Annotated in this window: 44 protein-coding genes and 1 pseudogene (2 of these 45 running past the window's edge); 19 read left to right on the plus strand and 26 right to left on the minus strand. The window is 68.9% G+C overall.

All coding sequences use genetic code 11. The features are described from left to right. Positions 1-1,313: the 5' portion of an isoleucine--tRNA ligase gene (gene ileS / locus C5C17_RS09070; RefSeq protein ID WP_104253070.1), read on the minus strand. It extends 1,993 nt beyond the left edge of the window; only the first 1,313 of its 3,306 coding nucleotides appear in the window; it begins with the start codon at positions 1,311-1,313; its stop codon lies off the left edge, out of view. Between the two features lie 375 nt (positions 1,314-1,688). Here ileS and C5C17_RS09075 point away from each other — a divergent pair, with 375 nt between their 5' ends. Next, a complete protein-coding gene (locus C5C17_RS09075) occupies positions 1,689-2,174 on the plus strand; it encodes a hypothetical protein (RefSeq protein ID WP_104253071.1) in 486 nt (161 codons plus the stop codon). 373 nt (positions 2,175-2,547) lie between these two features. On the opposite strand, the gene C5C17_RS09085 is transcribed toward C5C17_RS09075, so the two are convergent. The 3 genes from C5C17_RS09085 to C5C17_RS09095 all read right to left on the minus strand — a co-directional run bounded on the left by C5C17_RS09085 (position 2,548) and on the right by C5C17_RS09095 (position 8,030). Continuing rightward, positions 2,548-5,091 carry an AAA family ATPase gene (locus C5C17_RS09085; protein WP_104253073.1) on the minus strand — a complete coding sequence of 848 codons (2,544 nt, stop codon included), beginning with the start codon at positions 5,089-5,091 and terminating at the stop codon, positions 2,548-2,550. A gap of 504 nt (positions 5,092-5,595) precedes the next feature. Beyond that, positions 5,596-7,224, minus strand: coding sequence for an HNH endonuclease signature motif containing protein (locus C5C17_RS09090; RefSeq protein WP_104253074.1), 1,629 nt, complete (start codon positions 7,222-7,224; stop codon positions 5,596-5,598). Positions 7,225-7,397: 173 nt separating this feature from the next. After that, the gene (locus C5C17_RS09095) at positions 7,398-8,030 is read right to left on the minus strand and encodes a helix-turn-helix domain-containing protein (RefSeq protein ID WP_104253075.1); all 633 of its coding nucleotides are present in this window, start codon (positions 8,028-8,030) and stop codon (positions 7,398-7,400) included. 49 nt (positions 8,031-8,079) lie between these two features. Here C5C17_RS09095 and C5C17_RS09100 point away from each other — a divergent pair, with 49 nt between their 5' ends. The 4 genes from C5C17_RS09100 to nikE are packed head-to-tail and all read left to right on the plus strand — an operon-like array spanning position 8,080 to position 13,298. Then, on the plus strand, positions 8,080-9,729 hold the full coding sequence (locus C5C17_RS09100; protein WP_258066111.1) for an ABC transporter substrate-binding protein: 1,650 nt from the start codon (positions 8,080-8,082) through the stop codon (positions 9,727-9,729). 40 nt (positions 9,730-9,769) lie between these two features. Continuing rightward, positions 9,770-10,771, plus strand: a complete 1,002-nt coding sequence (locus C5C17_RS09105) for an ABC transporter permease (protein WP_258066112.1) — start codon at positions 9,770-9,772, stop codon at positions 10,769-10,771. Further along, positions 10,768-11,652, plus strand: a complete 885-nt coding sequence (locus C5C17_RS09110; protein WP_104253077.1) for an ABC transporter permease — start codon at positions 10,768-10,770, stop codon at positions 11,650-11,652. The genes C5C17_RS09105 and C5C17_RS09110 overlap by 4 nt, the downstream gene beginning before the upstream one ends. Further along, positions 11,649-13,298, plus strand: coding sequence for an ABC transporter ATP-binding protein (gene nikE / locus C5C17_RS09115; RefSeq protein ID WP_258066113.1), 1,650 nt, complete (start codon positions 11,649-11,651; stop codon positions 13,296-13,298). Before C5C17_RS09110 ends, nikE begins: the two co-directional genes overlap by 4 nt. Before the next feature lie 42 nt (positions 13,299-13,340). Here nikE and C5C17_RS09120 read toward each other — a convergent pair whose 3' ends face one another. The 3 genes from C5C17_RS09120 to C5C17_RS09130 are packed head-to-tail and all read right to left on the minus strand — an operon-like array spanning position 13,341 to position 16,116. Beyond that, positions 13,341-14,174 (minus strand): DUF4097 family beta strand repeat-containing protein, encoded by an 834-nt coding sequence (locus C5C17_RS09120; protein WP_104253078.1) that lies wholly within the window; start codon positions 14,172-14,174, stop codon positions 13,341-13,343. Continuing rightward, positions 14,171-14,899, minus strand: coding sequence for a response regulator transcription factor (locus C5C17_RS09125; RefSeq protein WP_104253079.1), 729 nt, complete (start codon positions 14,897-14,899; stop codon positions 14,171-14,173). The genes C5C17_RS09120 and C5C17_RS09125 overlap by 4 nt, the downstream gene beginning before the upstream one ends. After that, a complete protein-coding gene (locus C5C17_RS09130) occupies positions 14,887-16,116 on the minus strand; it encodes a sensor histidine kinase (protein ID WP_104253217.1) in 1,230 nt (409 codons plus the stop codon). Before C5C17_RS09130 ends, C5C17_RS09125 begins: the two co-directional genes overlap by 13 nt. A gap of 112 nt (positions 16,117-16,228) precedes the next feature. Here C5C17_RS09130 and C5C17_RS09135 point away from each other — a divergent pair, with 112 nt between their 5' ends. Then, positions 16,229-16,750: a metallophosphoesterase gene (locus C5C17_RS09135; protein WP_104253080.1), complete on the plus strand. Its 522-nt coding sequence runs from the start codon at positions 16,229-16,231 to the stop codon at positions 16,748-16,750. A 16-nt stretch (positions 16,751-16,766) separates the two neighbouring features. On the opposite strand, the gene C5C17_RS09140 is transcribed toward C5C17_RS09135, so the two are convergent. Next, on the minus strand, positions 16,767-18,218 hold the full coding sequence (locus C5C17_RS09140; protein WP_244296336.1) for a helix-turn-helix transcriptional regulator: 1,452 nt from the start codon (positions 18,216-18,218) through the stop codon (positions 16,767-16,769). A gap of 231 nt (positions 18,219-18,449) precedes the next feature. Here C5C17_RS09140 and C5C17_RS09145 point away from each other — a divergent pair, with 231 nt between their 5' ends. From C5C17_RS09145 to C5C17_RS09165, 5 genes are all read left to right on the plus strand, one after another. Next, complete coding sequence (locus C5C17_RS09145; protein WP_258066114.1) at positions 18,450-20,330, plus strand: phosphoenolpyruvate carboxykinase (GTP); 1,881 nt, start codon at positions 18,450-18,452, stop codon at positions 20,328-20,330. Between the two features lie 264 nt (positions 20,331-20,594). After that, on the plus strand, positions 20,595-23,222 hold the full coding sequence (gene valS / locus C5C17_RS09150) for a valine--tRNA ligase (RefSeq protein ID WP_104253082.1): 2,628 nt from the start codon (positions 20,595-20,597) through the stop codon (positions 23,220-23,222). 63 nt (positions 23,223-23,285) lie between these two features. Beyond that, positions 23,286-23,813 carry a hypothetical protein gene (locus C5C17_RS09155; protein ID WP_104253083.1) on the plus strand — a complete coding sequence of 176 codons (528 nt, stop codon included), beginning with the start codon at positions 23,286-23,288 and terminating at the stop codon, positions 23,811-23,813. Positions 23,814-23,815: 2 nt separating this feature from the next. Further along, complete coding sequence (locus tag C5C17_RS18595; RefSeq protein ID WP_181028534.1) at positions 23,816-24,166, plus strand: hypothetical protein; 351 nt, start codon at positions 23,816-23,818, stop codon at positions 24,164-24,166. Between the two features lie 174 nt (positions 24,167-24,340). Beyond that, the gene (locus C5C17_RS09165; RefSeq protein ID WP_104253084.1) at positions 24,341-26,431 is read left to right on the plus strand and encodes a M3 family metallopeptidase; all 2,091 of its coding nucleotides are present in this window, start codon (positions 24,341-24,343) and stop codon (positions 26,429-26,431) included. A gap of 33 nt (positions 26,432-26,464) precedes the next feature. Here the strand turns inward: C5C17_RS09165 and C5C17_RS09170 are convergent, their stop codons facing one another. Then, positions 26,465-27,160 carry a class I SAM-dependent methyltransferase gene (locus C5C17_RS09170; protein ID WP_104253085.1) on the minus strand — a complete coding sequence of 232 codons (696 nt, stop codon included), beginning with the start codon at positions 27,158-27,160 and terminating at the stop codon, positions 26,465-26,467. 80 nt (positions 27,161-27,240) lie between these two features. Here C5C17_RS09170 and C5C17_RS09175 point away from each other — a divergent pair, with 80 nt between their 5' ends. Together C5C17_RS09175 and C5C17_RS09180 are read left to right on the plus strand one after the other, a co-directional pair. Next, a complete protein-coding gene (locus C5C17_RS09175; protein WP_146079118.1) occupies positions 27,241-27,648 on the plus strand; it encodes a hypothetical protein in 408 nt (135 codons plus the stop codon). Next, positions 27,645-28,076: a hypothetical protein gene (locus tag C5C17_RS09180; RefSeq protein WP_146079119.1), complete on the plus strand. Its 432-nt coding sequence runs from the start codon at positions 27,645-27,647 to the stop codon at positions 28,074-28,076. The genes C5C17_RS09175 and C5C17_RS09180 overlap by 4 nt, the downstream gene beginning before the upstream one ends. A 2-nt stretch (positions 28,077-28,078) precedes the next feature. Here C5C17_RS09180 and C5C17_RS18920 read toward each other — a convergent pair. Both C5C17_RS18920 and C5C17_RS09190 read right to left on the minus strand, forming a co-directional pair. Beyond that, positions 28,079-28,494, minus strand: a pseudogene (locus C5C17_RS18920) (VOC family protein). Next, positions 28,495-29,010: a hypothetical protein gene (locus C5C17_RS09190; RefSeq protein ID WP_104253088.1), complete on the minus strand. Its 516-nt coding sequence runs from the start codon at positions 29,008-29,010 to the stop codon at positions 28,495-28,497. Between the two features lie 106 nt (positions 29,011-29,116). On the opposite strand from C5C17_RS09190, the gene C5C17_RS19080 reads away from it, so the two are divergent. Together C5C17_RS19080 and C5C17_RS09200 are read left to right on the plus strand one after the other, a co-directional pair. After that, a complete protein-coding gene (locus tag C5C17_RS19080) occupies positions 29,117-29,428 on the plus strand; it encodes a hypothetical protein (protein ID WP_146079121.1) in 312 nt (103 codons plus the stop codon). 115 nt (positions 29,429-29,543) lie between these two features. Then, positions 29,544-30,191, plus strand: a complete 648-nt coding sequence (locus C5C17_RS09200) for a heme oxygenase (biliverdin-producing) (RefSeq protein ID WP_104253090.1) — start codon at positions 29,544-29,546, stop codon at positions 30,189-30,191. A gap of 320 nt (positions 30,192-30,511) precedes the next feature. Here the strand turns inward: C5C17_RS09200 and C5C17_RS09205 are convergent, their stop codons facing one another. From C5C17_RS09205 to C5C17_RS09235, 7 genes are all read right to left on the minus strand, one after another. Continuing rightward, the gene (locus C5C17_RS09205) at positions 30,512-33,268 is read right to left on the minus strand and encodes a fibronectin type III domain-containing protein (RefSeq protein ID WP_104253091.1); all 2,757 of its coding nucleotides are present in this window, start codon (positions 33,266-33,268) and stop codon (positions 30,512-30,514) included. Further along, a complete protein-coding gene (locus tag C5C17_RS09210) occupies positions 33,265-34,497 on the minus strand; it encodes a hypothetical protein (RefSeq protein WP_104253092.1) in 1,233 nt (410 codons plus the stop codon). The genes C5C17_RS09205 and C5C17_RS09210 overlap by 4 nt, the downstream gene beginning before the upstream one ends. Next, entirely contained in the window at positions 34,494-35,363 is an 870-nt protein-coding gene (locus tag C5C17_RS09215; protein ID WP_104253219.1) for a heme ABC transporter ATP-binding protein, read from the minus strand. The genes C5C17_RS09210 and C5C17_RS09215 overlap by 4 nt, the downstream gene beginning before the upstream one ends. After that, on the minus strand, positions 35,360-36,550 hold the full coding sequence (locus C5C17_RS09220; RefSeq protein ID WP_104253093.1) for an iron ABC transporter permease: 1,191 nt from the start codon (positions 36,548-36,550) through the stop codon (positions 35,360-35,362). Before C5C17_RS09220 ends, C5C17_RS09215 begins: the two co-directional genes overlap by 4 nt. Continuing rightward, a complete protein-coding gene (locus C5C17_RS09225; protein ID WP_104253094.1) occupies positions 36,547-37,803 on the minus strand; it encodes a hemin ABC transporter substrate-binding protein in 1,257 nt (418 codons plus the stop codon). The genes C5C17_RS09220 and C5C17_RS09225 overlap by 4 nt, the downstream gene beginning before the upstream one ends. Before the next feature lie 57 nt (positions 37,804-37,860). Beyond that, entirely contained in the window at positions 37,861-39,297 is a 1,437-nt protein-coding gene (locus C5C17_RS09230; protein WP_104253095.1) for a WxL protein peptidoglycan domain-containing protein, read from the minus strand. A gap of 111 nt (positions 39,298-39,408) precedes the next feature. Next, positions 39,409-40,803, minus strand: coding sequence for an HtaA domain-containing protein (locus tag C5C17_RS09235; RefSeq protein WP_104253096.1), 1,395 nt, complete (start codon positions 40,801-40,803; stop codon positions 39,409-39,411). Positions 40,804-41,044: 241 nt separating this feature from the next. Here C5C17_RS09235 and C5C17_RS09240 point away from each other — a divergent pair, with 241 nt between their 5' ends. Together C5C17_RS09240 and C5C17_RS09245 are read left to right on the plus strand one after the other, a co-directional pair. After that, positions 41,045-44,983: a Pls/PosA family non-ribosomal peptide synthetase gene (locus C5C17_RS09240; protein WP_104253097.1), complete on the plus strand. Its 3,939-nt coding sequence runs from the start codon at positions 41,045-41,047 to the stop codon at positions 44,981-44,983. After that, complete coding sequence (locus C5C17_RS09245; protein ID WP_104253098.1) at positions 44,980-46,338, plus strand: M1 family metallopeptidase; 1,359 nt, start codon at positions 44,980-44,982, stop codon at positions 46,336-46,338. The genes C5C17_RS09240 and C5C17_RS09245 overlap by 4 nt, the downstream gene beginning before the upstream one ends. On the opposite strand, the gene C5C17_RS09250 is transcribed toward C5C17_RS09245, so the two are convergent. The 8 genes from C5C17_RS09250 to C5C17_RS09285 all read right to left on the minus strand — a co-directional run bounded on the left by C5C17_RS09250 (position 46,307) and on the right by C5C17_RS09285 (position 55,469). Then, positions 46,307-47,284, minus strand: coding sequence for a 4'-phosphopantetheinyl transferase superfamily protein (locus C5C17_RS09250; protein WP_146079122.1), 978 nt, complete (start codon positions 47,282-47,284; stop codon positions 46,307-46,309). The two genes, C5C17_RS09245 and C5C17_RS09250, sit on opposite strands and share 32 nt — an antisense overlap. A 223-nt stretch (positions 47,285-47,507) precedes the next feature. Beyond that, on the minus strand, positions 47,508-48,785 hold the full coding sequence (clpX, locus tag C5C17_RS09255; RefSeq protein ID WP_104253100.1) for an ATP-dependent Clp protease ATP-binding subunit ClpX: 1,278 nt from the start codon (positions 48,783-48,785) through the stop codon (positions 47,508-47,510). Positions 48,786-48,909: 124 nt separating this feature from the next. After that, positions 48,910-49,581 (minus strand): ATP-dependent Clp protease proteolytic subunit, encoded by a 672-nt coding sequence (locus C5C17_RS09260; protein ID WP_104253101.1) that lies wholly within the window; start codon positions 49,579-49,581, stop codon positions 48,910-48,912. Positions 49,582-49,595: 14 nt separating this feature from the next. Beyond that, positions 49,596-50,210 (minus strand): ATP-dependent Clp protease proteolytic subunit, encoded by a 615-nt coding sequence (locus tag C5C17_RS09265; protein WP_104240770.1) that lies wholly within the window; start codon positions 50,208-50,210, stop codon positions 49,596-49,598. A gap of 381 nt (positions 50,211-50,591) precedes the next feature. After that, positions 50,592-51,983 (minus strand): trigger factor, encoded by a 1,392-nt coding sequence (gene tig, locus C5C17_RS09270; protein ID WP_258066115.1) that lies wholly within the window; start codon positions 51,981-51,983, stop codon positions 50,592-50,594. 257 nt (positions 51,984-52,240) lie between these two features. Next, the gene (locus tag C5C17_RS09275; RefSeq protein ID WP_104253103.1) at positions 52,241-53,809 is read right to left on the minus strand and encodes a tripartite tricarboxylate transporter permease; all 1,569 of its coding nucleotides are present in this window, start codon (positions 53,807-53,809) and stop codon (positions 52,241-52,243) included. Then, positions 53,797-54,477 (minus strand): tripartite tricarboxylate transporter TctB family protein, encoded by a 681-nt coding sequence (locus C5C17_RS09280; RefSeq protein WP_104253104.1) that lies wholly within the window; start codon positions 54,475-54,477, stop codon positions 53,797-53,799. The genes C5C17_RS09275 and C5C17_RS09280 overlap by 13 nt, the downstream gene beginning before the upstream one ends. Next, positions 54,474-55,469, minus strand: a complete 996-nt coding sequence (locus tag C5C17_RS09285; protein WP_181028535.1) for a tripartite tricarboxylate transporter substrate binding protein — start codon at positions 55,467-55,469, stop codon at positions 54,474-54,476. The genes C5C17_RS09280 and C5C17_RS09285 overlap by 4 nt, the downstream gene beginning before the upstream one ends. Positions 55,470-55,646: 177 nt before the next feature. Here C5C17_RS09285 and C5C17_RS09290 point away from each other — a divergent pair, with 177 nt between their 5' ends. Both C5C17_RS09290 and C5C17_RS09295 read left to right on the plus strand, forming a co-directional pair. After that, on the plus strand, positions 55,647-57,002 hold the full coding sequence (locus C5C17_RS09290; RefSeq protein WP_104253105.1) for an ATP-binding protein: 1,356 nt from the start codon (positions 55,647-55,649) through the stop codon (positions 57,000-57,002). Beyond that, positions 56,999-57,671, plus strand: the 5' portion of a protein-coding gene (locus C5C17_RS09295) for a response regulator (RefSeq protein WP_104253106.1). 74 nt of this gene lie beyond the right edge of the window; 673 of the gene's 747 nt are visible here — the first part of the coding sequence; it begins with the start codon at positions 56,999-57,001; the stop codon falls past the right edge of the window. The genes C5C17_RS09290 and C5C17_RS09295 overlap by 4 nt, the downstream gene beginning before the upstream one ends.

Genomic DNA, 57,671 nt, shown 5'->3' on the forward strand with positions numbered 1-57,671 from the left:
CTGGCCTGCTTGAAGAGCCGGCCGTCTGCCTTGAGGAGCTGCGTGAGCGGCTTGTTGGCGTCGAAGACCTGCAGGCCGGCGACGGGCTCGACGGCGGCGAGGAACTTGCCGCCCTCGTCGACGGAGAGGATCGTCGGGATGCCGGCGGCGTCGCTGAGCACCTTGTCGTCTTCACCGTAGGCGGGCGCCTGGTGGACGATGCCCGTGCCGTCGCTGGTCGTGACGTAGTCGCCGAGCAGGAACTGCCACGCGTTCTGGGTGCCGTACGTCTCGGTGTCGGCGTAGAAGTTCCAGAGCCGCTGGTAGCGGAGGCCGGCGAGCTCGGCGCCCTTGAGGGTGCGAGCCGTCGCGGCCGTCGCGTCTTCTGCGGCTTCGTAGCCGAGCTCCTTGGCGTGCGCTGCGACGCGTGCCGTGGCGAGCAGGAAGGATCCTTCGCCCGCGGCGGTGCCGTCGGCCGCGCCGAGCGGTCCCGCGGGCACGACGGCATAGTCGATCTCGGGTCCGACGGCCAGGGCCAGGTTGGTGGGGAGCGTCCACGGGGTCGTCGTCCACGCGAGCGCCTTCACGCCGGCGAGGCCGAGCGCATCCGCCTGCTCACCTTCGAGGGGGAAGGTGACCGTGACCGTCTGGTCCTGACGCATCTGGTAGACGTCGTCGTCCATGCGCAGCTCGTGGTTGGAGAGCGGCGTCTCGTCGTTCCAGCAGTACGGGAGCACGCGGAAGCCCTCGTAGGCGAGGCCGTCGTCGTAGAGCTTCTTGAACGCCCACAGCACCGACTCCATGTAGGAGATGTCGAGCGTCTTGTAGTCGTTCTCGAAGTCGACCCAGCGGGCCTGGCGGGTCACGTACTCCTGCCACTCGCGCGTGTACTTGAGCACCGATTCGCGGGCGGCGTCATTGAAGGTGTCGATGCCCATGGCCTCGATCTCGGCCTTCGACTGGATGCCGAGTTGGCGCATGGCCTCGAGCTCGGCGGGCAGTCCGTGCGTGTCCCAGCCGAAGCGGCGGTGCACCTGGCGGCCGCGCATCGTGAAGTAGCGGGGGAAGACGTCCTTGGCGTAGCCGGTGAGGAGGTGCCCGTAGTGCGGGAGGCCGTTGGCGAAGGGTGGGCCGTCGTAGAAGACCCATTCTTCAGCGCCCTCGCGCTGGTCGATGGACGCCTGGAAGGTGCCGTCTTCGCGCCAGAAGTCGAGGACGCGCTCTTCGAGGCGCGGGAACGACGGGGAGGCGGCGACGTTGTCCCTCGTCGAGCTGGCGGGGGTCGAGCCGGCGGGCTCGGCGGCTGGTCCGAACGAGGCCTTCGGGTAGCTCATGCGGTGGAACTCCTGGCAGTAAGTGGATGTGCTTGGTCTGCTTCAGGGACGCCGTGCGGCGCGGTACCACCCCGATTGCGCGCTCCCCCGGACACTCTTCCGCTGGAGGAAAGGCTTCCGTTGGCACACGCCACTCGTTCCGAGCTGTGACGGGCTCGCCCGCCCGGTTCTACTTGGCGTGTGCTCCTCGAGAGGTTCGCTCGCCGTTCTTCCGGGGACTCCCCGCTGATGGGCGGATCAAAGTCGTGCTGCCAACATGGTACGCGCCCAGTCGACACCTGTGAAACGGGCGGGGCGCGCTCATTGGAAGGCTGTGTACTCTCGCTTGGCCGATGCTCGCCTCGCAGCGAGCACCTCAGAACGAACGGACCACCCATGCTTTCCTCCCGCCTGCCCAAGCTCGCAGCGATCTGCGCCTTCGCCGCGATCGCCCTCACCGGATGCTCGGCGGCCGGCAGCGGAGGGGCCGCGACTCCGTCCCCAACGGCGGCCGCGTCCGCCGAGAGCACAACCGCGGAGGGCGGTGGCACGTGCGCCGACGTGCAGGCGGAGATCGACTCGATCCGGACGAGCGTCGAGAGCATCTCAACGCAGGTGCCGGGCGACATCCCGGGTGCCGTCGCGACGCTCTCGACGATCGGCACGAGCCTCACGACGCTGCAGGAGAGCGTCACCGACCCTGACCTCAAGACGCATGTGGACACGCTGGTCACCGAGGTGACGGAGCTGCAGGCGACGGCCGGGGAGCTGGCGAACGGCGAGGGCGGTTTCGCGGCCGCCGCGAGCATCCTGACCCAGCTCGGCGAGGTCGAGTCGGCGCTGTCGTCGCTGACCGCGTACTGCGAGCTGCAGACGAGCTAGGCGCCGGACCCTCGCTCCTTTTGTTGAGCGATTCCCTCCAAATCCCTCACTGCGGCCTCCCACTCGGCCAATAGGAATGGCGGTAGGTTCACGATGCTCGACCTTCCGTGCAAAACGTCAGAACTAATTCCATAAATATGTCGCGCCAGATGAACGACACGCAGCTGCGCTAAGAAGACGCTCTCATCTCCGGAGGGATCGAGGACAAAGAATAGACGCGCTTTCACGTCTCCCACGCGCTGCGGAGCAAGCCCTTCCATTGATATCTCTCTGCTGGCTTCGCTCGCGACCGCCTCGAGCCGCAAGCGAAGCGCCAGGACGGCGAGGCGCCTCGAGGAATCGGACAGCGCAACGTAGCGTTCCGCAGCCAGATTCACGACGTTTGCCCGGAGTGCGCGTGCAACTTTGTGATCTCTTTACATGCCGTTCGGGCAGCTTTGATCTCCTCGGCCACAGCAAAGTCACCCAGGGCAGTCTTCCCGTGGGCCGCGTTGTTCCAGCCATCGAAATAAGGCTTGCACTCGCTTTCCACACGATCGAAGGGGTTCCTGGCTCCCCCGGAACCACTCCACATGCTACGCGCGACCGCCAACCGCGCAGCAGTAGTCGGGGCTTTGTCGAGTCGAATTTGCTCTGTTCGATAATCTTGCCCAGTGACGAGGGAGTTTCTCACGACAAACTCTCGGAGCGCGGCGTCCAGACTCATTCGACAACTTGCTCGTACCAAGTTCGTAACACCGCCCAGGAGATCGGCTTCCTCGAGGCCCAAAACGAGCGCATGGTGTGCATCATCAAGTAGCTGATTCCAGGAACTTTGGCTGGACGCCACGCGGACGTGACCGTTCACAGGGTTACGTTCAACCAAGCGACTCTCGTAATTCGCGCTGCGCGCGGCAAGATGCTCTCTAAGGCGCGCATCATGCGTGAGCACTACAACTCGGCGTTCGGACGCGAGGCTGGCCACGGCGTGCGAAAGGCGATCGATACGTAGATCATCGAAAGCATGGACGGGATCGTCGAGGATCAAAAATCCGAAGGGTCCCGAGTTCATGGAAGCCAACATCGGGGCGAGCAAGACGGCATTGCGCTGCCCTGCGCTGAGCATTCCAAGTTCCACGGATTCCCCACTGGCATCACGGAGCACCAGAGTCGCCTTCGTGGTCTTTACTGTCAGCGAATCGACACTGAAGTGCGAGTCGCCGAGCATCTGGTTGACCCGCTGATCGGTGCTCTCTCGCAGGGCGTCACTCCGCCGGGCGCGCAGGACATCGCGTAGGTCCGAGAGACGGCCGGCGACCACCTTCCAAGTTCCAACCTCGCAGGCTTCAGCGCCCTGCAGACGCCAGAGCTTCTCGAAATCAGCCGCAGCCAATGCGCGCTCAATCTTCCACTGCAGAGCGGCCTCGGTTTGCACGATGACCGCGGTGAAGAAGCTCTCACTTTCCGTTTCCCGAAGGCGCTGACAAAGTTCTTCCGCGGCTTCGAATGCGCGCAGACGAGCGCCCGGCTCAGCACTATGGGACCACGACTGGAACACGTCAGCAGACTTAGTCAGTCGCCTCAGATATTCCTTCTGTTCGAACGAGAGCTGGATGGCCCGCGCAGCGAGGAGGGCCGGCGCAAGCTCATCGCGGACTGCGGATACGAGAGCCTCGACACAAGTTTGACGTTCTCGCGCGACACTCGCAAGCGCTTCGTTGAGCTGCACATTTTGCGCGAGCTGGTGAAACCAATCAGCATTCGAGCTACAAGCTGGGCATTGTGGAGAGATCTCTTCTAGTTCGCCAGCCTGCACGAGAAGCTCTGCCAACGCCTGATTCATCTGCTGCGAAGCAATGTCGCCTGAGTCGCGCGCACGAACGATGGAATTTTCGGCCTTGTCTGCAATTCCACGGATATCGGAAAGTATCGACTCTGGAATCGAACGATCAAAGACGGTCCCAATTTGGTTTAATCCCGAAGCACTCAACCACGAATCAGGCTCCGCCACGAGATCCGGCACCAGAACCGCGTGAACCGTGAGACCAGGGTTGGCGCGCTGACGGGCTTGATCGACACGCTCAATGGCGGCAAGCGCCTGGTCGCGGGCCTCCGTCCACGCTTGTTTAGCCAGTTCCGCACCAGCTCTAGCCTTGACAATTTCGGCATCCAGCGCCGCGAAGCTGGGCCCAAGCGCCAGCAGTGTCTCAAAGTAATTGGCCAAGTCTTTGCTTGTCTGGACGCGACGCTCGAGTTCCGCGTACGCGAAGACAGGCGAATGGCCCAGTACATACTCCCGCCAGGCACCGTCGAGGTCCACCTCCCGTGCCGACCCACCAGACTCCGTCAGGATCCCGACTCGCCGCTCGATCGTCCCGTGCGCACCGAGAGTGCACGAGATGGCCAACCGATTCCCTGTGCCTGCGTCTACGAGGGTAAGGGCGAGTGCGGCACGCTGAACACCCTTCGCGAGCCTCACTGGTGACCACAGCGGAGCAGCCCCACCACCCTTCGGCTTTTCGAGAAGACCCTCGCCAGCTAGGGCCAGCATGACGGCGTCACTGAAGCTTGATTTACCGGCGCCATTCAGGCCGTGTAGGACGGTGACGCCGGGTTCTTGACTGAACTGAACGTCGAGAGGCTTGGAATTTTGTATGCCGCGGAATCCCAGGACAGAGACACCGACAAGCGACCAGGCCGAGTCCGACGAAATCCACCCTTCACCAGCCGAGAAAGCACTCTTCAGCTGCTCGATCACATGAATGAGCTTGTCCCATGACTCTCGGCCCGCGGTGGCCCGTTCGGCTTTCTCGCGCGCAACCTCCGCGAGTTCATCGAATGTTAGAAGCGTGGCAACCTTTGCCTCGACCGCGTCAACTCTTGACTCTCCCACGCTGCCCCCAATGTGCCGCGAAATCTTTCCGACATCTTGGCACATCGTGGCACATCGTGGACACTTTCGGGTAGATTCCCTATATGCCGTATTACCGGGTCATATAAGCCTTGTCCACGCAGGCATTAAAGGAAATGTCTTGCGAAGGATCGGCGCCTTGCCCTCGTCTACGCCTCCGGCGCACCCACCTCGGGTTGTGCCTCGCCTCGATCTAGGCGAGGTCCGCCGCAACGAGAGCTCCCGCGTAGACGGCGCGCCACAGCGCACCCAGACGGGATTCGGTTTACGCGAGGTGGCGGTAGAGACCTGCTTGCCACACCAGCATCCACGACCTCGTCCCCGTGGCACCCTGGTCGTCTTCGGCGCCCGTCACCTCTAGAAGTGTGAGACCACCCACGAGATATGCCCGGGCCGCACGGTTTCGCGAATCGCGACGAGAACCCGGCTCGGCGAGGCCGAGTCGGCCCTGTCGTCGCTGACCGCGTACTGCGAGCTGCGAGCTGCGAACTGCAGACGAGCTAGGCGCTCCGAGCGGCCGTTCGGCCAGATTCAACACCTCGACTTGACTTCTCGGTATCGCTTGCGGGTGAGGAGTCGGTACTGCCAACCGGGGCGGAGGACTCGCCACCGCTTGCCGTGGTCCCTCACGAGTTCGAGTTCTCCGCTGTGGGCCATGTGGTGGTGCAGGCTGCACAGGAGGACGCCGTCATCGGTGTCGGTGAGGCCGCCGTCGACCCACCTGCTGGTGTGGTGCGCTTCGCACATGCCGACGGGTTTCCAGCAGCCAGGGGTGATGCACCCCTGGTCTCGGACGGCGAGAGCGCGGCGTTGCCCGCGGCTGTACAGCCGCTGTCGGCGTCCTAGTTTCAGGATCTCCCCGTTGCTGCCGACGATCGCCGTCTGCACGAACCCATCGCAGAGGGTCTTCGCGACGAGGCTTGGAGGCACTGCAGTGCCGCTGCGCTCAAGGTGCGGCACATCGGCAGGCCGGGTCGCTTCCGCGCTCGCGCCGGCCCGGGTGGTGACGATCACAACGGTGGGCGCTTCCCCGCCCGCGCGGGGTGCGTGAGCGGACTCGGCGTAGCGTGCGAAGACCTCGCCGAGAGCGTCGACGCGCTGCTGCGGCAGCGTGCGCCGGTCCGTTATTCGCTCGTCCGGATGTGCGAGGTCGACCTCGGCCGCGTCCATGCCGCCGCCTTGCCCGTCGTCGGCGTCCAGACCACCCGCGCCCACCTCTTCAGGCTCGCCGGGATCATCGGTGGCGGTCGTCTCTCCGAGCCCTGGGCTGCGGGTCGGCTCGCATTCAACCGTGCGGCGAGGCGAGGTGAGGGTCTCGAGCGTCTTCACGAGCAGCTCGCCCTGCTCGGGAGTGGCGACAAAGCGACCCCGCACCGTTCCGTCCGCGGCCTGCCGAACCCACAGACCGCGCTTGCGCGCGATCGCCTCCGCGCGCGGTTCCGCCCCGTCCGGATCGAGGAACGCAACCCACGCGGACGCCTGCACGCGCAGTTCCTCCGGCGTCGCCGGCACCGCGGCTTGCAGGTCGGCGCCCTCACAACCGATGCCATCAGGGTCAGCGCTGGCTGGAGTCACACCTTGCGCTGACGCAACGAGCTCCGTCTCCGCAGCGTCGACGTGCGCTGGTTCAGCCCGAACTGCGGCGGCCTTCAACCCCTTCACGATCATGAACGCCTGTGCAACCGAAACGCGCGCCGTGGCTAGCGCTCCGGCAACCGCTGGACGTGCGGGCAGCAGCGGTTCTCCAGTGAGCGACCGGCCCGAGCGGGTCGCTTCGGCGAGCTCGACGAGCATTCGCGCGTCTCGCATCTCCACGCCAAGCAGATGCTGCAGCAGCTCTGCGAGCGACGAGAACCCGGCCGCTCGCGCGAGCGAGTCCGGCACCGACGACTCCTCGTCACGTCGCAGCGCTTCCCCGGCGACCTCCACGAGCGCCGCATCCAAAGCGCGCCGACGCCCTGCGAGCTCGCTGATCACAACCGGGATCTCCGCCGCAAGCAAGCCCCCGACTTGACCGGGTGACGCGACCAGCGCATCCACCACCGCCGACTCGGCCATGACCCGCGCTCGCGACTCGGCCGTCGCCGTCAACGGCTCCGCACGCGCACGGCGCGACGCAGAAGCGCACTCTGCACTGAGACTCTGGACTTCGAAGACCATGATGACCTCCCCCCGGGATCACCACCAGCATACCTCTTCGCACGAGTCAGATCAATGCTGAGACCAGGCATTTTCTACATTCTTAGAACATATAGACTACGAGCGAACCACACCCATCCGCGCCTCGAGTGAGCAGCACAGGCGCGTACGACATGCGAAGCCGACCCACATCCTTAGCCTGCGTAGCTACGCAGGATCGGTGCCGTCGCCTCGTCGACGAGCTCGGCCAGGCTGCCTCGGGCTGGGCCAGCCTCGACCCAGCGGTCGCCCGCGGCGACCACTGCTGCGACGATCGCGCCCGCGCAGACGGCCCGCTGCAGCTCGTCGAGGGCAGGTTCGGTGCGCGACAGGTATCGCCTGAGTGCCGCCTGCTGGACGAGCGCGCGCTTGGAGCCGGTGGCTGCGAGGTCCTCACCCGTTCCGGTCATCTCACGAAGCGACGCGGCCCACGGGATGTGCTCAGGGCTGACCGTCTCGGCGATGGCGAGGAGGACCCGGCGCAACTCGGCCAGCCCGCCACCTGAACCGCTGACGCCAGCGTCGGCAAGGTCGGCGGCAGCCGCATCCAGGAGCGAGGGGATGCCGGCCAGCAGCGGGTCGAGGCCGACCCACAGCACGTCGGCCTTGGCGGTGAAGTAGTTGAAGAAGGAGCTTCGCGCGACCCCCGCTCGGCGGGCGATGTCGCTCGCGCTCGTCTGCTCGTACCCCTGCTCGAGGAACAGCTCGAGGGCGGCCTCTTCCAAGGTCTCGCGACTCGACGCGGAGGGTCGACCTCGACGCGCGGCCCGCTCCTCGTGATCCGTCATGTCCGACTCATTTCTGCATGGTGTCCATAAACACGGTTACACTCTGCGAGTGTCAGAATCCGTCACCCGCCGTTCCGCGAAGCCCGCCGCGCTCCTCGCCTTGTCCGCAGCCCTCATCGTGCCACTTGCCGCCTGTTCGAGCGACACCGGCACCGCTGGCGAGGGTGAAATCCTTCGATATGCCTCGGGCGACGCCGAACCGACCTGCCTCGACCCGCACGTCGGCGGGAACTGGCCCCAGGCGATCCTCGCGAACCAGTTCCTCGAGTCGCTCTTCTCGAAAGACGAGGCCGGTGAGATCGTGCCGTGGCTCGCGACCGGTGCCGAGCCCTCCGACGACCAGCTGAGCTGGACCGTCTCCCTCAAGGAAGGCGTGACCTTCACCGACGGCACGCCGTTCGATGCGGACGCGGTCGTCGCCAACGTCGAGCACATCAAGAACCCGGACACCGCATCGTCGACGGCGATCCTCGCCCTCGGCAAGGTCTCCGAGGCGGTCGCCGTCGACGAGCACACGGTGCGCTTCGACCTCAGCGAACCGGACAGCGCCCTCGTCGAATCGCTCGCGCAGACCTGGCTCGCCATCGAGTCCCCGGCCGGCCTCGAGCGAGGTACCGACGCGAACTGCCTCGCCCCCATCGGCACGGGAGCGTTCAAGGTCGAGTCGTGGGAGAAGCAGTCGCAGGTCGTGCTGAGCCGCAATCAGAACCACACGACACCGCCGGAAGACGGCGTGACGACCGAGGGGCAGGCAGGAGCGTCCGTCGACACGATCGAGTGGAAGTTCATCCCAGATGCGGCCACCCGCCTCGCAGCCCTGCAGTCCGGCCAGGCAGACATCATCGACTCCGTGCAGCCGGATGCGCTCTCGCAGTTCCAGGCGAACGGCACCGAAGAGACGCTCATCGGAGCGCGCCCGGGCGTGACCGCTCGCATCGAGCTGAACACGACCCGCGCGCCGTTCGACGACCCCAAGGTGCGTGAGGCGTTCGCAGCCTCAGCCGACATCGACGCCGCCGTGGAGTCGCTCTACTTCGGCACCCTCGAGCGCTCGACGTCAGTGCTCTCGAGCGCCACGCCGTTCGCCACCTCCCACCCCGACGCGTTCGGGTTCGACGCCGGTCGCGCATCCACCCTCCTCGATGAGGCAGGCTGGACGGCACGCGACGCCGACGGCGTGCGCACCAAGGACGGCAAGCGCCTCGAGGTGGCGTTCCCCGTCTCCACGAACCAGTCGATCCCCGCCGAGATCTCGGTGCTCGAGCAGATCAAGGCGACAAGCGCCGAGGTGGGCTTCGACGTCCAGCTCGAGCTGCTCGACCTGTCGACCTGGTACGAGCGCAGCGGCACGTGGGAGTTCGACGCCATCGTCGCGCCGTACTCGAAGAACTCGGCCGACGTGCTCCGCATCGTCTACTCGACCGACAGCATCACCCCCGCCCCGAGCGGGTATCACGCCAACAACACTGGGCTCTCGCTGCCCGAACTCGACGAGGCCCTCGAGGCCGCCGTCAAAACGACCGACGATGCCGAGCGCGAGCGCCTGTACGGCGAGGCCCAGCAGCTCATCATCGACAGCGGCACCGTCATCCCGCTCTACGACCAGACCGTGCAGTTCGCGTACGGCGACAACGTGCACGGCTTCCGGCTCCAGCCGAACGTCAACGTGCCGTCGCTCGTGAACGTCACCATCGAGTAGCGGGACGACAGGCGAGCGGGGCACACGAGACAATCGACGAGTGACGACGGATGCGCGGTCTCGCGCGGCACGACTGGTGCCGCTGGTTCCGCGCATCCTCCTCCGTCTCGGCGGCGTCGTCTTCGTGCTGTGGGCGGTCATCACCGTCACGTTCTTCGCGGTCCGCGCCGTGCCCGGTGACCCGGTGCTCGCGATCCTCGGCGGGCCGGGTTCGAACGCCAGCGCGGAGGCGGTCGCGCAGGCGCGGACAGACAATGGGCTCGACCAGCCGCTCTTCCTCCAGTACCTCTCGCAGCTCTGGCGCACTGCCACGGGCGACCTCGGTTTCAGCTACGCGCAGCGCGAGAGCGTCGCGGACCTCATCGGCGAGCAGCTGCCAGGTACCCTCGCCCTGGCCGGCTTCTCGCTGCTGCTCGCCTGGCTCATCGCGCTCACGGTCGCCTGGTGGTCGACCGGCGGCGGTCGCCTCGCGTGGGGCATCGCCTCGACGCTCGAGGTCGTCGCCGCCGCCGTTCCCCACTTCTGGCTGGCCGCCGTGCTGGTGCTGATCTTCGCCGGAATGCTCGGGCTTCCGGTCGCCGTGTCCGGCCCCGGGTTCTCGGGCCTCATCCTTCCGAGCGTCACCCTGGCCCTCCCCCTCGCCGGCTACCTCGGGCAGGTCATGCGCGAGCAGATGCTCGACGCCCTCGAGTCGCCGTTCGTGCTCGCGGCGCGTGCGCGGGGGGAAGGCCGAAGCGGGATCTTCTGGCGGCACGTCCTGCGCCACGCTGCGATCCCCGCGGTCGGTCTCAGCGGCTGGGCGCTCGGCTCGCTGGTCTCCGGCGCGGTGGTCGTCGAGACGATCTTCGCGCGGCCAGGGCTCGGCCGCTCGCTGCTGGATGCCGTCGGCGCGCGCGACGTGCCGTACGTCATCGGCGTGCTCATCGTCGTCGCGGCCGCCTACATGCTCGTCACGGTGCTGACCGACTTGGTCGAGCCCCTCATCGATCCGCGGGCGCGTGACCGGGCCGGGTCGCGCGAGCGGATCGGGGTGCGCGCATGAGTCTCGAGGCCGCGGCGGTCCGGGATGCACGTGCGGGTTCAGGTAGGCGTCGCTCCGGGCGCGCCGGCGCGGGCTCTCGGCGCGGCGTGTGGCTCGCGGTCTGGCTCGGGGTCGCCGCCGTCTACGTGCTCGCCGCCGTCTTCCCCCAGCTCCTCGCGCCGGGCAACCCGCTTGCCGTGAACCCGGCCGACGCGTTCTCGCCGCCGAGCCCCGAGCATCCGTTCGGCACCGACGAGTCGGGTCGCGGCGTCTACACGCGAGTGGTGCACGGTGCGGCATCCTCGCTGACGATCGGCGCGCTCGCGACCGCCATCGGCCTCGCGCTCGGCGCCGTGTTCGGGCTCGCGGCCGGCCTCGGGCCAACATGGCTCGACTTCGGCACGACCCGCATCGTGGAGGTGTTCTTCGCGTTCCCCGGCATCCTCCTCGCCCTCCTGCTCATCGTGCTGGCAGGCCCCGGGGTGGTGACGACGACGATCGCCGTCGGCCTCTCGACGGCACCCGGATACGCGAGGCTCATCCGCTCGCAGGTGCTCCGGGTGCGCGCGAGCACGTACGTCGAGGCCGACCTCGTGCTCGGCCGCTCGCGCTGGCACACGTTCACGCGCACGCTTCTGCCGAACGTCGCGTGGCCGCTCTTCTCACTCGCAACCCTCGGGCTCGGGCAGGCGATCGTCTGGGCGGCGGCCCTCAGCTACCTGGGCCTCGGCGAACCCCCGCCCAGCCCGGAATGGGGTTCGATGCTCTCAGCTGGGCGCCTCTACCTGCCCACGGGCAGCTGGTGGCTCACGATCTTCCCCGGCACCGCGATCGTCGGCGCCGCGGTCACGGCGACGATGCTCGGCCGCATCATGCAGCAGCGCATAAGGCAGGCGTCGTGAGCGAGCGCGACCCCGGTGAGGGCGACGTGAACGCGGCGGGTGCGGGGGATGCGGGGCTCGTCGTCGAGGCGAGTGAGCTGCAGGTCTCGTTCGGCGACTTCGAGGCCGTCCGCGGGGTCTCGTTCGAGGTGCGGCGTGGCGAGTGCCTGGCGCTGGTCGGCGAGTCAGGCTCCGGGAAGTCCGTGACGGCGCGTTCCCTGCTGGGGTTGAGCGGGGACGGCGCTCGCGTGCAGGCCGGAGCCCTGCGACTCGACGGCGAAGAGCTGCCGGCGAGGACTTCCGACGGGGCGTGGCAATCCATCCGCGGGGGCCGCATCGGACTTGTCCACCAGGATGCGCTGGTCGCGCTCGACCCGCTCCGCCCGGTCTGGCGGGAGGTCGACGACGCGCTGCGGCTGCACACCGACCTCGGGCGAGCGGCACGGCGGCAGCGCGTGCTCGAACTCCTCGACCGCGTCGGCATCGAGGAGCCCGCGTCGATCGCCCGACGCCGGAGCGGGCAGCTCTCCGGCGGCCAGCGACAGCGCGTGCTGATCGCGGCCGCCCTCGCCGGAGACCCGGCGCTGCTCATCGCCGACGAGCCCACGAGCTCGGTCGATCAGGCGGTGCAGGCGCAGCTCATCGGGCTGTTCAACGCGCTCAAGGCAGACGGCATGACGATGCTCTTCATCACGCACGACCTCGGCGTCGTGCAGCGCCTCGCCGACCGGGTCGCCGTCATGAGCGAGGGCCTCGTCGTCGAGACGGCGCCGACCGAGCCGCTCTTCCGCGCGCCCCAGCACCGCATCACCCGCACGCTCCTGGCAGCGCAGCCGAAGCCAACGGTCGACTCCTCCGACCATGCGTCGGCCGCCTCTGCAGCCGGGGCCGCTGCGCCGCTCGTCGACGTGCGGGCCGTGTCCAGAACCTTCCGCACCCTCGGGGCCTCGCCGGTGCACGCCGTGCGCGGGGCCTCGTTCATCCTCGGCCGTGGGGAGACGCTCGGCATCGTCGGCAGCTCTGGCTCAGGCAAGTCGACGCTCGCCCGCATCGCGCTCGGCCTTGAACAGCCGGACGCGGGGTCGGTCACCTTCCTCGGCGAGCCCTGGAACCCGGCACCGGAGCGCCGTCGCAGGCCGCGTCGGCCGCGACTGGGCTACGTGCCGCAGGATGCGCTGTCGAGCTTCGACCCGCGGCGCACGGTGGGCGAGATCCTCGCGGATGCGATCACCGCGGGCAGGTCGAGATCGGTGCGCACGAACCGGGCGGCCATCGAGGCCGCACTCGAGCAGGTCGGGCTCGACGCCTCGATCGCGGGACTTCGCCCGCTCCATCTGAGCGGCGGGCAGCGGCAGCGAGTGGCCATCGCGCGCGCCCTCGCCCCCGAGCCAGACGTGCTGCTGTGCGACGAACCGGTGTCGTCGCTCGATGTGACGGTGCAGGCGCAGGTGCTCGCGCTCATCCAGCGGCTCGTCGACGACCTCGGCCTCGCGTGCCTCTTCATCTCGCACGACCTCGCGGTCGTGGCGCAGCTCTCCGATCGCGTCGCCGTGATGAGCGAGGGCGAGCTGGTCGAGACCGCACCCGTCGCCGAGCTCTTCGCCGCGCCGAAGCACCCGGCCAGCCGCGCCCTCCTCGAGGCCCAGAGGAGCCTCGAGGTGCGCTGAGCTGAACCGGGTGCCCGGGGAGTGGTGAGGTGCGGCCTTGCCCTACTCGACCGTCAGGAAGCCGGAACCGACCGAGACGGAGAGCGTACCCTCCGCGTCGTCTGACTGCCGGACGTTGACGTTCGCCGCCCCAGACTCGCTGAGGTTCGACTCGACCTTGTAGGCGCCGTCCGGCAGCGCGACGCTGCCGAAGCCCGATTCGAGCGAGATGTCAGTGCCCTTCGGCGCGGGTCCGGTGAAGACGGCGTTGAGAGCACCCGAGTTGGCGGAAAGCACCACGTCCCCGGAGACCTCCGCCTCGATGTTCGAGGCGCCGGACCCCGTGCTCACCGTGAGGTTCGCGGCGGAGCCCTCGAAGTTGCTCGCGCCCGAGTTCGTCTCGATGACGAGATCGCCGAAGTCCCCCTCGATGCTCGCGGCACCGGAGCTGACGGTGATCTGAGCATCCAGGTCCTCCCCCGCCAACGTCCTCGGCAGCGTCAACGAGAGCTCTTCGTCGCCGAAGGGGCCGCCGCTGCGGCCACCCGCCCGCTCGACGGCCAGCTCGCCGCCCTCGGTCGTGAGCTGCCAGTCGCCGGGCTGCTTGAAGCCCTTCGTCTCCACCGCGAGCTGCGCCTCGGAGACGTCGCCGAACTCGATCTCGATGCCAACGGAGTCGACGTCGACGCGCAGCGAGGACACGCCCGCGACCGACTCCGTGATGGTCGTCTCGTCGCGCATGACGTCGCGGAGGTTGCCGAAGACGGCACTGGTCAGCGTGCCGGCGACCACCATCCCGCCCACGATGGCGACGGTGATCGTGATCCAGCCGAAGCGCTTCGTGCTGTCACCCTGGGCCTCTGGGCGCGTGTCCGGTTCGAGCGTTGGCGTGGTCATCGGAGTTCTCCGTTCGGGAATCGGGCCGCGTGGCCCTGTCCATCGAGGGGTGTCTGTGGGGTCGGACGGGGCGTGTGCCCCTGCCCGTCGAGGTGCGCGAGCACGGCCAGCACGCGCCGGTTGCCGCCGTCGCCCTGGTCGAGCTCGAGCTTCTGGAAGACCGCCGAGATGTGCTTCTCGACGCTCCCGGCGCTCACGTGGAGCGCCTCGGCGATCGCGTGATTGGAACGGCCCTCGGCCATGAGCCCGAGCACTTCCGACTCGCGCGGCGTGAGCCGCTCGAAGCGCGCATCCCTCGTCTTCCTGGCGAGCAGCTGCGCGACGACCTCCGAGTCGAGCACCGTGCCGCCAGCCGCGACGTTGTCGACGCCGGCGAGGAACTGCTCGACGTCGGCGACCCGGTCCTTCAGGAGGTAGCCGAGCCCGCCGCGCGAGCTCGAGATGAGCTCAGAGGCGTAGCGCTCCTCGACGTACTGCGAGAGCACCAGGACGGCCAGGCCTGGGTCGGTGCCGCGAAGCCGAAGCGCCGCGCGGATGCCCTCGTCGGTGAACCCGGGCGGGAGGCGGACATCGAGGATCACGAGATCGGGGTTCGTGTCGGCGACGAGCCGATCGAGGCGCCCGTCGTCGGCCAAGATGCCGACCATCGTGTGACCGGCGTCCTCGAGCAGGCGGGCGATGCCCTCCCGCAGGAGCGCGGAGTCTTCGCAGATCAGGATCCGCATGGCACGCTCACCTCGATCGTCGTCGGTCCTTCCGGTGGGCTGGAGATCGTGATCCCGCCGCCTGCCGCCTCGATGCGGTCGGTCACGCCGTCGAGCCCGCCACCGGGGATGAGCCGCGCGCCGCCCCGGCCGTCGTCCTGGATGCGAGCCCACAGCATCGAGCCGCGCATGCGGACCTGCACCGAGATCTCCGAAGCACCCGAGTGCTTCGCCGCGTTGCCGAGCGATTCGGCGACGGCGAAGTACACGGCGGCCTCCGCATCCTTCGAGCAACGCCCAGGCAGCTGCGCGTCGAGCACGACCGGGATGTGGGAGCGCGCTGCGAGGCCAGAGAGCGCCGCGTCGAGCCCACGGTCGGTGAGCACAGCCGGCTGGAAGCCGCGGGCCAGCTGGCGCAGCTCCGTCACGGCCTCCTTCGTGGAGGCGTGCGCCTCGTCGATGAGCTCCGCCGCACGGGACGGGTCGGAGTCGAGCTTCGTCTTGGCCATGCCGAGCGTCATGCCGATCGAGACGAGGCGAGGCTGCACGCTGTCGTGCAGGTCGCGCTCGATGCGGTCGCGCTCCGTGGCGGCGCCACGAACAGCAACCGTGCGGCGGCGACCGGCGTCTCGCACCTCCTCCTCCAGCTGCTGCTCCCGGTCGCGGGAGAGGAGGCTGATGGATGCGGCGCGCTGCACGTAGGCGAACGCGACGATGAGGGCGACGGCGACGAGCAGCATCCCGATGCCGATGAGGACCCCCACGAACGGCGTGACGGCGAAGTCCATGCCCCACACGCTCAGCGTCTCCCGGTTCTGCAGCGGGGAGAAGAGCGCGAAGACGCCCGAGACGCCGAGCTGCAGCGACCCGAGGGTCAGCGTGCCGAGGACGGCGACGATCACGAGGTGCAGCATGGCCTTCCAGTTGGCCCCGTCCGCGAACTGGACCAGCGGGGTGAGCACGAACCGCCACCCGTCGCGGCGACGCGAGCGGCGCATCCCGGAGTCGTCGAGCGGACGGTCGTACAGGGCGGCGACGCGGCGACGCTCGAAGGCCGAGATGCCACGGAACGCGAAGGCGAGGCCCGCGAGGACGATGACGCCGACGCCCAGCACGAAGAGGAGTCCGACGCCGAGGCCGAGGAGGCCGAACAGGAGTGAGAGCAGGAGCGGCGCGATGACGCCACCGGCGGCGAGGTGCAGCGAGGTGAGACTCAGCTGCCTGACGTTGTTCTTCATGTCCACAACGCTATGGTCGCGCGTCGCGCGGCAACACGGAGCATCCCTCACATCTCAGCGGGGGTTTTCCCCCAGGAGGCGCGCGTCCTGCTTCGCCTGGGAGCATGAGTGCATGCCCCTCGACCTCGTGCTCATCGCCGACACTCATCTGCCGAAGCGCGCCAAGGTCCTCCCCGACGCGCTGTGGAGGGCGATCGAGCGAGCGGATGTCGTGTTCCACGCGGGCGACTGGGTCGACCTCGCGACGCTCGACGAGCTCGAAGCCCGGGCACGCCGGGTCGTCGGCGTCTGGGGCAACAACGATGGGCCGGAGCTCAGGGAGCGCCTCCCCGAAGTCGCGCAGGTCGAGCTCGACGGCGTCCGGTTCGCGATGACGCACGAGACCGGGCAGAAGGCGGGCCGCGAGCGCCGCATGGACACGGTCTTCCCCGACGCCGACGTCCTGGTCTTCGGCCACAGCCACATCCCGTGGGACACGGTCACCCCGAACGGTCTTCGCCTGCTCAACCCTGGCTCCCCCACCGACCGGCGCCGCCAGCCGCGGGTGACCTACCTGACCGCGAGGGTGGATGCGGGCAGGCTCATGCAGGTGGAGCTACGGGATGCGCGCACGGGCGAGGTCGTGCCGGCCTAGGTCACCTGGGTCGCCTCTAGGCGTCTGCGGTCGCCCGGTCGGCGTCGATGTCATGGCGCTCGAGGAACTCGAACACCTCGCGCTGGTCGACGCCCGGGAAGTCGCCGGTCGGGAGCGGCGAGAAGACGTGCGCGTGCACGCGGGCGCTCGGCCAGGCCTTCGCCGCCCACCGCTCGCTCAGGTCGCTGCTCGGCGTCCGGCAGCACGCGCCGTCCGGGCAGGTCGAGGATGCGCGCTGCTTGGTGTCGCGTCCGCGGAACCAGCGGGCTTCGTCGAACGGCACCCCGATCGTGATGGAGAACTCGCCAGCGTCGGCGTGCCCGGTCTGCGTCGAGCACCAGAAGGTGCCGGCCGGGGTGTCCGTGTACTGGTAGGTCTCCGTTGTGCGGTTCGTGCGGGCGAGGGAGCTGACCGCCGAGAACTTGCGGCACACGAACTGGCCCTCGACCGAACCGGTCACGTCCTGCGGCAGCGGCAGCCCGTCGTTCTCGTAGGCCTTCGAGATGGAGCCCTTGTCGTCGACGCGCAGGAAGTGCAGCTTGATGTCGAGGTGCGAGGTGAGCAGGTTCGTCATGCGCAGCGCTGCGGCCTCGTGGGTCACGCCGAACGCATCCCGGAAGTCCTCGACGGCCATGTCGCGGCGCTCCTTCGCGTCGCGGAGGAACGCGACGGAGCGCGCCTCCGGCATGAGGCAGGCCGCCGCGAAGTAGTTGATCTCGAGGCGTTGGCGAAGGAAGTCGGCGTAGTCCTCGGGACGTCGGTGCCCGAGCACGCGGTGCGCCATGGCCTGCAGCGCCATGGCGCGCAGCCCGTGGCCACCTGGGATGGAGGCGGGCGGCAGGTAGATGCGCCCGTTCTCGAGGTCGGTGATGGAGCGCGTCGACCGTGGGAGGTCGTTGACGTAGATGAGCTGGAAGCCCAGGTGGTCGGCCATCTTGCCCACGGAGTGGTGCATGAGGGCGCCGCGGGTGTGGTCGACGCGGCTCAGCAGCTCGTCGGCGAGCTTGTCGAGGTCCGGCATGTAGTTGTCGTGCGCCCGCATCGCGAGGCGCAGCTCAGTGTTGGCCCGGCGAGCCTCCTCCGGGGTCGCGCTCGCCTCGGTCTGGCGGCGAACGATCTCGCTGTGCATGCCCGCGAGCGCGCGGAGCACCTCGTCGGAGAGCGATTTCGTCGAGGGGATGCGCGGCAGACCGAGTTCCCGGTAGACGGACGAGCTCTGTGCCCGCTCGACCTCGATCTCGAGGCGTGAGCGGTCGTCGGGTGGCGTGTTGGCGAGCATCTCGCTGAGTTCGACGTCGAAGGCGTCGGCGAGCTGCTGCAGCACGGAGAGCTTCGGCTCGCGCTTGCCGTTCTCGATGAGCGACAGCTGGCTCGCGAGCAGGCCGGTCTTCTCGCCGAGGGCCTCGAGTGTGAGCGAGCGCTCCTTGCGGTAGTAGCGGATGCGCCGCCCGAGCAGGAGGGAGTCCACGGCGCCACCTTTCCCTTTGGTTGCTGATGATTTTTGCGCAGCGGGGAAAGGACCGAGTCCGCTCATGGGTGCCTCCGGGCATTTGAATTGCTGATGTGTGAAATTTTGCCATTTTTCTCCGCCAATCTCAATCCCAGGGCAACCCCAGCAGGTCGACACTGGGGGTACGACGCCATGTACGCATGCTGGCCGGAGAACGCCGGCATGCAGAACAGTGAAAGCAGCTTCGAAATGACTGAACACGCACACGACCACCTCGACATCCCGCAGCGGGCAGCGAACCCGGAAGTCAACGACTGGGTGCGCGAGATCGCGGCACTGACGAAGCCGAGCCGCATCGTCTGGTGCGACGGATCGCAGGCCGAGATCGACGCCCTCACCGCTGAGATGGTCGAAGCAGGCACGCTCATCAAGCTCAACGAAGAGCTCCGCCCGGGGTCGTACCTTGCCCGCTCGGACGCCGGCGATGTCGCCCGTGTCGAGAGCCGCACCTACATCTGCTCGGAGAAGGAAGAAGATGCAGGGCCCACGAACAACTGGCGCGCGCCTGCCGAGATGAAGGCCGAGCTCAGCGGTCTCTTCGACGGTTCCATGCGTGGCCGCCCCATGTACGTCGTGCCGTTCGCGATGGGCCCGCTCGGCGGCGCCATCACGCAGTACGGCGTCGAGATCACCGACTCGCCCTACGTCGTGCTGTCCATGGCGCTCATGACGCGCTCCGGCGACGGCGCCCTCGAGCACCTCACCCCCGGTCGCGACTGGGTCAAGGCCCTGCACACCGTGGGCTTCCCGCTGGAGTTCGAGGACGGCACGAGCCGCCCGGACGTGGCCTGGCCGCACAACGAGTCGAAGTACATCACCCACTTCCCCGAGACGCGCGAGATCATCTCGTACGGATCCGGCTACGGCGGCAACGCACTGCTCGGCAAGAAGTGCTTCGCGCTGCGCATCGCCTCGGCCATGGGCCACGACGAAGGCTGGATGGCCGAGCACATGCTCCTCATCCAGGTCACGAGCCCGGAAGGCAAGACCTACACGCTCACGGGCGCCTTCCCGTCGGCGACGGGCAAGACGAACTTCGCGATGATGAAGCCCAAGCTCGACGGCTGGAAGGTCGAGACGCTCGGCGACGACATCGTGTGGATGCGCAAGGCCGCCGACGGTCGCCTCAACGCCATCAACCCCGAGTTCGGCTTCTTCGGAGTCGCCCCAGGCACCGGCTACGACACCAACCCCGTCGCGATGGAGACCATCACGACGAACACCATCTTCACGAACGTCGCGCTCACCGACGACGGCGACGTGTGGTGGGAGGGCATGACCGATGAGGCGCCCGCGCACCTCATCGACTGGCAGGGCAACGACTGGACTCCCGAATCGGGGACCAAGGCCGCGCATCCCAACGCCCGCTTCACGGTTCGCGCCTCACAGTGCCCGACCCTCTCCCCCGCCTGGGAGGCCCCGGACGGCGTCCCGGTGGACGCGATCCTCTTCGGCGGCCGCCGGGCGAGCAACGTGCCGCTCGTCTTCGAGTCGAAGGACTGGAAGCACGGCTGCTTCCTCGGCGCGACGCTCGCGAGCGAGCAGACCGCCGCGGCGGAAGGACCCGTCGGCATCCTGCGCCGCGACCCGTTCGCGATGCAACCCTTCGCCGGGTACCACATGGCCGACTACTGGGGGCACTGGCTCAAGACCGGCGCCGAGCTCGGCGACAAGGCCCCGCGCATCTTCCAGGTCAACTGGTTCCGCAAGGACCAGGACGGCAAGTTCCTGTGGCCAGGATTCGGCGAGAACGTGCGCGCCGTGAAGTGGATCATCGATCGGCTCGAGAACCGTGCCGACTCGATCGAGAGCCCCATCGGCCAGCTGCCCGTGACCAGCGACATCGACATCTCGGGCCTCGAGGGCTTCGACCCGGCAGCCCTCGACGAGATCTTCACCGTCGACCCTGCCTCGTGGCTCGTGGAGGTCGGCGTGACGCGCGAGTACTTCGACAGCATCGGCGAGAAGGTTCCCGCGACGCTCTACACGGAGCTCGACGCCGTGCGCGCGGCACTGGACGCGGCCGCCGCCTCCACCACGACCCAGACCAAGGCCCCCATCCGGGCCTGACCAACGGCGGCGAGCGGGACTCCGACCACTCGCCGCAAGCTGTGCCCCTCCGCGCGCGCGTGGCGCGGAGGGGCGCACAACTCCTGGCAGCTCGAACCCCGGTGTTCGCAGCTGAGCCCCTCAAGGATGCGCCCTTGAGGGGCTTTTCCTTGCCCTCGCAGGCGACCCGCCCGGCAACCCGCGCCACCCCGGAAGCCGCTACCCTGGATGGGTTCACAACAGGCACCCCAGACTCGGTGCCGCCCACATCGACACGGAGTGTGCATGTCCAGCTCGCCCTCTTCTCTCTCTTCTTCCTCGACTCAGGGCATTCCAGACAAGCCCGTCCTCGAGGGCCTCGAAGCCAAGTGGGGTGAACGCTGGGAGACCTCCGGCACCTACCGCTTCGACCGCGACGGCGCGACGCGCGACGACATCTACTCGATCGACACGCCTCCGCCGACCGCGTCGGGCTCGCTGCACGTCGGCCACGTGTTCTCGTACACGCACACCGATGTCGTCGCGCGCTTCCAGCGCATGAGCGGAAAGCGCGTCTTCTACCCCATGGGCTGGGACGACAACGGCCTCCCCACCGAGCGCCGCGTGCAGAACTACTACGGGGTTCGCTGCGACCCGTCGCTGCCCTACGAGGCCGACTTCACTCCCCCGCACGAGGGCGGCGACGGCAAGAGCATCAAGGCCGCCGACCAGCAGCCCATCTCCCGCCGCAACTTCATCGAGCTGTGCGAGCAGCTCACCATCGAGGACGAGAAGGCCTTCGAGGAGCTCTGGCGCCAGCTCGGGCTCTCCGTCGACTGGACGCAGAGCTACCGCACGATCGACGACTCCTCGCGCCGCAAGAGCCAGCTCGGCTTCCTCCGCAACCTCCAGCGCGGCGAGGCCTACCAGGACCAGGCGCCCACGCTGTGGGACATCACGTTCCGCACCGCCGTCGCACAGGCCGAGCTCGAGGACCGCGACCAGCCGGGCGCCTACCACCGCATCGGCTTCGCGCGCGAGGGCGGCGAGCCCATCTTCATCGAGACCACCCGCCCAGAGCTCCTCCCCGCATGCGTGGCCCTCGTCGCACATCCCGACGACGAGCGCTACCAGCCGCTGTTCGGCTCGACCGTCACGACGCCCCTCTTCGGCGTCGAGGTGCCCGTGCTCGCGCATCCCCTCGCGCAGAAGGACAAGGGAAGCGGCATCGCGATGATCTGCACCTTCGGCGACGTCACCGACGTGATCTGGTGGCGTGAGCTGAAGCTCCCCAACCGCACCGTGCTCGGCAAGGACGGCCGCCTCATCGCAGATGCCCCCGAGGCCATCACGAGCGAAGCGGGCAAGGCCGCCTACGCCGAGCTCGCCGGCAAGACCGTGTTCAGCGCCAAGAAGGCGGTCGTCGAGCTGCTGCAGGCGTCCGGCGACCTGGTCGGCGACCCCAAGCCCATCCAGCACCCCGTCAAGTTCTTCGAGAAGGGCGACCGCCCCCTCGAGATCGTCTCCACGCGCCAGTGGTACGTGAAGAACGGGGCGACCGACCCCGCCCTCAAGGCCCGCCTCATCGAGCTCGGCCGCGAGATCGCGTTCTGGCCCGACTTCATGCGCGTGCGCTACGAGAACTGGGTCGAGGGCCTCTCAGGCGACTGGCTCATCTCGCGCCAGCGCTTCTTCGGCGTGCCCATCCCCGTCTGGTACCCCATCGACGCCGATGGCGAAGTGCAGTTCGAGTCGCCCATCACGCCGGATGCGGCGCAGCTGCCCGTCGACCCGTCGTCCGACGTGCCGAACGGCTACACCGAGGCGCAGCGCGGCGTGGCCGGCGGGTTCCTCGGCGAGGTCGACGTCATGGACACCTGGATGACCTCCTCCCTCACACCGCAGCTCGCAGGTGGCTGGGAGTCGGACGAGGAGCTCTTCGGGCTCGTCTTCCCCTACGACCTTCGCCCGCAGGGCCAGGACATCATCCGCACCTGGCTCTTCTCGACCGTGCTCCGTGCGCAGCTCGAGCACGGCGTCGCGCCTTGGTCGAACGCCACGATCTCCGGCTTCATCGTCGACCCCGACCGCAAGAAGATGTCGAAGTCGAAGGGCAATGTCGTCACTCCCGCCGACATGCTCGAGGCCCACGGCTCCGACGCCGTGCGCTACTGGGCTGCCTCCAGCCGCCTCGGCACCGACGCGGCGTTCGACCCGAAGAACCCGACGCAGATCAAGATCGGCAGACGCCTCGCGATCAAGGTCCTCAACGCGTCGAAGCTCGTGCTCGGCTACGGCGACCACGTGGGCGAGGTCACCGAGCCGCTCGACCGCTCGATGCTCGCCGAGCTGAACCGAGTCGTCGGTGAGGCGACGAAGGCGTTCTCCGAGTACAACCACGCTCGCGCGCTCGAAGTCACCGAGACGTTCTTCTGGACGTTCTGCGACGACTACCTCGAGCTCGTCAAGGAGCGCGCGTACGGTGCAGGCGACGACGCGGCGGCCCAGGCCTCCGCCGTCACCGCCATGCGCTCCGCGATCGACGTGCTCCTGCGCCTCTTCGCGCCGTTCATCCCGTTCGCGACCGCCGAGTCGTGGTCGTGGTGGCACGACTCCGAGCTGCACACCGCAGCCTGGCCCACCGCCGCCGACCTCACGGCGGCCGGCGACCAGGACGGTTCGCTGCTCGCGCTGACGAGCACCGCCCTCACGAGCATCCGCGGCGCGAAGACCGCGGCGAAGGCCTCTCAGAAGACGCCGGTCGCCAGTGCGGTCATCGCGGCTCCCGAGGAGTCGGTGGCCTTGCTTCGCCTCGCTTCCGCGGATCTCCGCCACGTCGGCCGCATCGAGCAGCTCGATTTCGAGGTCGCGGAGACCCTCGAGGTCCGCGATATCGAGTTGCTCGTCGCCCCGCAGACCGAGGCGTCGTCGTAGGCTGGGGGTTCCCCCAAGTCTGAGTGCAGCGACGTCAGTGACAGAAGAGGAGTCAGGGCCGGCATGACAGTTCCTGAGAACGCCAAGCCCCGCAAGCGCACGCGGGACCGTGCCGCGGCGCGCCCCAGCATCGAGGTGCGGGCCATGGGCCCAACCGATTACTTCGTCTGGCAGCCGCTGTTCGCACAGCACGTCGATGCGCTCGGTGAGAGCTCGAACGACGGCCGTGCGCTCGGCGTCTGGCGTCACGTCGCGAGCAAGACCGGGAATCTCGAGGGCATGATCGCGTTCGTCGAGGGCGAGCCGCGCGGGTACGTGCTGTTCCGCGAACGGCTCGACATCCGCGGCGCGCGCACGGTGCTGAACATCGAGGCTAAGTACTCGGGTGCCGACTCGAACCGCGGCGCCGTCAACGAGGAGCTGCTCGGTGCCGTGTTTGCGGCGGCCGCGAAGCGTGGCTTCGATGCGATCTCGTGGCTCGTCGATGCCGAAGACGAGGTGGGTCTACAGCAGTCGGCCCGCATGGGCAGCCGCAGCGACGAGGTCCGCTTCGAGATCTCCGTCGAGTCGCGTCAGCAGAACGAGGGCTAGACGTGCTGATCGGTGAGCGGTGGCGGGCGGGCTCCGCCCCGCCGCGCTCGCTGGAGAAGTACCCGGAGTTCCTGGAGGTGTGCTCCGCCGAGGAGCATGTTCTCTCTTCGACGGTCGACGACGTCTCGAAGCTGTGGTGGACGCTCACCTGGCTCGAGGGGCGGCCTGTCGCAGAGCTCGAGCGGGGGCCGCGGGTCGCCCTCCGCGGCGACGGCTCCGTTCACGTGAGCGGTGCCGAGGAGCCGGTCGGCGCTGGCGTGGGCATCGCCGATGGTGACTCGCACGAACACGACGTCTTCGACGAAGACGAGGATGACGACGATCTCTTCCCGGAGCCGGCGCCCCGCGCCTAGCGGCTTCCGCTCTGGCCCCGGTGTCGAGGGCGGACTTATGGTCGTCAAGATCGCCGGAGAACGACCACGATCCAGCCCTGGGTGAGCGCACGTGCGCGGCGCGGTTTCCTCACGCGGCTTCCGCTGACAGCGGATGCGCGTGCCGCGTCGGTGGTCGCGCCTAGGGTTGGAAGCATGACCCAGACCGTGCAGCTCGACGCCGAGAACCCGTTCGCCACTCCCAGCGCGCTTCCCTTCCAGTTGCCGCCGTTCGGAGACGTACGCGAGGAGCACTTCCTGCCAGCGTTCGAGGCTGGCATGGCGGAGCAGCTCGCGGAGGTCCAGGCGATCACGGCGAACACCGAGGCGCCGACCTTCGCGAACACGGTCGAAGCGCTCGAGCGCTCCGGCCAACTGCTAGAGCGCACCGCCGCCGTCTTCTTCACGCTGAGCTCTGGCGACGCGACCCCCGGCATCGACGCGATCGAGGCGGAGATCGGGCCGCGCCTGACGGCGCATGAAGACTCGATCACGCTCAACCGCGCGCTGTTCGCGCGCATCCAGTCGGTGTTCGACGCCCGCGAGGAAGCCGAGCTCACCGAAGAGCAGCGTTTCCTCGTCGAGAAACTGCACCGCAACGCGAGTCTCGCGGGTGCCGGCCTCCAGGACGCGTCGTCGGCTCGCCTGCGTGAGCTCAACGGTCGCCTGGCGGAGCTCGAGGTGCAGTTCGACCAGAAGCTGCAGGCCGACAGCAATGCGCTGGCCCTGGTCGTCGACTCGGCCGAAGAGCTCGCGGGTCTCGACGAGAGCGCCATCTCGGCGGCATCCGCCGCGGCCGAGGCCCGCGGACTATCCGGCAAGTACCTCATCTCGCTCGTGCTCTTCACTGGCCACCCGCTGCTCTCGACGCTCACGAACCGCGAGACCCGTCGCAAGCTCTTCGAGGCCTCGTCTGCTCGTGGCAGCCGCGGCGGCGACTACGACACCCGGGCGACGGCGCTCGAGATGGTGCGCGTGCGCGCCGAACGAGCCCGACTCCTCGGCTTCGAGAACCATGCTGAGGCCGCGGCCGCGAAGTCGACCGCGGGCAGCGCATCCGCGATTCGCGCGCGCCTCGAACAGCTCTCCACTCCGGCCGCCGCGAACGCGCGCAGCGAGCAGGAGGTGCTCCAGGCCACGATCGACGCCGAGCAGGCCGCGATCGGCGAGCCGAGCTTCGCGCTCGAACCGTGGGACTGGGCATTCTACACCGAGAAGGTGCGCGCCCGCGACTACGCGGTCGACACCTCGCAGATGCGGCCGTTCTTCGAGGCCAATGCTGTGCTCGAGAACGGCGTCTTCTTCGCCGCCAACCAGCTGTTCGGCGTCACCTTCACCCATCGGCCCGAGCTGCGAGGTCACCATGCCGACGCCGTGGTGTACGAGGTGAGCAACGAGGACGGCACCGAGGTCGGGCTGTTCTCGCTCGACCTGTACACGCGCGACTCCAAGCGCGGCGGCGCGTGGATGAACTCGGTGATCCAGCAGAACCGCCTGCTCGGCGAGCCGACGGTTGTGCTCAACACGCTCAACGTGCCGAAGCCCGCCGAGGGTTCACCGACGCTGCTCACGTTCGACGAGGTCGAGACGCTGTTCCACGAGTTCGGGCACGCGCTGCACGGCCTGTTCGCACTGGTCGACTACCCGAGCCTCGGCGGCACGAACGTGCCCCGCGACTTCGTGGAGTACCCCAGCCAGGTCAACGAGATGTGGATGCTGTGGCCGCAGGTGCTGCGTACCTACGCGAAGCACCACGAGACTGGTGAGCCGCTGTCGGAGGAGCTCGTCGAGCGTCTGCTCGATTCGGCGTCGTTCAACGAGGGCTTCGGCACGAGCGAGTACCTGGCGGCGGCGGTCATCGACCTCGAGTGGCACTCGCTGTCGCCGGAAGGGGCCGCCGAGATCACCGATGTCGAAGCCTTCGAGCAGCAGGTGCTTCAGCGGTACGGCCTCGACCTACCCGCAGTGCCGCCGCGCTACACGCTCCCCTACTTCCAGCACATCTTCGCGGGCGGCTACAGCGCCGGCTACTACGGCTACATCTGGAGCGAGGTGCTCGACGCGGCGACGGTCGACTGGTTCGCGGAGCAGGCGGAGCTCGACGGCGGGTTGCGCGCCGCTGGCGAGAAGTTCCGCCGGAACATCCTCGAGCCCGGCGGCTCCCGGGATGCGATGTCACTCGTCGTCGACCTCCTGGGCGGTCCGGCCCCCATCGAGCCGCTGCTGAAGCGGCGCGGACTGCAGTAGGGCGACCGCGCGGGGCTCGGCTGAGCTGAGCCCTTACCGCTCCAAGGCGAAGAAGATGAAGCTCAGGAACGCTGTCCGGTCAACAAGATGCGGCGGGATGAGGTCCGCTGGCGTGTCCGCAGCGAACGGCGGCTCGGCGACCGTTGCAACCCTGAAGCCCGCCTCGGCAAAGGCATCGGTCATCGCGTGGAGGGGACGGTGCCAGTACGTGAGCTCGACCTCGGTGCCGTTGAAGTTCGAGGTCGACGTCCACGCTTCGGTGGCGAAGTAGTCCCGCTCCGGAAACATCAGGCGGTACACGAACGGATGATGCACGGAGATGGTCAGCCGACCACCGGGCTTCAGCACTCGGTGAAGCTCGGTCAGAGCCGGACCCCAGTCTTCGAGGTAGTGGAGTACAAGCGACGCGGCGACGAGGTCGAAGCGTTCGTTCGGGTACGGAAGCGGTCTCCCAAGATCACTCACCTGGAGGTCGACGGCGTCGCCGAGCCGCCGCCGAGCGATCGCGATCATCTCCGAGCTCGAGTCGAAGCCCGCGACGGTTGCACCACGGGCCGCCAGTTCGGCCGCAAGCGGGCCGGCGCCGCATCCGGCATCGAGCACGTGCGCACCGCGTACGTCGCTGAGGAGTTTGAGCATCGCCGGCCGCTCGTAGTGGTTGTTCACGAGGTTGCGCTCGCTGTCAGTCGCATAGTCAGAGGCGAACGCGTCGTAGTGGCCGGGTTCCATGTGTCCCATCCTGCACGAGCACGGGGTGCGAGCCCCCGTCTCGCCGACGGGGATCTCCAGGCTGCACCTATGCTCGTGCCATGTCAGTGGTCAACGAGGAATTACCGCGAGCGGGCGTGAGTGCGCAGGCGGCAAGCGGTGAGGGCAAGGTCGGCCTGCTCGCGGTTCTGGGAGTGTTCTTTCTCGGGTTCCTCGCGCTCGGTCTCGGCCTCGGGATCGACGAGATGCTGAGGTACGGGTCCGGCATGGAGGCCGATAGTGATCCGCATTCGACCACCGCCCTGCACTACGGCGAAGCGAAGTCAGTCGCTGACCTCACGATCCTCGCCCTCGGTACCACCTGGCTCGCGTACATCGGAACCGCCGTCAGCGTCGCCAGCAGCGACCCGCGTCCGTTCGGCCGCACGTTCGGGATGCTCTTCCTCCTCTCCGTGGTCGCCATCGCCGTTCCGGTCGTCTGGCCCTTCCTCGAGCATTCGTGGCGATGAGCTCTCTTGCATCCGCCCAGCAACGGGCCACCTCCGGCCCACCTCGCGGCACAGTCTGGCGCCCCGTCCTCGGCTGGAGCATCGCAACGGGAATAGCCTTCGTCACGGCGGCCGTGACGCTCGTGATCGGTGTCCTCCTCGGGCTGAGCGTCGGCGAGATGCTCTACTACGGCTACGCCAACTCGAGCGACACCTGGACCGTCCCCAAGGGGCACTACGAGGAGGCCGTCACCACGACCGGCATCGCGGCCGTCGCGCACTTCCTGGTCTGGATCGTGAGCCTTGCTACAGCGGCCATCACAGCGGCCTGCACACATAGGTCCGTGTGGTGGTCGCTCGCCATCATCACGGTCATCGTCGGGCTCGAGATCGGCGCCATCATCGTCATCCAACACGCCAGGTTCGAAGCCGGCGCATACATGGGCTGACCCTACCTCGGAGCGCGGGCGACGCCTTCGTTGGCAACCACCTCGACCTTGAATCCCGACGAGTTCTCCAGCCAGCCAGCGTAGTGATCCTCACCACCAGCGTGCGGGTAGCGCGCTCCGCGTAGAGCGGCAGCCACCCATTCTCTCCAGCGCTCTCTACCAAGGCGTCGACGGCCGAAGGAGAACCACCCCGAAACGCGAGGTGATTCACCCCTGGCCGGCGTCGGTCGTGCGGCGCGTCTCTCATGTTCGGTGAAGTCGTGAGCGTCAGATAAGCGGACCCAGCGCTCCACGACTGGCCGCCCGGCCATTCCTCGGTCAGCATCCACCCGACCTGGGAAAGCAGCCAACTCCACTCGGCGCGCACCGCATCCAGGTCGGCGACCCACACCTCGACGTGGTGAAACCCCGGGACCATCTAGATCCGTGCCGCCGCTTCGAGGTCGACGACGCGCATGACCTCGCGCTTGGGTGAGAGCTGGACCAGCTTGATCGCGGCACGGAACGCGTCACTGTTCCGCTCACGGGCGACCTGGATGCGCCTCCGAAAGGTACCCAGCTGAACGTCGAGCTTCTCCGCGGCCTCGGCAACCGAGATGCCAGGCAGGTCATCGCGCGGCGTCGCACCGATGGCCTCCGAAGCCACCCGGTTGCGCTGCGCGGCTCGATCCCTCGACTGCTGCGCACGGGCCTCGCGTTCCTCGGGCGTGCCTCCGAACCGGGTGGTCGCGGTCGTTCCCGTGACCCCCAGCGCCGCACCGATCTGCGCCCAGGTCGAACCACCGGCGCGTGCCCGCTCGACTGCCTCCACGAGTCCAACCTCCTCCAGCCATCTTGCTGCGTCGCGCGTCGCCGTGACGCGCGCGAGCGCATCGCCGTCACCGGGGGCCAGCTCGTCGAGGGCAGCTTCAAGAGGTTCACGCATGGCGTCCATCTGACCGAGGGTACGTCGCTCCTCAGCGGCACGTCCGCAGACCCGCGAGGACCGCAGACGCGAAACTGTCCGGGCTTGTCGCACCGTGCCCGGTATCGTCGGCGGCATGCTCAGCGACGAGGACCAGGTGCCCGCAGAGTCGATCCCAGACTGGGAGTTCCGGTTCGGGTGCTGGTCCTCGCCCCCGTTCTCGGGAAAGAGCCTCACGCCGGCCGATTGGGGCTTGCACCTGGATGCGCAGCTTGCGGAGCTGCGCGCAGCAGGGAGCACGGTCGAGACGATCTTCCCCGGTGCGGAACTCGACCACCTCTTCGGCGCCAACGCCATGGACTCGCACGCTGCGACCGCAAGCAGCCCGCGAGGGGTTCGCACACATGGGCGACGCTTCGCCACCGAACACGGCCGGTTCTGGATGTAACGAAGGAGTGAACTCTGCACAATGGGGATTCCCAACGGAAGTAAGGGTCACCTAAGCTGGACTCATCCAGTCTTCGGTGTGCCCCCTCGCACCGATCCCGCCCGAAGGGATCCCCATGACCATCGTCACCGATACCGCGACGACCATCAGCGCCCGCCTCCGCGAGCGCACGTCGCAGGCCCACCAGAGCGCGGAACGTTCGCGCTTCCTCGAACGGCTCCTCGGCGGTGAGCTCGGCATCGACGCCTGGGCCGCGCTGCTGCAGCAGTACGGCTTCATGTACGCGGCGCTCGAGAGCGCAGCAGTCACGGTACGAGAGCACGGCCAGCTCGGCGCGATCCCCGCGGTCGAGCTCGATCGTGCGTCGTCGATCGCGGCGGACCTCGCGGCGCTCGCACCCCGCCTCACGCAACCGCTCCCCGGCGAGCTGCCTGCGACGCGCGAGTACGCGGACCGCATCACCGCATCCGCCGCCGACCCGGCCCGGTACCTCGCGCACCACTACACGCGCTACCTCGGCGACCTCTCGGGCGGCCAGGCCATGCGCGTGATGCTCGACCGCACGTACACGCTCCCCGCGGAAGAGGCGACGTTCTTCGACTTCACCGAGATCCCAGCGATCGTGCCGTTCAAGCGGGCGTACCGCACCCAGCTCGACGAGCTCGCCTTCGACGAGGACGCCATCGCGCGTCTCCTCGACGAGGCGAACGCGAGCTTCACCTGCAACGAGCGCATCTTCGAAGAGCTCGACGCGCGCTACTAGGAACAACCGCACACCGCGCGACTCGAACGGCCCGTATCCACTCGGATGCGGGCCGTTCGCCTCGCCGCGAGTCACCGCGAGGTGCTCGTTTCGCCGCGAGTCACCGCGAAGTTGTGGAAAAGAGCTGCTGCGCCGCACGACGACAGCACTTCGCCACAACCCTGCGCCCAACCGCGCCTCGGCCGCACGCCGGCAGACGCGCGGCTCGCGGCGCCAACCCCCGCGCGCGTCACAGAGAGTTGTGGCGCAGTGCGGTTCGATCGCCCGGCAGCAGCATCTCGCCACAACTCTGCGCCCGGGGGCAGCACCGCGCGTCGCGACTAGCCGAAGAGGTGCGGGTCGAGGCCGAGCCTCCGGCGCACGAGCAGGGAGATCGACCAGTTCAAGCCGGCAACCGCGAGCAGGCCCGCTCCTCCGCCGAGCACCATTGGCGCGCTGATCTCGCCGATCTGCAGCCCAGAGGCCTCGTTCGCGACGGCGACCGGTCCGGTCTCCGACGGCGTCGCTCGCCCGCTGCTCGTCGCTGCGCCGACCGCCGGGGCCGTCGTGGATGGCGCCGGCGCGGGTGCCACCGGGTTCGGGACACGCGTGCCGCCCGACGGATTGCTCTGCGTGAGCGTCGGCGCGGCAGGAGCGTTGTACGCGCCCGCCGTTGGCGTGTAGTCCCCTGCCAGGCTCACGGTGAGCGGGATCGTCGGCTTGTAGGCGTCCCGGGCGCCGTTCGACGTGAACCAGTACGAGAACTGCCCGGTCTCCTTCTGGAAGTCGACGAAGTCCGACGGGAACGACCCCCAGTAGCTCGAGTTCAGCGCGGTCTGGGGCGCCTGCCCGCTCGCCGTGCCGTCGTCGCCGCCGACCACTCCCTGCGACTGTCCGCTTCCGCTGTAGGACACGCCCAGGTAGTCGGGGGTCGTCGTGATGACGTCGGCGCTGGCATCGACTCCCGTGAGGTTCGCGAGCGTGATGGTGCGCTCGCTGAGCCGCACCCATTTGGACGCGTCGGTCATGGATGCGCCGTACCCGGAGGCCGTCGCGGTGATGGTGCCTCTGCCGTCCCCGCCCACCTTGAGGATCGGGTCGGTCGCGGTCCAGTAGGTGAGCCCTCCGTAGAAGGCGACCGTGAAGCTGCCGCGCCACTGCACGGTGAGCTCCGAACCGGAGCGCGTCGCCTCACCACCGGTGATGCGCACCTGCGACTCAGTATGGGAGCCGAGGCGGCTCGTCGAGACGTTGGCGCCCGTGCGGTCGACGCACTTGGTGCCCCAGCTCGCCTGCTGGAAGTCGCTGCCGTTGGGCTTGATGATCGTGACGTTGCCGTCGGCAGAACGATATTCGTCGGCGTTCCAGACCCGTGACGAGCCGGTGTCCCCCGTTTTGCCGGCCGCGAGGAAGTTGCATCCCCCGAAGAAGGCGCCGCTTGTCGCTTCCGTGTTCAGCCCCCAGTAGAAGGTTGCTCCTTCGGCGGATGCACCCCCGTCGGTGGGGGTCGTCGGCTCGGTGGTCGGGGGTGTCGTCGGCGCTGGCGGTTCGGGGTTCGGCGTCGTGGTCGGCGTCGGCGGGGTGCCGGTGCTGACCTGCTGCGTCGCTGGCGTGCCCGCCTGTGTTGCGAGGTGCGGGGTGACGGTGATGGCGTACTCGGTGCTGGCGGTGAGTCCGGACACGATGGTGGAGCCTTGACCCGTCGCATCCGCCGGAACCTGGAGGGCGGCACCGACGGCGATGCCGCCGTGCGTGAGCTGCACCTGGTAGCCGGTCGGCGGGCCGCCACCCGCGGCGGGCCACGTCAGGGTGGTCGTGAAGGAGCTGGCGTCGACGTCGCTGACCGCGATGCCGGGTGAGGCCGTCGGGCCGAGCGGTTCGACGATGGTGAGGCGAATGGCAGGGTCGGGTGAGAGCTCGATGGGTGTCTCGGCGGTGCCGTTGCGGACGGCGAGCGTGAACTCGTGCGCTCCTTCGGCGAGGCTGCTGACGTCCCAGGTGCCCACGCCAGCCCCAGCCGTGATCTGAGCGGGGGTGCCGCCCAGTTTCGCCAGCTCGCCACCATCGGCTGCCCGCAGCACGGGCTCCCCGGAGACGTCGACCCCGAGGTTGGCGAACCGCAGCTCGGCCCCCTCCGGGAAGTCTCGCGGCAACCGCTCGTAGACCGGGGTCGCGCTCGCGGACGTGTCGAAGCTCAGGGTGAGCGGCGCTGCGACCTTCTTCGGATCGGCAAGTCCACCGGAGGAGTACCAGTAGCTCGATTGGCCGGTCGCCTCGTGGAACGCTACGAAGTCCTGGGGCCACGAGCCCCAGTCGTCGCCTTCGCGAGTCTGCGGGGTGCCGACGTTCCCTGCATCCACGCCCCGGTAGTCGGGGGTGAGGGTCGCTCCGGATGCGGTGAGATCGGCCGGCGTCGCGTCGATCGTGGCGAGCGTGACAGTGCGCTCGGTCAGCGGCTGCCACGTCGAGGGGTCGTCCATGTCGGCGCCGAATCCGCCGGCAGTGCCTGTGAGCGTGCCCTTGCCGTTCTCGAGCTCGAGCGTGAGCTCGTCAACCGACCAGTACGTCATGCCGCCGTAGAAGACGACGGTGAACGCGCCATCCCACGAGATGCTGGCCGAGCCGGCCTCGAGGTCGACGGAGCCGGTGCCGTCTGCCAGGTTCACCTGGTTGGCGCTCGTCGACCCGACACCGGTCCCGACCTGGCTCCCGCCCGCGTCGAGGCACCTGGAATCCCACGTGGCGGGCACCTGGTTGCCGGCAGCGTCCGGCTTCGTGATGGAGACGTTGCCCTCGCTCGCCGAGTACAGGCTGTCGTCGGTCCAGACCGCCGACTTCCCGTTGTCACCGGATGCGCCGGCCGAGAGGAAGTTGCAGCCGCCGAAGTGGGCGCCCCCGCCGACCTCGTCGTTCAGCGCCCAGGACAGGTCGACGCCCGCGATCGGCGTCGACGCCGCCTCCGCCGGGTCTGCAGCCATGAGGCCGAAGCCTGCCAGCAGCCCGGTGATGCCGAGTCCGGCGAGGATGCGCGTGCCGATGCCCGGGGCTGGCAGGCGCCGTGACCGCGGGCGGCCCATCTCGTGCGATTCGAGGGTCACCGTGCGTCCTCCCGGCGACCGGTCGCGCTCGAGAGGATGAGCGTCGGCGCGTCTCGGCCACCCGGTGCCGATTCCGCTGCTGCGTCCCCGAGTGGGCTCGGGTGGCGGGGGGTCGGAGCATCCATGGCGAAGAAGTCGACGAGCTTGTCGTTCTCGAGCGGCGCGGGAGACGCGGGGAGGTTCGCGAGGCCCTGCTGCGCGGCAGCCGCGCCGAGCCTGCGCCGGGCACGAGCTTCGCGTTGCTCCTGTGCGAGTCGCACCGTCGCCGTCTTCCTGCGCTGCTTCTCGCGCTCCTGCAGCGCTTTGCGTTCGCGTTGCCCGCGCACCTTCTCGAGGGCCGCCGGGTTGACGCCGAGCAGCAGGCTCTTCGCTGCGAGGTAGGCGCCGATGCCGACGGCGAGGCCGACGACGGTGAGTCCGACGAGCAGCAGGACCGGCGCGAGCACGACAAGCCAGGCGAGTGCGTCGCTGACCGAGCCGAGGCCCTGCGAAGACGCCGTGCTCTGCGTGACCGCGCCGACGGGGGCGGACGTGGCGACGGGCGCCGCGTCAGCGGGAGGCGCTTGTTCGACGGGTGCTGCAGGGGCCGCAGCCTCGGACTGCTGGGTGGTCGCCTGAGACTGAGGCGCCGCGGCCGCCGCCCCTCCAGTGAAGGTGAGCGGCGTGAACGATTCGTTGTTCGTGTTCTTCACACCGTGCGCGCCGATGGTGATGATGCCGCACTGCACGGCGTTGCAATCGACGGAGGTCGCGTTCTGGTCGCGATCGTAGGTCTGGAACACGGCGCCAGGGATGCGCAGCGTGCCCGACCAGGTGCCGTCGGCCGCGACCTCACCGCCGTTCGCGGCGTAGGAGGTGGATCCGCCGGGGAAGGCCGCGAACAGCTGATAGCCGACGGGGTTCGTCTCGTCGTCGTACACGTAGCGGTAGTCCTCCCCCGTCACGCCTCCCGCACTTGGCTTCCACGAGCCGCCGCTCGGGTCGTCGACCCAGCCGAAGAGCACGTAGATGCCCCCGAATCCGCCCTGCACCGACTGGAATCCGGAGCCGGACACCTGGATCTCGCTCTGGCCGTCCGCCGTGGGCTGTCCGGAGATGGTCACCTGGCCGGCCGCGTGCGCGGGCGCAGCGGAGAGGCCCACCGCGGTGACGCCGAGGGCGAGCCCGAGCGCCGTCAGGATGGCGGCGACCCAGCGAGCTGCGGTGAGCGGAGGCGTGGTGGCGGTCATGCGTGGTGCCCTTCTTCGGCGGGGGTCGAGGAACCGGTGGATGCGCGTTTGGGCACGACGATCGGTGCCCCGGTGAAGGGGTCCGCGAGGATGTGCACTGGATGCTCGTAGACCTGCGAGATGCGCTCGGCCGTGAGCACCTCTGCTGGCGGCCCGTCGGCGACGATGCGGCCGCGGCTGAGGAGCGCGATGCGGTCGGCGTAGGCGGCCGCGAGGTCGAGGTTGTGCACGATGATGACGACCGCGCATCCGGTGCTCGCGTAGCTGCGCACGAGGTCGAGCACCATCTCCTGATGCTTGATGTCCATCGCCGCGGTCGGCTCGTCGAGCAGCATGACGGAGGCGGTCTGCGCGAGGACGCGGGCGAGGGCGGCCCTGGCCCGTTCGCCGCCGGAGAGTGACGGGTAGTGGCGGTCGGCGAAGCGGTCGATGTCCGTGCGTCGCATCGCGCCGGCCGTGATGAGGTCGTCGCGCTCGCGCTCGCTCACCTGCTGCCAGGGCGCGCGGCCCATGTCGACGACCTCCTCGACCGAGAACGGGAACGCGATGTCGACCTGCTGCAGGAGCACGGCTCGGCGCATCGCGAGCTCGGTGTTCGTCCAGGCGTAGCTCGGGAGGCCGTCGATCTCGACGGTGCCGCTGCGCGCGTCCACGTCGGCGGTGATGACGTTGATGAGCGTCGACTTGCCCGCGCCGTTGGGACCGACCAGGGCGAGCACCTCGCCGGCCCGGATGTCGAGGTCGAGGCCCTCGAGCACGGTGCGCTCGCCGAAGTCGACGCTCACGTCGCGCACGGACAGGACCACCTCGCCCGGGGTGGTCGCGCGCGGCTTGCGGATGGGGTTCCTGAGGATGGAGCCGATCATGACCACGCGCCGCCCTTCGCCCGGCTGCGCCGGATCAGGTAGAAGAAGAACGGCCCGCCGATGAGGGAGGTCAGCATGCCGATGGGCAGGTCGGCGTACTCGACGAGGGTGCGGGCGCCGAGGTCGGCGATCGTGAGCAGCAGGGCTCCGCCGAGCACCGAGCAGAGCAGGAGCGGGCGGTGCGTCGGGCCGATGATCATGCGGATGATGTGCGGCACGACGAGGCCGACGAACGCGATGATGCCGGCGAAGGCGACCGCCGCGGAGACGAGGAGGGCCACGTAGATCATGACGATCAGACGTACGCGCTCGACGTTCACGCCGACGTGGCGGGCCGCCTTCTCGCCGAGCGACAGCAGGTCGAGCTGCCTTCCGATCCCGATGGCGAGGATGCACCCCACGACGATGAGCGGGGCGACGAGCCAGACCTGCTCCCAGCGGGACCCGTTCATGCTGCCCATCTGCCAGAAGACGATCTGCTCGCGCGCCTGCGTCGGCGCACTGAAGGTGATGAAGGCGATGAGCGCACCGCAGACGGCGTTGACGGCGACGCCGGTCAGGATGAGCGTGATGACGTCGGTGCGCCGGCCGGAACGGGACAGCGAGTACACGACGAACGTCGTGATGAGGCCGGCGACGAACGCGAAGGTGGGCGTCGTGAACGGGCCGAGGAAGGTGAGGCTGAAGAGGATCGCGAAGCTCGCGCCGACGGCCGCGCCCGCGGAGACGCCGACGGAGCCGGGCTCGGCGAGCGGGTTGCCGAAGATGCCCTGCATGAGCGCGCCCGCGACCGCCAGCGCCACCCCGACGAGGACGGTGAGCACCAGACGCGGGAAGCGGACCTCCGCGAGCGCGGCCGCCCCGAACTCGTGGCTCGGGCCCGGCAGCCAGGTGATGCCGAGCTGGTTGAGCAGGAAGCCGAGCACCTCGAGGGGCGGGATGTAGAGCTGGCCGATCATCGCCGAGACGAGGCAGCCGGCGATGAGCAGGGTCGTGAGGACTGCCGCGAGCAGTGAGGCGCGCGCCTTCTTGGAGCGGGGTGGCGCATCCGTTGGCTGGGCGACCGGCTCGGGGCGGGCGCGCTCTTCGACACGGTCGACGAGGTTCCGACGTTTCGGCTGCCCCGTTTCTGGCTCCGGGGCGGCGCTCTGCGGTGCTGCCGTTGACACGTTCGCGTCTCTGCTCATGCGCCGCTCTCGTCTGTGCTGTCGGTTCTGTCGTCGGCGGGGCCCGTCTCGGGGGCGCGCTCCGGTGCGTAGGCGAGCTCTGGCGCGTAGATCGCGGTGCCGAGGGCCGCGAGCACCGACGCCGACCGGGGTCCGAAGCTCATGACCTCGTAGTCGCTCATGTCGACGATGCGCTTGTTCGCGCCGGCCGGGGTCTGCCCGATGCCGGGCAGCTGGACGGCCTCGTCGATGCCGCCCACCGAGGCGAGTCCCATCGTCATGACGATGATCACGTCGGGGGCGGCGCGGACAAGCGCTTCTGCGTTGGTGGGCGACATGCCCGCGAAGCCGACCTCGGTGGCGACGTCGCGAGCGCCGATGCTCTGGATGATCGAGTCGGCGCCTGACCCTGCGCCGAACCAGTAGTAGACGCTGCCGCGCAGGTACAGGAACACGACGCGAGGCTTCTTCTCCGGGTCGGTGGGGGCCATCGTGCCGAGCTGCTGGATGGTCGTGCCGATCTCGGCCTGTGTTCGCTGCGAGAGCTTCTCCCCCAGGGTGGGGACGCCGAGCGCATCCGCCACGAACTGGATCTGCGGGGACACGCCCTCGATGCCGTCCTCGTAGGCGATGGGCACCATGACCACCGGGATGCCGGACTGGCGCAGCTGCAGCTGCACGTCGTAGGGGCCGATCGAGGCATCGGTGACGACGACGGTCGGCGCGAGCTGGAGGATCGACTCCGCATTGAGCTCGTGCCCGTTCTGCGTCACGAGCGGCAGCTGCTCGTTGCCCGGCATGAGCTTCGTGATGTCAGTGGCGGTGTCGCGCCCGATGAGGTTGCAGCCGAAGCCGAGCCCGATGACGGCGGCCGCGAGCCCGCCGTTCTGGTTGATGGCGAGGATGCGCGTCGTGTCGGTCACGGTCGTCTCCGCGCCATCGGAGCTCGTGAGGGTGGCTGGCAGCTGCTGCACCGCGGTCGCCGCGTCGGTGATGGGGTTGATGGCCGCCGTCTGCGTGTACGCGGTTGTCGGCCCCGCGATGCTGCGCGGATCAGGGAGCTCAGCCGACGTGACCGACGGCAGAACCGGCACCACCGGGTCCATCTGCACGGGTTGCGAGACGCACTGCTCGTTGCCCGCGCCATTGGCCGTGCCGATGTTGTGGAACCCGTTGGCCCACAGCACCGACACGACCACCACCGCGAGCGCCGCCCAGCCGGCGCGACGGATCGTCGAGCGGCGGAAGCGGCGGAGCGTGCGTGGCAGGGGCATGGGTTCCTCGGTCGTGTCTGGTCGGGTCGGGGATGCGCGGCAGGTCGAGTGGTCTGGTCAGCCGGTGCGTCCCCGGCGACGAAGGAGCAGCACGGTGCCGCCGAGGAGCGCCAGCGCGCCGACGCCGAGCGCGAAGGCGAGCGGCTCGTTGCCGGTGGAGAGGAGGCCGGATCCGCCGCCGGAGTTCGCGGAACCGTTGCCCGCGTTGGAACCGCCGCCCGTTCCCGTGCTCGGTGCCGGGGCCGCGGTCTGCGGCGTGCCAGGGCCTGCCGTGGGAGTCGGCACCGCCGTCGGCGCTGGGATGGTCACCTCGACGACTCCGGATGGCGAGGTCGGAGCGGGCTCGGCGACCGCCGGCGTCGGGCCCGCGAGGCTGACGCCGAGCGCGAGGACGACGCCCGCGAGGAGTGCGAGCGCGGCACCTGCCGCACCGCCCACGCGCGGCGGCGTGAGGTTCTCGGCCCCGAGTCCTGCGTCGTCTCCGTAGCCCACCATCAGGAGGTCGAGGCGGCGGCGCCGCCAGACCCAGAAGATGACGGCCGCGACGGCGAGGAGCAGGACGACGAGAAGCACGACGAGCGACCAGGGCAGTGCGAAGGCCGACAGCTCGGCGGTGACGGCCACCGGCACGTCGGTGAACGCATCCATCGGCTGCAGGTAGAGCGTGAGCGTCCCACTGAGCGGGCCAACGGCCCCGGTGCTCAGTGCGCGCGTGACGGTGACCGATGATCCTGGCAGGAGTTCTGGCACGTCCGCACCGGTGAGCACAACCGGCGATGAGCCGCCGATGCCGCTGAGGCGCAGGTCCTCCATCGAGGCGAGCCGCACATTGCCGGTGTTCACGAGCTCGTAGCTGACGGTGGTGGTGCCTCCGCCGAAGGGGTTGAAGCCCGCCGCCGACCAGCCCGTGTCGAGGCTCCGAATCTCGGCGGTGGGCGCGAGCGCACCGCTGACCCGCATGTCGATGCGGAGTCCGAGTCGACGCTCGACCTTCACCTGGTCGTCCGAGTCGGCTGGGAGCAGCGACGCGACGATAGCCGCGGAGTGGTCACCGGGGGTCGCGTCGGCCGGCACGGTGAGCGTGAAGGGGACGTCAGCGCTCGCGCCCGGCTCGAGCGAGATCGAGCCGGCGCCCGGCGCGACCCAGAGTCCCGCATCCACCGAGGCTTCGCCGCTCTCGAGGATGTCCACCGCACCGGTCGCCGTCGTGAAGGCGTCCGCGGCGTAGATCGTCAGGGTCAGCGCACCCTGGCCGGTGTTGGTGACGCTGATCGAGTCGGTGATGACGTCGCCGGGATTGACCTCGTAGGAGAAGTTTGCGCGCCCCGATCCGCGATCACCGTCGACCGTGTCGATGCTCCACGCGGGCGGCTGCGTGGTGTCGGCGTGCGCCGCCGTCGGGGCGAGCGACGACAGCAGCGCCAGCAGCGAGGCCGCGACAACGACGGAGGCTGTCGCGCGGATGCGGAGACGGAGGCTGATGGGGAGAGCCATGTGGTCCCTAACGTGGGGCTCTCGCGGTGAGGCCGCGTGGGAGCGAGAGGTGGTGGGGGGCGAGGTGCGAGTGCGCGGAAGCCCCGTGGGCTCCCGCGCACTCCTCGGCGCCTAGGAGATCGCCGAGATGGTGAGGGTCGCGGAGTACGCGCCCTGCTTGGTGGTGGTGGGAACCGACAGGGTGAGGTCAGCACCCAGCGTTGCGCTTGCGGCAGCGTTCGACTGGGCGAGCTTCTGCGCCGAGCCGAGACCCGTCGCAGATGCGCCGGCGGTGACGTTGTCCGGGTTGCCCGTGAGGACCTTCGGCGACCAGCCGAGGGCCTCTGCTCCGAACGAGTCCGTGCCGTTGCTGAAGTCGGTGGACTGTCCGGAGACGGTCCAGCCGTACGCGGCCGTGCCGCCCGCGCGGGTGTCGGTCACGGCGACGTTGCTGATCGAGCCCGTGGCAACGAAGTTGTCACCCGTCTGCGCGGCGGTGCCGAGGTCGGCGCCGTTCGCGTCGGCCCACGCCCACGAGAACGACCCGGTCTCTGGGTCGACGGGCGGGACGATCTCCGCTTCAGGGATGACGACATCGACGTTGCCCTCTGGCGTGCCGGGAACCTCGACCTCGGGGAGCGTGTAGGCCACCGAGAAGGGCTTCGCCGTCTTGCGCGCGTCAGCCGCGCCGCCGGACGAGTACCAGTAGGAGGACTGGCCGGTCAGCTCGTTGTACTCGACGAACGACTGCGGGAACGAACCCCAGGTGGCTCCGGTACGCGACTGGGGCGTGCCGGTCGTGTCGACCTCGACGCCGGCGTAGTCGACGTCGACGACCGCACCGGTGGCCGTCAGGTCGACGCCGCTGAACGTCGCCAGGTCGATGGTGCGCGAGGGCAGCGGCTCCCAGATCGTGGCGTCATCCATCGACGCGCCGTAGCCGGAAGCGGTGCCGGTCAGTGTGCCCTCGCCGTTGACGACCTCGAGCTGGATGTCGGAGACGGACCAGTACGTCATGCCGCCGTAGAAGACGAACGTGAACGATCCGTCCCAGCCGATGGTGCCGGACTCCGTGTCCGGGTCGACCGTGCCCGTTCCGCCGGCGAAGTTGACCTGGTTCGCGGAGGACGTCCCGGCCGGAGCTGACACGTTTGCGCCTGCCGGGGTCTGGCATTTCGTGGCCCAGGTCGGCTGAGCCTGCTCGCCGGCCGCGTCGGGCTTCGTGACGGTGACGTTGCCGTCAGCGGTCTTGTAGAACCCTTCCGACTCCGCCCAGACGTGGGAGGAGCCGGCGTTGCCGACCTGACCCGCGACGAGGTAGTTGCAGCCACCGAAGTACGCACCTGCGCCGGACTCCGTGTTGACCTGCCATGAGAACGAGACGTTCTCGACGGTTGATTCGGCTGCCGAGGCCGGTGTCGCGCCGAGGCCGAGGCCCGCCGCGATGAGGCCGGCTGCGGCGAGTGTCGCTCCGCCGCGGGCCAGCACAGACGACCGAGGAGCCGTCCGATCTTGCACTGCTGTCATGAGTTCTCCTGAGTAGAAGCCACGGCTCCCCGACACGCGCGCAGATGCGCGGCGAGTGCCGTGTCCGAAAGCCTCACGGTGGGGACGCCACCCGGTGGAGCAGGTTAGGTGACGCTAAGTAAGGCAAGGGTTACCTTACGGGAGATTTTCAGGTTCGACAACGGCGCGGGCGGATCCGATGCGCGCGGCAGCCGCGATGCTCGGCAACCGCTGCGTTACCTTTCACCGGTAGCGTGGCTCCGTGCACTCCCCCCTGGACCGCTCCGCGGCCGCCCCCACGCCCCGCACCCTCATCGACGTGCTCTCGGCGACAGCGACCGCGCATCCAGACGCCATCGCGATCGATGACGGCGTCGCTCCCCTGAGCTACCTGGATCTGACGGCCTACGTCGCCCAGACGGCAAAGGTGCTGCAGGATGCGGGAGTCCGTCGCGGCGACAAGGTCGGCGTGCGACTCGTGTCCGGCACCCGTGAGCTGTACGTCGCGATCCTCTCCATCATCGCCGCCGGGGCCGCCTACGTGCCCGTCGACGTCGACGACCCGGACGAGCGCGCCTTGCTCGTCTTCGGGGAGGCCAAGGTGCGAGGCACCATCGAGGGCGACGGCGTGTTCGTGCTCGCGGCCGACGGCGAGCAGCCAGCAGGGGAACCGGTCGATCTCTTCGAGGCCGACGCCCCGCATCCCGAGAGCAGCAGCCTCGACGAGCTCGAGGGCCCGCATCTGGACGACGACACCTGGGTCATCTTCACCTCCGGTTCGACAGGGGTGCCGAAGGGCGTCGCCGTCTCCCACCGCTCCGCCGCCGCCTTCGTCGACGCCGAGGCGAAGCTGTTCCTGCAGGCCGAGCCCATCGGTCCAGGCGACCGCGTCCTCGCCGGACTGTCGGTTGCCTTCGACGCCTCCTGCGAAGAGATGTGGCTCGCCTGGCGCTACGGCGCGTGCCTCGTTCCGGCCCCCCGGTCGCTGGTTCGCTCCGGCGAAGACCTCGGGCCGTGGCTCCTGCGGCACCAGATCTCGGTCGTCTCGACCGTCCCGACACTGGCCGCGCTCTGGCCGAGCGAGACCATCGAGCAGGTCAGGCTCCTCATCTTCGGCGGCGAGGCCTGCCCGCTCGAGCTCACGCAGCGCCTCGTCGGCGACGGCCGCGAGGTCTGGAACACGTACGGCCCGACCGAGGCCACCGTCGTCGCCTGCGCCGCACTCCTCGACGGCACCGCCCCCATCCGCATCGGCCTCCCGCTCGACGGGTGGGAGCTCGCCGTCGTCGACGCCGAGGGCAAGCGCGTCGCAGAGGGCGAATCCGGCGAGCTCATCATCGGCGGCGTCGGCCTCGCACGGTACCTCGACCCGGCCAAGGACGCCGAGAAGTACGCGCCCATGGAGAGCCTCGGCTGGGAGCGCGCCTACCGCTCGGGCGACCTCGTCAAGTACGAAGCAGAGGGCCTCGTGTTCCTCGGGCGAGCGGACGACCAGGTCAAGATCGGCGGCCGTCGGATCGAGCTCGGCGAAGTCGAAGCGGCACTGCAAGCCGTCACCGGCGTCACCGGATCCGCCGTCGCGGTCCGCAAGACCTCGGCAGGTGCCTCCATCCTCGTCGGCTACATCGTGACGGGCCCCGACTACGAGCGGCAGCTCGCGCGCGCCGAACTCGGCGAGCAGCTGCCGAAGGCCCTCGTACCGCTGATCGCCGAGGTCGACTCCCTGCCGACCCGCACGTCCGGCAAGGTCGACAAGAACGCACTGCCCTGGCCGCTCCCCGGTGCAGACGAGGTCTCCGGCGACCTCGACGCCCACACCGCCTGGCTCGCCGAGCAGTGGCAGGCCGTGCTCGGACTGCCCGTCGGCAGCGAGGACGCCGACTTCTTCGACCTCGGCGGCGGCTCGCTCTCTGCCGCCCAGCTCGTGACGCGCGTGCGCGCCCGCGTCCCCGAGTTCACGGTCGCCGATGTCTACGACCACCCCCGCCTCGGGGCCATGACCGAGTCCATCCGCGAAGCGCTCGACGATGAGGACGAGCTGCCCACGACCTTCAGCACACCAGGGCCGACGCCGCTGTCGGCGCGCATCCTGCAGATCGTCGCAGGCCTCCCCCTGCACATCCTCGCCGGGGCCCGCTGGATCACCTACCTGCTCACCGCGAGCGCCCCGCTGCAGCTCCTGCCCGGGTTCGAGGTGCTGCCGGATGCGCCGCTCTGGCTCATCGTCGTCATGCTCGTGGTGTTCGTGACCCCGTTCGGGAAGATGGCGATCTCAGTTGCCGCCGCGCGCATCCTGCTGTTCCGCCTGAAGCCTGGCGACTACCGACGTGGCGGGGCGACCCACATGCGCCTCTGGCTCGCCGAGCAGGTCGCCACGCAGATCGACGCCGTCGGGCTCGCCGGTGCGCCCTGGGTCGTCTACTACGCGCGGGCACTCGGCGCGAAGGTCGGCAACAACGTCGACCTGCACTCGCTGCCGCCGGTCACGGGCATGCTGCAGCTGGGCGACGGCGCGGCCATCGAGCCGGAGGTCGACCTGACCGGCTACTGGATCGACGGCGAACTCGTGCGCATCGGCGGCATCCGCATCGGCGCCGGCGCGACGGTCGGCGCCCGAAGCACCCTCGCCCCCGGCACGAAGATCGGCCAGGGGGCCGAGGTCGCGCCCGGTTCCGCGGTCTTCGGCCGGGTGCGCTCAGGCAAGAGCTGGGCCGGATCCCCCGCCGTCCGGGTCGGCAAGGTGCGCGCGAACGACTGGCCCGCCGAACGCCCACCGCAGCCGTTCGGGTGGGCCTTCGTCTACGCCGTCGCGTCAGCGGCACTCGCGCTGCTGCCGCTGTTCTCCTTCGCGGTCGGCGGAGTCGTCGTCGCGGTCGGGATGCGCGGTGCAGCGTCACTGGGCGACGCCGCCCTCGCCGCGTTCGCGTGGCTCGCACCCGCAGTCATCGCTGCGGGGGTCACCTTCGCGGGACTGGTCGTGGCCTTCGTGCGCCTCCTCTCGATCGGCCTCACGCAGGGCACGCACCCCGTGCGCTCACGCGTCGCCTGGCAGGCCTGGTGCATCGAACGTCTCCTCGACGCCGCCCGCACCATGCTCTTCCCGTTCTACGCGAGCCTCTTCACGCCCGTCTGGCTGCGGATGCTCGGCGCCAAGGTCGGCCGCGACGTCGAAGCCTCGACCGTCCTGCTCCTCCCCTCGATGACGCAGATCGACGACGGCGCGTTCCTCGCCGACGACACCATGGTCGCCTCCTACGAACTGCACAACGGGTGGATGCGCATCGAACGGGCCCGCATCGGAGCGCGAGCCTTCCTCGGCAACTCCGGCATGGCAGCCGCGGGCCACTCGGTGCCCCGCGACGGGCTCGTCGCCGTGCTCTCCGCCGCACCAGCGAAGGCGAAGCCCGGCTCCTCCTGGCTCGGCTCCCCACCCGTCCGCCTCCGCCGCGTGACCGTCGACGGCGACGAGTCCCGCACCTACAACCCGCCCCGGGCGCTCCGCATCGCCCGCGCGCTCTGGGAGCTGTGCCGCATCGTCCCCGTCATCGTCACCTGCGGACTCGGCCTCGGCGTGCTCCTCGCCCTCGCCGCCATCGAGACCGCGGTCGGCGTCGCCTGGACCATCGTCCTGTCCGGCTTCGTCCTCCTCGCCGCGGCAGCAGCATCCGCCATCATCTCGACCCTCGCCAAGTGGCTCATCGTCGGACGCATCCGCGTCTCCGAGCAGCCCCTCTGGTCGAGCTTCGTGTGGCGCACCGAGGTCGCAGACACCTTCGTCGAGATGGTCGCAGCCCCCTGGTTCGCGCGCGGAGCCGCCGGAACGCCCGCGCTCGCGCTCTGGCTGCGCTCGCTGGGCGCGAAGATCGGCAAGGGCGTCTGGTGCGACTCCTACTGGCTCCCGGAGGCAGATCTGGTCACTCTCGGCGACGGAGCCACCGTCAACCGGGGATGCGTCGTCCAGACCCACCTGTTCCATGATCGAATAATGAGCATGGACACCGTCACCCTCGAAGCAGGCGCAACGCTCGGACCGCACAGCGTGATCCTGCCCGCCGCCACGATCGGCGCCCACGCCACCGTGGGACCAGCCTCCCTCGTCATGCGAGGCGAGTCGGTCCCCGTCGGCAGCCGCTGGAGCGGCAACCCCATCGGCCCCTGGCGCGCGCTCAAGCTCCGCGCCTACCAGTCGAAGGTGTCATGAACCGCGCCGCCGCGCTTGAGCCCCTGCCCGGCAACCCCTACACGCCGCAGAGCGGCGACGTGAGCATCCGCGTCGAGCACTACGACCTCGCCCTCAAGTACCGGATGCAGAACAACCGACTCTCCGGCACGGCGACGCTGAGCATCCGCGCCACCGTTCCGCTCACCGCGTTCTCCCTCGACCTCGTCGGCCTTCGCGTCAGCAAGATCGCCGCTCGCGGTGACAAGCAGGCGCGCTTCAAGCAGAGCGACCGCAAGCTGAAGGTCACGCTGACGAAGCCAGTCGAGGCCGGAGCCGCCATCACGCTCGAGGTCGTCTACGAGGGCGCCCCTCGACCCCGCCGCTCCCGCTGGGGAACCATCGGCTGGGAAGAGCTCGAGGACGGCATCATCGTCGCCTCGCAGCCCACCGGCGCCCCGACCTGGTTCCCCTGCAACGACCACCCCGCAGACAAGGCCAGCTACCGCATCCAGGTCTCCGTCGACAGCAACTACGACGTCGTCGCGACCGGATCACTGTGCTCGAGGCGCTCAGCCGGAGGCCTCACGACCTGGGTGTACGAGGAGGGCGCGCCCACCGCCAGCTACCTCGTCACCCTGCAGATCGGACGTTACCGGCGCGAAGACGTGCAGCTCGCGAGAGTCGACGGGCACCTGCACTACCCGACCGCCCTCGCCCGTCGCGTGGGAACCGACCTCGCCGACGTGTCTCGCATGATGGAGACCTTCGAGCTGACCTTCGGCCCGTACCCCTTCGACTCCTACGCCGTCATCGTCACGGCCGACGACCTCGAGATCCCCCTCGAAGCCCAGGGCATGGCGATCTTCGGCGCGAACCAGATCGACGGCGCCAGAGGCCAGGAGCGCCTCGTGGCCCACGAGCTCGCGCACCAGTGGTTCGGCAACAGCGTCGGAGTGGGCGGCTGGCAGCACATCTGGCTGAACGAGGGCTTCGCCTGCTACGCCGAGTGGATCTGGGCGGAGGCGAGCGGTGCCGAGAGCGCCGACCAGCTGGCCAGGCACTACTGGCGCTCGCTGTCCGCGCTGCCGCAGGACCTGCTGCTCGGTGACCCTGGTGCCGCCGACATGTTCGACGACCGCGTCTACAAGCGCGGCGCACTCACCCTCCACGCCCTGCGCCTGACCGTCGGCGACTCGGCGTTCTTCGAGATCCTCACGAGCTGGACCTCGGTGAAGCGCTTCTCCGTGGCCTCGACCGCGGAGTTCATCGAGCACACCGCGACAGTCGTGCCGGACGCCCCGCTCCAGGAGCTCTTCGACGCCTGGCTCTACCAGCTCGCCCTTCCCGAGCTGCCCTCGGCGGTCAGAGCGAAGGTGACCCGGCTTCTTCGCTGACGGGCACCCTCATGCGGCTTCCTTCCGGATCCGACCTCCTTGTGGCCACGGCCACGAGGAAGCGCTCCGCGACGGCGCGATGGATGCGGTAGCTCGCCTCCTCGCCAGCGACGCGAGCATGCTCGTCCCCATCGGCGCGCCCCTCGCCTGGCTCGAAGCGCACCAAGCTCGAATCGACTCGCAGCCCGCGGCCGTCCGCCTTGAGAACCGCCTCGACGGCGGTCCACCGCTCGAGGTCGAGGGCGGGGTCGACCGTATCCCCCCATGGCGCAGGCAGCGCTGCGTGTCGGTCGGGGTCTGCGTCTGGGCCTGCGCCTGCGCCTGAGATCGGGAGGGGTCCGGCGGGCCGCGCAGAGGCCGAGTCGTCGTCGATCCGCAGCTCCTCGACGTCGATCCCGAGGGCGCTGACGTCATCGACGCTCGCCAGCGCGACGAAGACCGTCATCCCCGCATAGGCGAGGCTGACGAGCACCGGCAGACCCGGCATGCTCGGCTTGCCGTGCGTCGTCGAGCCGCAGTTCGAGCAGACCACCTCGAGCTCCGCGACCGGCGCGAGCCCGCGTTCCCCGCCTTCGAGATGGGTTCCACGTTTCCGGATGGCGTGCAAGCCATCCGGAAGCGTGGAACCCATCTCGAGGTCTGTCGGGAGGAGGTCTGAGGAGAGGCGGTCTGAGGCTAGGCGGTCTGAGGGGAGGAGGTCTGAGGGGAGGAGGTCTGAGGGGAGGAGGTCAGCCGAGAGGCGCTCGAGGCCGAGCTGCACCAGCAAGCGACCAGTGAGGAACGCGTCCGCGCGGTCGTCCGCCCGCACCTCGGACATGGCGCGCAGCCGCTGACGATCGCCCTCCGACAGGACCTCGAGAGCCCGCAGGCGGTCTCGGCCGCCGAGCGCACGCGCGTCGGCGCTGACGATGAGCACGCTTCCGAGGAGCCGTTCTGTCACCTGCACGCGGCCTGCCTCGCGTCTTCGGAAGAGACTCGCTTCGCTGCCGCGGCAGGGCGAGTCGAGCGCGTCGGTGAGCACCCCGAGCACCCCGAGCCCGCCGACTGCGCTTCCCGACCGGCCGCTCCCCCGCGGCGGCGCGCGGCTGGCCCACGCAGAGCGGAAGCCCCGCCTGCTGGATGGCTGGCGGGGCTTCCGGACGTCGTTGACGCGCTCACGCGACGGTGAGTTAGGCCGACTTCTCGGCGCGCAGCTCGGGTCGCGGGATGATCGTCGGCGCCGCATTCTTGAGCACCACGTCGCGAGTGATCTCGACCCGGCTCGCGTCGTCGAGCGAGGGCACATCGAACATGACCGGCCCGAGCGTCTCCTCGAGGATGGCTCGGAGCCCGCGGGCACCGGTCTGGCGCAGCACCGCGAGGTCGGCGATCTCCTCCAGCGCGCCTTCGTCGAAGACGAGCTCGACACCGTCGAGTTCGAACATCTTCTGGTACTGCTTGACGAGCGCGTTGCGCGGCTGCGTGAGGATGTCGATGAGGGCACCTCGATCGAGCGGCGAGACCGTCGTGATGACGGGCAGGCGACCGATGAACTCCGGGATGAGACCGAACTTGTGGAGGTCTTCCGGGAGCACCTCGCTGTAGAGGTCGCGATCATCGTTCTTCGAGTGCAGGGGGGCGCCGAAGCCGATGCCCTTCTTCCCGGCGCGCTGCGAGACGATCTCTTCCAGGCCCGCGAAGGCACCCGCCACGATGAACAGAACGTTCGTCGTGTCGATCTGGATGAACTCCTGCTGCGGATGCTTGCGGCCACCCTGCGGCGGAACCGAGGCGACCGTGCCCTCGAGGATCTTCAGCAGCGCCTGCTGCACACCCTCGCCGGAGACGTCCCGCGTGATGGACGGGTTCTCCGCCTTGCGCGCGATCTTGTCGATCTCGTCGATGTAGATGATGCCCGTCTCTGCACGCTTCACGTCGAAGTCGGCAGCCTGCAGCAGCTTCAGCAGGATGTTCTCGACGTCTTCGCCGACGTACCCGGCCTCTGTGAGCGCTGTCGCGTCGGCGACAGCGAACGGCACGTTGAGGCGCTTCGCGAGCGACTGCGCGAGGTAGGTCTTTCCGCATCCGGTTGGCCCGATGAGCATGATGTTGCTCTTCGAGATCTCGACCTCATCGACCCGCTCTTCCGCAGAGGTGATCTGGCCGAGCGCGCGGACACGCTTGTAGTGGTTGTAGACCGCGACGGCGAGCGCCTTCTTCGCGGGCTCCTGCCCGATGACGTACTCCTCGAGGAAGGCGAAGATCTCGCGCGGCTTCGGGAGCTCGAAGTCCTTGACTTCGCTGGTCTCGGAGTCGGCCATGCGCTCTTCGATGATCTCGTTGCACAGCTCGACGCACTCGTCGCAGATGTAGACACCAGGACCAGCGATGAGCTGCTTGACCTGCTTCTGGCTCTTGGCGCAGAACGAGCATTTCAGCAACTCGCTGCTTTCACCGATACGTGCCATGAGGACCTCCTTCGCGGTCTGCCAAGACTAACCCGAACCACCGACATTGCACGGATGGCCGCGCCAGGGGGACTCCCTGACGCGGCCATCCGGGCCCTGCATGTCGCTGTTCGGTCGACTCGAACTAGTCGATGATGACCGGCTCGGCGCCCTTGCGGCTCGTGAGCACCTGGTCGATGAGGCCGTACTCGAGGGCCTCGGCGGCCGACAGGATCTTGTCGCGCTCGATGTCGCGGTTCACCTTGTCGACGGGCTTGCCCGAGTGACGCGAGAGCGCCTCCTCGAGCCAGGTGCGCATCCGCAGCACTTCCTGCGCCTGGATCTCGATGTCCGAGGCCTGCCCCTGGCCGGCGCCGCCGGTCGAGGGCTGGTGGATGAGGACTCGGGCGTTCGGGAGGGCGAGGCGCTTGCCGGGCTGGCCCGCGGCGAGCAGCACGGCGGCCGCGGAGGCTGCCTGCCCGAGGCACACGGTGGAGACCTCGGGGCGGATGTACTGCATCGTGTCGTAGATCGCCGTCATGGCCGTGAACGATCCACCGGGCGAGTTGATGTACAACGTGATGTCGCGGTCAGGGTCCTGGCTCTCGAGCACGAGGAGCTGGGCCATGATGTCGTCAGCCGAGGCGTCGTCGACCTGCACGCCGAGGAAGATGATGCGGTCCTCGAAGAGCTTCGCGTACGGGTCCTGGCGCTTGTAGCCGTAGGCCGTGCGCTCCTCGAACGACGGCAGGATGTACCGCGACGAGGGGCTCTGGACGCCTGCCGGCGAGCCGCCGGTCAGAAATGGGGTGTTCATATGCTCTGGCTTCCTTACTCTGCCGACTCGGACGTGGACTCGGCGTCGCGCTTGGTGCCGCCGCCGCCCGTGACCTCGGTCGCCGACGAACGGATGTGGTCGACGAAGCCGTACGCCAGCGCCTCATCGGCGTTGAACCAGCGGTCGCGGTCGCCGTCTTCGTTGATCTGCTCGAGGCTCTTGCCCGTGCGCTGCGCCGTGATCGACGCGAGGCGCGCCTTCATGTCGAGGATGAGCTGCGCCTGGGTCTGAATGTCGCTCGCCGTGCCGCCGAAGCCGCCGTGCGGCTGGTGCAGCAGGACGCGTGCGTTCGGCGTGATGTAGCGCTTGCCCGGCGCACCTGCGGTCAGCAGGAGCTGGCCCATGGAGGCCGCCATGCCGATGCCCACGGTGACGATGTCGTTCGGCACGAACTCCATCGTGTCGAAGATCGCCATACCTGCGGTGATCGATCCACCCGGCGAGTTGATGTAGAGGTAGATGTCTCGCTCAGGGTCCTCTGCAGCAAGCAGCAGGATCTTCGCGCAGATCTCGTTCGCGTTCTCATCGCGCACCTCGGACCCGAGCCAGATGATGCGGTCTTTCAAGAGCCTGTCGAAGACGCTGTTCGGCAGTTGAATATCAGCCACGGTCGCTCCATTTCCCTAACGGTCGTCACCGAATCTAGTAGAGCCGCGAGGCCAGCGCTGGCCTGTTCGCCCACGGCACACGGTGCCTGGCAGTGTGCCAAGGAGTCGTGTCACTCCGTGCGGGGCTGCTGCAACGGCGATCAGTTTTGCGGATGCCCGTGCGGGGTTTCGGCAGCACTGATGGGTTCTGCGGATGCGCGTGCGGGTTTCCCTGAACGGTGATGGGGAAAAACCCATCACGGGCGCGAAAAGCCGGCACGTCACGGTGGACGCTGAGGGCAGGGAGGATGGGGCCGCGCATCCGGCCCCGCATCCGCTGCACCATGCACGAAGCGCCGCCGGCGTGATGGCCGGCGGCGCTTCGCGAAGTGGAACTGGAGACTACTTGGCCTCGTCGCCCTTGACCTCGTCGTCCTTGACCTCGTCGGACTCGACGGCCTCGGCGGATGCCTCGGCCTCAGCTGCGGCTGCCTTCTCCTTGGCGCGCTGGACAGCGACCGTGAACTCGGAGATGTCGACGGCGTCGCCGTTGGTGTCGACGACCTCCGCCTTGTCGAGAACGAACAGGATGGCCTTGGAGCGTGCGACCTCGCCGATCATGCCGGGGAGCTGGTTGTTCTCCTGCAGGACGCCGATGAACTCCTGCGGAGCCATGCCGTACTGGGCGGCCGACTGGATGAGGAACTGCGTGAGCTCGTCCTGCTCGACCTCGACGCCCTCTGCCTTGATGACCTCGTCGAGGAGCACCTGCTGGCGGAAGGACTTCTCGGCGTTGGCGCGAACCTCGACACCGTGCTCGTCGTCGGGCTGGAGGCCCTCCTGCTCGAGGTGGCGCGTGACCTCATCGTTGATGAGGGTCTCGGGCAGCGGGATCTCGACGAGCTCGAGGAGCTGCTCGACGACCTTCTCGCGTGCGGCGTCGACCTGCTCGAACGTCTTCTTGCTCTTGGCCTGCGTCTCGAGGTCGGCGCGGAGCTCCTCGATCGTGTCGAACTCGCTCGCGATCTGCGCGAACTCGTCGTCGACCTCGGGCAGCTCGCGGTCCTTGACGGACTGCACGGTGACCGTGATCTCTGCTTCCTTGCCCTCGTGCTCGCCGCCGAGCAGCGTGGAGCGGAAGGTCGTCTCCTCGCCCGCGGTGAGCGTGAGGAGCGCCTCGTCGGTGCCCTCGAGGAGCTGGCCGGAGCCGAGCTCGTACGAGATTCCCTCGGCCTCATCGACCTTCTCGCCGTCGACCGTCGCGATGAGGTCGAGCGTCACGAAGTCGCCGTCCTCGATGGGACGGTCTGCGGTGACGAGCGTGCCGAAGCGCTTGCGGAGCTCTTCGAGCTCGGCGTCGACGTCAGCCGCGTCGACGGCCGCAGCCTCGACCTCGACCTTGATGCCGTCGTAGGAGGGAAGCTCGATCGAGGGACGCGAGTCGACCTCGACCTCGACGACGAGGTCGCCTGCGAAGTCGGCGACGTTCGGCGTCTCGACGATGTCGGCCTTCGGGCGGCCGAGCGGCTGCACGTCGGACTCTGCGACGGCCTGGTTGAAGAACACGTCGAGGCCATCGGAGATCGCCTGGTCGAGGACGGCGGCGCGACCGACGCGCTGGTCGATGATCGGCGTCGGAACCTTGCCGCGGCGGAAGCCGGGCACCTGGATCTGCTCTGCGATGGTGCGGTAAGCGGAGTCGACGTATGGCTTGAGTTCAGCCGGTTCTACGTTGATCGTCAGCTTGACGCGGGTCGGGTTGATCTGTTCGACCGAGGTCTTCACGTGGGGCATCTCCTGAGATACGTGGGGTGACTGCGCGGATTCGCGCGTGGAGCGGGGTGCGACTGCACGCCGCGCACCACCCAGATGGGCGTATCGCCGCACTGATGCGGCTGCGAACAGCCTACGGCACCCACAAACGACAGCACTCTACCGGCAATCAGGATTCGTGTGGGCGCGGAGGCGCGAGGGCGGATCCGGGGAACGCGCGAGGGCGGGTGAGCGCGCTGTGCGCATCCACCCGCCCTCGCGGCATCCGCTGGTCGGCGCTACCTGGCGTCCTCTCGCTCGGCGGCCTGGACGGCGACGGCCTCCGTCTTGGCCTTCTGGATCTGCTTCTCGCGGGTGCGAGTCCGCAGGTGCTGGATGGCGCTGATGACGATGGCGCCGGCCATGAGCACGTACAGCGCGATGGTGATGGGCGAGTCGACGAGGATGCCCAGGTCACCTTCGCTGACCGCCAACGCGCGGCGCAGCTCGGTCTCGGCGAGTGGTCCGAGGATCGCGGCGATGAGCACGGGAGCGAGCGGGATGGCGTAGCGCCGCATCACGAAGCCGAACGCGCCGATCGCGAGCGCCAGCCAGAGGTCGACGGGCGACGACGCGATGGCGTAGACCCCGAGCATCGCGAAGCCCGTGATGCCCGCGTACAGGTAGTGGCGCGGGATCAGCAGCAGCTTCGCCCAGACGGCGGCGAACGGCAGGTTGATGATGAGGAGGATGAGGAGCCCGACGAAGAGGCTCGCGAGCAGCGGCCAGACGAGGTCTGCGCTGCGCTCGAAGAGGAGCGGCCCCGGCTGCATCCCGTACTGCTGGAACGCCGCGAGCATCATCGCGGCCGTCGCCGACGTGGGGAGGCCGAGCGCGAGCAGCGCGCCCATCGCCGTTCCTGCGGTGGCGTTGCCGGCAGCCTCGGGCGCCGCGACACCCTGGATGGCGCCGCGCGTGCCGAAGTCGCGGTCGCCGCGGCGCTTCGCGAGGCGCTTCTCCGTGCCGTACGCGAGGAAGGTGGGCACTTCGGAGCCGCCGACGGGGATCGCGCCGAAGGGCACGCCGTAGGCGGTGCCGCGAAGCCACGCCGGGAGGGCCTGTCGGAGCTCGCGAAGGTTCAGGTACGGCGATCCGGACGCGGGGATCTTCGTGAGCCCGCCCTCGCGGTGGATGCGGCTGGCGACGTGCAGGACCTCGCCGATCGCGAGGAGGCCCACCGTCACGACGATGATCGAGATGCCGTCGAAGAACTGCGGCAGGTCCATCGTGAAGCGCGAGGCGCCGGAGGGGCCGTCGACGCCCACAAGGGCGATCGCGAGGCCGATGCCGAGCGCGATGAGGCCGCGGATGACGGAGTCGGCGACCACCGAGGAGATCGCGACGAACGCGAACGCGGCCAGCGCGAAGTACTCGGCAGGCCCGAACTGCGTCGCCAGCTGCACGAGGAACGGCGAGAAGAACACGACGAGCGCCGTCGCGATCGTGCCGCCGATGAACGCGCCGATGGCGGAGGTTCCGAGCGCCTTCGCGGCTCGGCCGTCCTTCGCCATCCGGTGACCTTCGAACGTCGTCGCGATCGCCGAGGAGTTTCCCGGAGTGTTGAGCAGGATGCCCGAGGTCGAGTCGCCGAAGAGTCCGCCGAAGTAGATGCTCGCGAACATGATGAACGCGCCGGTCGGGTCGAGGCTGAAGGTGACGGGGAGCAGCAGCGCGACGGCCATGGCGGAGCCGAGGCCGGGCAGCACGCCCACCGCGGTCCCGAGGACGGCGCCGATGAGCAGCCAGAGGAGGTTGATCGGGGTGAGGGCGACGGTGAAGCCCTCGAGGAGGTGGGTCAGCTGATCCATGGGAGGACTCCGCTCAGGATTCCGGACGGCAGCGTCAGGCCGAGGCCCGCCGAGAACGACAGCTGCACGAGTGACGAGAAGAGGAACGCGACCCCGATGTCGAAGAGGTGGCGCTTGCTGCCAAGGGCGTAGGCGACGACCCAGAACAGCGCGGCGGCCGTGATGATCCAACCGAGCGGCTCGAGCAGCAGCGCAGTGCCCGCGAGCGCGGCGAAGACGATACCGAGGGTCTTCCAGTCGGTGCCGTCGCGCTTCTTGCGCTCCTCCCCCGCGGCGGCTGTGACGACGCGGATCTCGGAGGTCGTGTCGATCTGGCCGATGTCCTCGAGCAGCTCCGGTGAGATCTCGAGCATCTGGTCCGCTTCGTCTTCGTCATCGCGTGCTGGCCTGCGGATGACGGTGATCGCGAGAGCGATGGAGACGATGAAGAGGAGGATGACGACGATCGTCGGGAAGAACTGCGGCCCGGGAACTCCCGCCGTCGCCGGCACGTCCATGGTGGCTGTGCCGATCGCGAAGACCGCGGCGAGGAGGAAGACGAACGCGGCGACCCCGAGTTCGCTCCTTCCGTGCCACCAGGAGCGTGACCCCGTCTGGATGCTGTTGGTCCCAGGCCCTCTCGAATCTCGAGAGCCCTGCGCCTTTCGCTGGTTCTGCACCTGACTCATAGTCCGAGCTCCTTCACGAGTGCGGTGACCTGGTCGGTCTCGCCGACGAGGAAATCTTCGAAATCGGTACCGGGCTGGAAGCTGTCCGTCCAGTTGTTCCGGTCGAGCGCGTCCGCCCATTCGGGGCTGTTCTCGAGCTCCGTGACGATGGCGACGAGCTCGTCGCGCGTGGCGTCGTCGATGCCGGGTGGGGCCACGACGCCGCGCCAGTTGACCATCGCGACGTCGACGCCCTCCTGCTTGAAGGTCGGGATGTCGATGCCCTCGACGGGGTCCGGGGCCGAGATCGCGAGCGCCTTGAGGGTGCCGGCCTCGATCTGGTCCCTGAACTCGTTGTAGCCGGAGAGGCCTGCAGCGGTGGTGCTCGAGAGCAGCGAGGAGAGCACCTCACCGCCGCCCGAGTAGGCGACGTAGTTCACGTCCTTCGGGTCGACGCCGACAGCCTTCCCGAGCATGCCGCTCAGGAGGTGGTCGATGCCGCCGAGCGAGCCGCCGGCGATCGAGTGGCCGCCGGGGTCCTTCTTCATGCCCTCGACGAACTCGTCGAGGGTGGTGTACGGCGACGAGGCCGGCACGACAAGCGCGTTGTAGTCGTCGGCGAGGCGGGCGATGGGCACCGTGTCGGCGAGCGACTCCCCCGTGTTGGAGAGCACGGTCGCTCCGACCATGACGCCTCCCGTGACCATGAGCAGGTCGTCGCGGCCCTGCATCTGCAGCAGCTGGCTGAGCCCGATCGTGCCACCCGCGCCCGGCACGTTCACGACCTGGGCGTTGTTGACGATGCCGTTGGCTCGCAGCGCCTGCTGGGCTTCGCGAGCGAAGGCATCCCAGCCTCCGCCGGGCGCCGCCGGCGCCATGATCGTGAGCTTGCTCCTCGCCGATGCTCCGGCACCCGCGCTGCTCGCATCCACGACCGCGAAGCCGAGGACAGCGACGGTGACGATGGCGAAGAGCGAGGTGAGCAGCTTGTTCGGGAGTCTTGTTCTACTCAATGAAGTATTCCTTCCGTTGGCAACGACTCTGTCGCCGCGCTGGTCTGCGCGCTCTCTACGATTGCACCGGGATTGAGCGCCGACGCCTTCTGGCCTTTATGGTCTTTGTGGACACGGAGGTTCGCCGGGCAACCGTCGTTCATCGACGATCGGCGCACGCGGAGGTGGTGGAGCGGCATGAGGAAGGAACCGCCCGCACAGCTCCGCGCCCTGCGCGGCCCACGTGTGCTCACGCTCGTCGCCGTGCAGTTCTCGATCGTCCTGATCTGCATGCTCGCGACCCTCCTCGTCGCGCTCCAGGTGCAGCACACCTCCATCCGTGAGGAGACCGGTGAGCGCACGCTCGCCGTCGCCCTGAGCCTCGCTGAGCTGCCTGCCGTGGTCGACGCCGTCGGCGAACCGGATGCCGGTGTCACGCTGCAGCCGATCGCCGACCTCGTCGCGCAGTCCGCTGGCGTCGACTACGTCGTCATCACCGACGACGAGGGCATCCGCATCACCCACCCGGTGCCCGAGCGGCGGGGAGAGATGGTGTCGACCGACCCAAGCGTCGCGCTCGGCGGGGAGACGTTCGTCGGCACCGAGGTCGGCACGGTCGGCCCGACGCTCCGCGCGAAGGTGCCGGTCTGGCGCGACGGGATCGTCGTCGGCACCGCTTCGGTCGGCATCCTCGAGTCCTCGATCTCCGCGCAGCTGGAGGACCGCGTCTGGCAGGTGGTTCCGTGGGTCATCGGCGCCGGAGTCTTCGGGCTCGCGGCCGCGGCCGCGGTCTCCCTCGTCCTCGGCCGACGCTTCGACCACCTCGCGGCCGCGGCGCAGGAGCTCGAGACGCAGCGCCGCTTGTCGGCGGCACTCCGCGAGCAGACCCATGAGTTCTCCAACCGCCTGCACGTGCTCTTCGGGCTCATCGAGGTCGACGAGCGGGGCGAGGCCCTCGAGTACATCCGCTCGCTGACGCCGGTGGATTCGCTCGCCGCAGATCCAGAACTCGAACAGGCCCTCTCGGATGCGCCCGTCCGCATCCGGGCGATCCTGGCAGCTGCGAGTGCGCGCCTCTGCGAGCACGGCGGGCAGCTCCACGCCGATGTCGAGAGCGACGACCGGGCCGTCCTCGAGCTCATCTTCGACGACGATGCGGCCACCGTGCTGAGCAATCTCGTCGGCAATGCGACTGAGGCCGTCGAGGAACAGGGGGCGCGCGGAATCGTGCGCGTCGCTGTCGAGGCGGCCCCCTCAGGATTGCGGATGCAGGTCGACGACAGCGGCCCGGGGGTGCCCGAAGAGCTCAGGGGCCACATCACCGAGGTCGGCTTCTCGACCAAGGAGACGCAGACGATGGACGGCCTCGAGATCCCCCGCGGCGTCGGCCTCGGCCTTGTGCGCCGCCTCACGCGGGAGCACGGCGGCGACCTCGTCATCTCGGAGAGCGAGCTGGGAGGTGCCCGCTTCGTGGCGACGCTGTCCTCCGCTGGTGCCCGCCGCGGCGCGGGCGGGTCCTCGGATGCTCCGACTGCTGGGAGGATCGCACCGTGACCGCCATCCGTACGCTCATCGTCGATGACGAGACCGCCGTCAGGCGCCTGCACGAGCGCATGCTCGCGGGCGTCGACGGCTTCGAGGTCGTCGCCACCGCAGGCAGCGGCCAGGAGGCCCTGGAGGTGGCCGCCAGCACGGAGATCGACCTCGTGCTGCTCGACGTGCACCTCCCGGACTTCAGCGGCGTCGAGGTGCTGCGCCGCCTGCGCCAGCTGCTCGGCGACTCCTTCGATGCCGTCATCATCTCGTCGGCCAACGACCGCCTGTCCGTCGCGCAGCTCGCGACGGCAAGCATCGCGGACTACCTGGTGAAGCCGTTCTCGAAGGCCAACTTCGAGGCCAGGCTCGTCAACTACCGGGACACTCGCGTGGCCGCGCCGAAGCCGGAGGCGAGCGCGCCGCAGACGGTCCCACTCCGCCAGCAGGACATCGACGGGCTGCTTGCGCGGCGCGGCGGTCCTGCCGCGTCGGCAGACCGGGCAGGCACCCAGGGACTTCCGTCGCCGACGACGCGCGGCAGGCCCCTGCCCAAGGGCCTCTCGGAGCCGACCATCAAGCTCGTCCTCTCGCACCTCGGCTCGGAGTGGCAGTCTGCGCTCGAGGTCGCGGAGGCGTGCGGCCTCTCCCGCGTCACCGCGCGTCGGTACCTCGACGACCTCTGCGGGC

It is taken from the genome of Pseudoclavibacter sp. RFBA6 (assembly GCF_002931575.1).
Classification (GTDB): Bacteria; Actinomycetota; Actinomycetes; order Actinomycetales; family Microbacteriaceae; genus Pseudoclavibacter; species Pseudoclavibacter terrae.

Excerpts from the sequence above, each read along its gene's own strand:
- C5C17_RS09120 (WP_104253078.1), bottom strand. The coding sequence starts at position 14,174 with ATGACCACGCCAACGCTCGAACCGGACACGCGCCCAGAGGCCCAGGGT.
- C5C17_RS09175 (WP_146079118.1), top strand. The coding sequence starts at position 27,241 with ATGTCAGTGGTCAACGAGGAATTACCGCGAGCGGGCGTGAGTGCGCAG.
- C5C17_RS09170 (WP_104253085.1), bottom strand. The coding sequence starts at position 27,160 with ATGGAACCCGGCCACTACGACGCGTTCGCCTCTGACTATGCGACTGAC.
- C5C17_RS09130 (WP_104253217.1), bottom strand. The coding sequence starts at position 16,116 with ATGAAGAACAACGTCAGGCAGCTGAGTCTCACCTCGCTGCACCTCGCC.
- C5C17_RS09280 (WP_104253104.1), bottom strand. The coding sequence starts at position 54,477 with ATGAGTCAGGTGCAGAACCAGCGAAAGGCGCAGGGCTCTCGAGATTCG.
- tig (WP_258066115.1), bottom strand. The coding sequence starts at position 51,983 with ATGCCCCACGTGAAGACCTCGGTCGAACAGATCAACCCGACCCGCGTC.
- C5C17_RS09230 (WP_104253095.1), bottom strand. The coding sequence starts at position 39,297 with ATGGCTCTCCCCATCAGCCTCCGTCTCCGCATCCGCGCGACAGCCTCC.
- valS (WP_104253082.1), top strand. The coding sequence starts at position 20,595 with ATGTCCAGCTCGCCCTCTTCTCTCTCTTCTTCCTCGACTCAGGGCATT.
- C5C17_RS09125 (WP_104253079.1), bottom strand. The coding sequence starts at position 14,899 with ATGCGGATCCTGATCTGCGAAGACTCCGCGCTCCTGCGGGAGGGCATC.
- C5C17_RS09085 (WP_104253073.1), bottom strand. The coding sequence starts at position 5,091 with ATGTGCCAAGATGTCGGAAAGATTTCGCGGCACATTGGGGGCAGCGTG.
- C5C17_RS09225 (WP_104253094.1), bottom strand. The coding sequence starts at position 37,803 with ATGCCCCTGCCACGCACGCTCCGCCGCTTCCGCCGCTCGACGATCCGT.
- C5C17_RS09135 (WP_104253080.1), top strand. The coding sequence starts at position 16,229 with ATGCCCCTCGACCTCGTGCTCATCGCCGACACTCATCTGCCGAAGCGC.
- C5C17_RS09190 (WP_104253088.1), bottom strand. The coding sequence starts at position 29,010 with ATGGACGCCATGCGTGAACCTCTTGAAGCTGCCCTCGACGAGCTGGCC.
- C5C17_RS19080 (WP_146079121.1), top strand. The coding sequence starts at position 29,117 with ATGCTCAGCGACGAGGACCAGGTGCCCGCAGAGTCGATCCCAGACTGG.
- C5C17_RS09165 (WP_104253084.1), top strand. The coding sequence starts at position 24,341 with ATGACCCAGACCGTGCAGCTCGACGCCGAGAACCCGTTCGCCACTCCC.
- C5C17_RS09200 (WP_104253090.1), top strand. The coding sequence starts at position 29,544 with ATGACCATCGTCACCGATACCGCGACGACCATCAGCGCCCGCCTCCGC.
- C5C17_RS09110 (WP_104253077.1), top strand. The coding sequence starts at position 10,768 with ATGAGTCTCGAGGCCGCGGCGGTCCGGGATGCACGTGCGGGTTCAGGT.
- C5C17_RS09180 (WP_146079119.1), top strand. The coding sequence starts at position 27,645 with ATGAGCTCTCTTGCATCCGCCCAGCAACGGGCCACCTCCGGCCCACCT.
- C5C17_RS09155 (WP_104253083.1), top strand. The coding sequence starts at position 23,286 with ATGACAGTTCCTGAGAACGCCAAGCCCCGCAAGCGCACGCGGGACCGT.
- C5C17_RS09210 (WP_104253092.1), bottom strand. The coding sequence starts at position 34,497 with ATGACCGCCACCACGCCTCCGCTCACCGCAGCTCGCTGGGTCGCCGCC.
- C5C17_RS09260 (WP_104253101.1), bottom strand. The coding sequence starts at position 49,581 with ATGAACACCCCATTTCTGACCGGCGGCTCGCCGGCAGGCGTCCAGAGC.
- C5C17_RS09075 (WP_104253071.1), top strand. The coding sequence starts at position 1,689 with ATGCTTTCCTCCCGCCTGCCCAAGCTCGCAGCGATCTGCGCCTTCGCC.
- C5C17_RS09220 (WP_104253093.1), bottom strand. The coding sequence starts at position 36,550 with ATGAGCAGAGACGCGAACGTGTCAACGGCAGCACCGCAGAGCGCCGCC.
- C5C17_RS09145 (WP_258066114.1), top strand. The coding sequence starts at position 18,450 with ATGACTGAACACGCACACGACCACCTCGACATCCCGCAGCGGGCAGCG.
- C5C17_RS09290 (WP_104253105.1), top strand. The coding sequence starts at position 55,647 with ATGAGGAAGGAACCGCCCGCACAGCTCCGCGCCCTGCGCGGCCCACGT.
- C5C17_RS09275 (WP_104253103.1), bottom strand. The coding sequence starts at position 53,809 with ATGGATCAGCTGACCCACCTCCTCGAGGGCTTCACCGTCGCCCTCACC.
- C5C17_RS09215 (WP_104253219.1), bottom strand. The coding sequence starts at position 35,363 with ATGATCGGCTCCATCCTCAGGAACCCCATCCGCAAGCCGCGCGCGACC.
- clpX (WP_104253100.1), bottom strand. The coding sequence starts at position 48,785 with ATGGCACGTATCGGTGAAAGCAGCGAGTTGCTGAAATGCTCGTTCTGC.
- C5C17_RS09090 (WP_104253074.1), bottom strand. The coding sequence starts at position 7,224 with ATGGTCTTCGAAGTCCAGAGTCTCAGTGCAGAGTGCGCTTCTGCGTCG.
- C5C17_RS09095 (WP_104253075.1), bottom strand. The coding sequence starts at position 8,030 with ATGACGGATCACGAGGAGCGGGCCGCGCGTCGAGGTCGACCCTCCGCG.
- C5C17_RS09235 (WP_104253096.1), bottom strand. The coding sequence starts at position 40,803 with ATGACAGCAGTGCAAGATCGGACGGCTCCTCGGTCGTCTGTGCTGGCC.
- C5C17_RS09245 (WP_104253098.1), top strand. The coding sequence starts at position 44,980 with ATGAACCGCGCCGCCGCGCTTGAGCCCCTGCCCGGCAACCCCTACACG.